The 45,748-nt window shown below is 34.5% G+C and carries 48 protein-coding genes, 1 tRNA gene, 1 rRNA gene, 1 pseudogene and 1 riboswitch; of the genes and pseudogenes, 6 read left to right on the top strand and 45 right to left on the bottom strand.

All coding sequences use genetic code 11. The features are described from left to right. Window positions 1-178: 178 nt before the first annotated feature. The 10 genes from asnS to trmL form a co-directional block, all read right to left on the bottom strand. Complete coding sequence (gene asnS / locus N7659_RS06650) at window positions 179-1,519, bottom strand: asparagine--tRNA ligase (RefSeq protein ID WP_263276381.1); 1,341 nt, start codon at window positions 1,517-1,519, stop codon at window positions 179-181. Between the two features lie 19 nt (window positions 1,520-1,538). After that, on the bottom strand, window positions 1,539-2,723 hold the full coding sequence (locus N7659_RS06655; RefSeq protein ID WP_263276382.1) for a pyridoxal phosphate-dependent aminotransferase: 1,185 nt from the start codon (window positions 2,721-2,723) through the stop codon (window positions 1,539-1,541). Between the two features lie 39 nt (window positions 2,724-2,762). After that, entirely contained in the window at window positions 2,763-5,228 is a 2,466-nt protein-coding gene (locus N7659_RS06660) for a bifunctional DnaQ family exonuclease/ATP-dependent helicase (RefSeq protein ID WP_317629569.1), read from the bottom strand. 102 nt (window positions 5,229-5,330) lie between these two features. Beyond that, window positions 5,331-6,266, bottom strand: coding sequence for a manganese-dependent inorganic pyrophosphatase (locus N7659_RS06665; protein ID WP_263276384.1), 936 nt, complete (start codon window positions 6,264-6,266; stop codon window positions 5,331-5,333). A 129-nt stretch (window positions 6,267-6,395) separates the two neighbouring features. Then, window positions 6,396-7,184, bottom strand: coding sequence for a pyruvate formate-lyase-activating protein (gene pflA / locus N7659_RS06670; RefSeq protein ID WP_199567656.1), 789 nt, complete (start codon window positions 7,182-7,184; stop codon window positions 6,396-6,398). Window positions 7,185-7,254: 70 nt separating this feature from the next. After that, the gene (locus N7659_RS06675) at window positions 7,255-8,589 is read right to left on the bottom strand and encodes a hemolysin family protein (RefSeq protein WP_263276385.1); all 1,335 of its coding nucleotides are present in this window, start codon (window positions 8,587-8,589) and stop codon (window positions 7,255-7,257) included. Between the two features lie 123 nt (window positions 8,590-8,712). Next, complete coding sequence (locus N7659_RS06680) at window positions 8,713-9,264, bottom strand: tRNA (mnm(5)s(2)U34)-methyltransferase (RefSeq protein ID WP_263276386.1); 552 nt, start codon at window positions 9,262-9,264, stop codon at window positions 8,713-8,715. A 128-nt stretch (window positions 9,265-9,392) separates the two neighbouring features. Beyond that, window positions 9,393-10,046: a phosphatase PAP2 family protein gene (locus N7659_RS06685; RefSeq protein WP_263276387.1), complete on the bottom strand. Its 654-nt coding sequence runs from the start codon at window positions 10,044-10,046 to the stop codon at window positions 9,393-9,395. Continuing rightward, complete coding sequence (locus N7659_RS06690) at window positions 10,043-10,606, bottom strand: ECF transporter S component (protein WP_263276388.1); 564 nt, start codon at window positions 10,604-10,606, stop codon at window positions 10,043-10,045. Before N7659_RS06690 ends, N7659_RS06685 begins: the two co-directional genes overlap by 4 nt. A gap of 64 nt (window positions 10,607-10,670) precedes the next feature. After that, a riboswitch (FMN riboswitch) is annotated at window positions 10,671-10,795 on the bottom strand. A 256-nt stretch (window positions 10,796-11,051) separates the two neighbouring features. Continuing rightward, a complete protein-coding gene (gene trmL / locus N7659_RS06695) occupies window positions 11,052-11,594 on the bottom strand; it encodes a tRNA (uridine(34)/cytosine(34)/5-carboxymethylaminomethyluridine(34)-2'-O)-methyltransferase TrmL (RefSeq protein ID WP_263276389.1) in 543 nt (180 codons plus the stop codon). Window positions 11,595-11,912: 318 nt separating this feature from the next. Here trmL and trkA point away from each other — a divergent pair, with 318 nt between their 5' ends. After that, window positions 11,913-13,259, top strand: a complete 1,347-nt coding sequence (gene trkA, locus N7659_RS06700) for a Trk system potassium transporter TrkA (protein ID WP_263276390.1) — start codon at window positions 11,913-11,915, stop codon at window positions 13,257-13,259. A gap of 3 nt (window positions 13,260-13,262) precedes the next feature. Continuing rightward, window positions 13,263-14,702 (top strand): TrkH family potassium uptake protein, encoded by a 1,440-nt coding sequence (locus N7659_RS06705; protein ID WP_263276391.1) that lies wholly within the window; start codon window positions 13,263-13,265, stop codon window positions 14,700-14,702. A 69-nt stretch (window positions 14,703-14,771) separates the two neighbouring features. Here the strand turns inward: N7659_RS06705 and yidD are convergent, their stop codons facing one another. From yidD to N7659_RS06770, 13 genes are all read right to left on the bottom strand, one after another. Further along, window positions 14,772-15,011: a membrane protein insertion efficiency factor YidD gene (yidD, locus tag N7659_RS06710; protein WP_263276392.1), complete on the bottom strand. Its 240-nt coding sequence runs from the start codon at window positions 15,009-15,011 to the stop codon at window positions 14,772-14,774. Next, window positions 15,008-15,733, bottom strand: coding sequence for a pseudouridine synthase (locus tag N7659_RS06715; protein WP_263276393.1), 726 nt, complete (start codon window positions 15,731-15,733; stop codon window positions 15,008-15,010). The genes yidD and N7659_RS06715 overlap by 4 nt, the downstream gene beginning before the upstream one ends. Next, window positions 15,723-16,310, bottom strand: coding sequence for an SMC-Scp complex subunit ScpB (gene scpB, locus N7659_RS06720; RefSeq protein ID WP_263276394.1), 588 nt, complete (start codon window positions 16,308-16,310; stop codon window positions 15,723-15,725). Before scpB ends, N7659_RS06715 begins: the two co-directional genes overlap by 11 nt. Then, window positions 16,307-17,014 carry a segregation/condensation protein A gene (locus N7659_RS06725; protein WP_263276395.1) on the bottom strand — a complete coding sequence of 236 codons (708 nt, stop codon included), beginning with the start codon at window positions 17,012-17,014 and terminating at the stop codon, window positions 16,307-16,309. Before N7659_RS06725 ends, scpB begins: the two co-directional genes overlap by 4 nt. Beyond that, window positions 17,014-17,754: a site-specific tyrosine recombinase XerD gene (gene xerD / locus N7659_RS06730; RefSeq protein WP_263276396.1), complete on the bottom strand. Its 741-nt coding sequence runs from the start codon at window positions 17,752-17,754 to the stop codon at window positions 17,014-17,016. Before xerD ends, N7659_RS06725 begins: the two co-directional genes overlap by 1 nt. Then, on the bottom strand, window positions 17,751-18,212 hold the full coding sequence (cbpB, locus tag N7659_RS06735; protein ID WP_263276397.1) for a cyclic-di-AMP-binding protein CbpB: 462 nt from the start codon (window positions 18,210-18,212) through the stop codon (window positions 17,751-17,753). Before cbpB ends, xerD begins: the two co-directional genes overlap by 4 nt. After that, entirely contained in the window at window positions 18,209-18,730 is a 522-nt protein-coding gene (locus N7659_RS06740) for a metallophosphoesterase (protein WP_263276398.1), read from the bottom strand. Before N7659_RS06740 ends, cbpB begins: the two co-directional genes overlap by 4 nt. After that, a complete protein-coding gene (locus tag N7659_RS06745) occupies window positions 18,712-19,692 on the bottom strand; it encodes a nucleoside-triphosphate diphosphatase (RefSeq protein ID WP_263276399.1) in 981 nt (326 codons plus the stop codon). The genes N7659_RS06740 and N7659_RS06745 overlap by 19 nt, the downstream gene beginning before the upstream one ends. Further along, window positions 19,689-20,483, bottom strand: coding sequence for a glutamate racemase (gene racE, locus N7659_RS06750; RefSeq protein ID WP_263276400.1), 795 nt, complete (start codon window positions 20,481-20,483; stop codon window positions 19,689-19,691). Before racE ends, N7659_RS06745 begins: the two co-directional genes overlap by 4 nt. 55 nt (window positions 20,484-20,538) lie before the next feature. Continuing rightward, window positions 20,539-20,784, bottom strand: coding sequence for a YneF family protein (locus N7659_RS06755; protein ID WP_199567673.1), 246 nt, complete (start codon window positions 20,782-20,784; stop codon window positions 20,539-20,541). Between the two features lie 230 nt (window positions 20,785-21,014). Then, window positions 21,015-21,701 carry a Bax inhibitor-1/YccA family protein gene (locus N7659_RS06760; RefSeq protein WP_263276401.1) on the bottom strand — a complete coding sequence of 229 codons (687 nt, stop codon included), beginning with the start codon at window positions 21,699-21,701 and terminating at the stop codon, window positions 21,015-21,017. Window positions 21,702-21,716: 15 nt separating this feature from the next. Continuing rightward, complete coding sequence (locus N7659_RS06765; protein ID WP_263276426.1) at window positions 21,717-22,190, bottom strand: HD domain-containing protein; 474 nt, start codon at window positions 22,188-22,190, stop codon at window positions 21,717-21,719. 71 nt (window positions 22,191-22,261) lie between these two features. Further along, window positions 22,262-22,999, bottom strand: a complete 738-nt coding sequence (locus tag N7659_RS06770) for a TrmH family RNA methyltransferase (protein WP_263276402.1) — start codon at window positions 22,997-22,999, stop codon at window positions 22,262-22,264. 31 nt (window positions 23,000-23,030) lie between these two features. On the opposite strand from N7659_RS06770, the gene N7659_RS06775 reads away from it, so the two are divergent. The 3 genes and pseudogenes from N7659_RS06775 to N7659_RS06785 form a co-directional block, all read left to right on the top strand. Then, window positions 23,031-23,312, top strand: coding sequence for an acylphosphatase (locus tag N7659_RS06775; protein ID WP_263276403.1), 282 nt, complete (start codon window positions 23,031-23,033; stop codon window positions 23,310-23,312). Window positions 23,313-23,401: 89 nt separating this feature from the next. Beyond that, window positions 23,402-24,337: a membrane protein insertase YidC gene (gene yidC / locus N7659_RS06780; RefSeq protein WP_263276404.1), complete on the top strand. Its 936-nt coding sequence runs from the start codon at window positions 23,402-23,404 to the stop codon at window positions 24,335-24,337. A 115-nt stretch (window positions 24,338-24,452) separates the two neighbouring features. Next, a pseudogene (locus N7659_RS06785) lies at window positions 24,453-24,698 on the top strand (transposase); the annotation flags it as partial. A gap of 59 nt (window positions 24,699-24,757) precedes the next feature. On the opposite strand, the gene greA reads toward N7659_RS06785, so the two are convergent. The 19 genes from greA to N7659_RS06880 all read right to left on the bottom strand — a co-directional run bounded on the left by greA (window position 24,758) and on the right by N7659_RS06880 (window position 43,332). Beyond that, window positions 24,758-25,243: a transcription elongation factor GreA gene (gene greA / locus N7659_RS06790; RefSeq protein WP_263276405.1), complete on the bottom strand. Its 486-nt coding sequence runs from the start codon at window positions 25,241-25,243 to the stop codon at window positions 24,758-24,760. Window positions 25,244-25,319: 76 nt separating this feature from the next. Next, window positions 25,320-26,984, bottom strand: coding sequence for an endolytic transglycosylase MltG (gene mltG / locus N7659_RS06795; RefSeq protein WP_263276406.1), 1,665 nt, complete (start codon window positions 26,982-26,984; stop codon window positions 25,320-25,322). 94 nt (window positions 26,985-27,078) lie between these two features. Then, window positions 27,079-27,573, bottom strand: a complete 495-nt coding sequence (locus N7659_RS06800; RefSeq protein ID WP_263276407.1) for a GNAT family N-acetyltransferase — start codon at window positions 27,571-27,573, stop codon at window positions 27,079-27,081. A gap of 48 nt (window positions 27,574-27,621) precedes the next feature. Beyond that, window positions 27,622-28,953, bottom strand: a complete 1,332-nt coding sequence (murC, locus tag N7659_RS06805; RefSeq protein ID WP_263276408.1) for a UDP-N-acetylmuramate--L-alanine ligase — start codon at window positions 28,951-28,953, stop codon at window positions 27,622-27,624. 10 nt (window positions 28,954-28,963) lie between these two features. Beyond that, window positions 28,964-29,557 (bottom strand): hypothetical protein, encoded by a 594-nt coding sequence (locus N7659_RS06810; RefSeq protein ID WP_263276409.1) that lies wholly within the window; start codon window positions 29,555-29,557, stop codon window positions 28,964-28,966. Window positions 29,558-29,641: 84 nt separating this feature from the next. After that, on the bottom strand, window positions 29,642-32,725 hold the full coding sequence (locus N7659_RS06815) for a DEAD/DEAH box helicase (protein WP_263276410.1): 3,084 nt from the start codon (window positions 32,723-32,725) through the stop codon (window positions 29,642-29,644). 98 nt (window positions 32,726-32,823) lie between these two features. After that, window positions 32,824-33,594, bottom strand: a complete 771-nt coding sequence (locus N7659_RS06820; protein ID WP_263276411.1) for an acetyl-CoA carboxylase carboxyl transferase subunit alpha — start codon at window positions 33,592-33,594, stop codon at window positions 32,824-32,826. Beyond that, entirely contained in the window at window positions 33,591-34,457 is an 867-nt protein-coding gene (accD, locus tag N7659_RS06825) for an acetyl-CoA carboxylase, carboxyltransferase subunit beta (RefSeq protein ID WP_263276412.1), read from the bottom strand. Before accD ends, N7659_RS06820 begins: the two co-directional genes overlap by 4 nt. An 8-nt stretch (window positions 34,458-34,465) precedes the next feature. After that, window positions 34,466-35,836 (bottom strand): acetyl-CoA carboxylase biotin carboxylase subunit, encoded by a 1,371-nt coding sequence (locus N7659_RS06830; RefSeq protein ID WP_263276413.1) that lies wholly within the window; start codon window positions 35,834-35,836, stop codon window positions 34,466-34,468. Window positions 35,837-35,866: 30 nt separating this feature from the next. Then, window positions 35,867-36,289: a 3-hydroxyacyl-ACP dehydratase FabZ gene (gene fabZ / locus N7659_RS06835; RefSeq protein ID WP_263276414.1), complete on the bottom strand. Its 423-nt coding sequence runs from the start codon at window positions 36,287-36,289 to the stop codon at window positions 35,867-35,869. Beyond that, complete coding sequence (locus N7659_RS06840; protein WP_411575302.1) at window positions 36,286-36,738, bottom strand: acetyl-CoA carboxylase biotin carboxyl carrier protein; 453 nt, start codon at window positions 36,736-36,738, stop codon at window positions 36,286-36,288. The genes fabZ and N7659_RS06840 overlap by 4 nt, the downstream gene beginning before the upstream one ends. A gap of 30 nt (window positions 36,739-36,768) precedes the next feature. After that, the gene (fabF, locus tag N7659_RS06845) at window positions 36,769-38,001 is read right to left on the bottom strand and encodes a beta-ketoacyl-ACP synthase II (protein WP_263276416.1); all 1,233 of its coding nucleotides are present in this window, start codon (window positions 37,999-38,001) and stop codon (window positions 36,769-36,771) included. A gap of 17 nt (window positions 38,002-38,018) precedes the next feature. After that, the gene (fabG, locus tag N7659_RS06850; RefSeq protein WP_263276417.1) at window positions 38,019-38,753 is read right to left on the bottom strand and encodes a 3-oxoacyl-[acyl-carrier-protein] reductase; all 735 of its coding nucleotides are present in this window, start codon (window positions 38,751-38,753) and stop codon (window positions 38,019-38,021) included. A gap of 18 nt (window positions 38,754-38,771) precedes the next feature. Then, the gene (fabD, locus tag N7659_RS06855) at window positions 38,772-39,689 is read right to left on the bottom strand and encodes an ACP S-malonyltransferase (RefSeq protein ID WP_263276418.1); all 918 of its coding nucleotides are present in this window, start codon (window positions 39,687-39,689) and stop codon (window positions 38,772-38,774) included. A gap of 1 nt (window position 39,690) precedes the next feature. Beyond that, window positions 39,691-40,662, bottom strand: coding sequence for an enoyl-[acyl-carrier-protein] reductase FabK (fabK, locus tag N7659_RS06860; RefSeq protein ID WP_263276419.1), 972 nt, complete (start codon window positions 40,660-40,662; stop codon window positions 39,691-39,693). Between the two features lie 98 nt (window positions 40,663-40,760). Next, window positions 40,761-40,985: an acyl carrier protein gene (locus tag N7659_RS06865; RefSeq protein WP_263276420.1), complete on the bottom strand. Its 225-nt coding sequence runs from the start codon at window positions 40,983-40,985 to the stop codon at window positions 40,761-40,763. Between the two features lie 65 nt (window positions 40,986-41,050). Further along, entirely contained in the window at window positions 41,051-42,025 is a 975-nt protein-coding gene (locus N7659_RS06870) for a beta-ketoacyl-ACP synthase III (protein ID WP_263276421.1), read from the bottom strand. After that, the gene (locus tag N7659_RS06875; protein ID WP_263276422.1) at window positions 42,025-42,459 is read right to left on the bottom strand and encodes a MarR family winged helix-turn-helix transcriptional regulator; all 435 of its coding nucleotides are present in this window, start codon (window positions 42,457-42,459) and stop codon (window positions 42,025-42,027) included. The genes N7659_RS06870 and N7659_RS06875 overlap by 1 nt, the downstream gene beginning before the upstream one ends. Window positions 42,460-42,540: 81 nt before the next feature. Continuing rightward, window positions 42,541-43,332, bottom strand: coding sequence for an enoyl-CoA hydratase (locus N7659_RS06880; protein WP_263276423.1), 792 nt, complete (start codon window positions 43,330-43,332; stop codon window positions 42,541-42,543). A 194-nt stretch (window positions 43,333-43,526) separates the two neighbouring features. Between N7659_RS06880 and N7659_RS06885 the strand changes: the two genes are divergently transcribed. Next, a complete protein-coding gene (locus tag N7659_RS06885) occupies window positions 43,527-44,882 on the top strand; it encodes an aspartate kinase (RefSeq protein WP_263276424.1) in 1,356 nt (451 codons plus the stop codon). Window positions 44,883-44,917: 35 nt separating this feature from the next. Here N7659_RS06885 and N7659_RS06890 read toward each other — a convergent pair whose 3' ends face one another. The 3 genes from N7659_RS06890 to rrf form a co-directional block, all read right to left on the bottom strand. Next, window positions 44,918-45,388: a sigma-70 family RNA polymerase sigma factor gene (locus N7659_RS06890; protein WP_263276425.1), complete on the bottom strand. Its 471-nt coding sequence runs from the start codon at window positions 45,386-45,388 to the stop codon at window positions 44,918-44,920. Between the two features lie 124 nt (window positions 45,389-45,512). Beyond that, a tRNA-Asn gene (locus N7659_RS06895) sits at window positions 45,513-45,586 on the bottom strand. A gap of 5 nt (window positions 45,587-45,591) precedes the next feature. Next, a 5S ribosomal RNA gene (gene rrf, locus N7659_RS06900) occupies window positions 45,592-45,707 on the bottom strand. Window positions 45,708-45,748: the final 41 nt, after the last annotated feature.

Here is a 45,748-nt window from a genome sequence, read left to right on the forward strand (position 1 = left end):
TGGGTTTAGAAACTTTAACAACTTTAAAACAAAAATTCTCATCGCTTTGAACATTAAAAGGGAGAGAATCAATGTGATTCTCTCCCGATCTTGATGAATAGTCACCCACTACAGTTGACAAAGAGCCTTTAAATTAAAAAAGCAACCCCTAAGAGTTGCTCTTTTTGCTTCTTATCTTTTATGGTTTCAAGCGGTGTAGCATACGAGGGAATGGAATGGCTTCACGGATATGTTCATTGCCTGTGACAAAGGTTACCATACGTTCTAGTCCTAAACCAAAGCCAGAATGTGGCACGCTACCGTACTTACGAAGATCTAGATACCAACCGTATTCTTCTTCTGATAAACCGAATTCAGCAATTTTAGTTTTTAAATAATCATAGTCAGTCGCACGTTCACTACCACCGATAATCTCACCGTAGCCTTCTGGTGCAATCAAGTCGGCACAAATCACCACGTCATCTCTCGTTGGGTGTGGTTTCATATAGAAGGCTTTAATCGCTTTTGGATAGTTCATGATAAAGGTTGGCACACCGTAGTAGTTTGACACAAAGGTTTCATGTGGTGAGCCAAAATCATCACCCCACTCGATTGGTTCGTAATCATTTTCGGCTGCTTTTTCTTGCAATAAAGCAATCGCATCATCATAGGTCACGCGCTTGAAAGGCTCCTTGAGGTATTTCTCTAAAAGACTTCTGTCGCGTTCTAAGACTTCAAGAGCGTAGCCTTGATTATCCAACACCGCTTTGATTAGGAACTTGATATAGGCTTCTTGAATATCAAGAGATTCTTCGTGTTGCACAAAGGCCATTTCTGGTTCAATCATCCAAAATTCTGTCAAATGACGTCGTGTTTTTGATTTCTCAGCACGGAAAGTCGGACCAAAAGTAAAGACCTTACCAAGAGCCATTGCTCCTGCTTCAGCGTAGAGTTGACCAGTTTGACTTAGAAAGGCTGGTTGGCCAAAATAATCTGTTTCAAATAGTTCTGTGGTTCCTTCAGGCGCCGAACCTGTTAAAATTGGTGAATCAATCTTGATGAAACCTTCTTTGTTAAAGAATTCATACGTCGCACGAATCAGCTCATTACGAATCAACATGATGGCATGTTGCTTACGCGATCTCAACCAAAGATGGCGATGGTCCATCAAGAAGTCTGTTCCATGTTCTTTTGGTGTGATTGGGTATTCATCACTTTCACCAACGACTTCAAGGTCAACAACATCTAGTTCATAACCAAATTTTGAACGCTCATCTTCTTTAACAATTCCTTTAACAAGGACAGATGTTTCTTGGCTCAATTTTTTAATCGTATTAAATTTTTCTAAGCCTGCTTCCTCACCAAATTTTTCAATAAAGTTTGGTTTAAAGGCAACCGCTTGGAAAAAAGCAGTCCCATCACGAAGTTGTAGAAAGGCTAATTTCCCTTTTCCTGATTTATTAGCAACCCAGGCACCGATGGTGACTTCTTGACCAACATAGTTCTTAACATCAATAATTGATACGTATTCTTTTGACATAATCTCTCTTTTCTATCTTTTAGTTATTTTTCATAAATGCTGTTAAGCGACGAACGCCTTCTTTGAGGGTTTCTAAGTCTGTGGCATAGCTTAAACGGACGTTTTCTGGCGCACCAAAGCCCTCTCCTGTTACTAGAGCAACACCCACTTCTTCTAAAATGGCCATTGTAAAGTCTGTGACATTTTGATACCCTTTCATCACCATTGCCTTAGAGACATTTGGAAACAGATAAAAAGCGCCTTGCGGTTTAACCACTTCAAAGCCAGGAACAGTCGCTAACAAGGGGTAAATGGTATTGAGACGTTCTTCAAAGGCTTGTCTCATATCTTCAATCACATCTTGAGGGCCACTAAGCGCTTCAATGGCAGCATACTGGGCAACGGTTGTCGGGTTTGAGGTTGTCTGTCCTAAAATTTTACCCATTGCAGCAATAATTTCTGGCTGACCAACCGCAAAGCCAATGCGCCAACCCGTCATCGCATACGTTTTTGAAACGCCATTGATAACAATCGTTTGTTGCTTAATCTCATCACTCAGAGTTGAGATAGGTGTGAACGTTGCGCCATTATAAACCAGTCTACCATAAATGTCATCTGCTAAGATGAGAATGTCATTGTCAACTGCCCACTGACCTATAGCTAAGAGTTCCTCTTTATCATAAATCATTCCTGTTGGATTAGAAGGTGAGTTCAATAAAAGAACTTTTGTCTTCTCAGTTTTGGCCGCTTCAAGCTCAGCTACCGTCACTTTAAAGTGATTGCTTTGTTTGGTAGGAATAATGACAGGAGAGCCTTGTGCCATCTTGACCTGATCGGCATAGCTAACCCAGTAAGGAGCTGGTATCACAACCTCGTCAAAGGGATTAAGCACTGCCATGAAAAAACTATATAGTATAAACTTGGCACCTGTCCCTACAACAATCTGATTAGTTGCAACAGAGTAGCCATAATAATGCTTCATATAATCTTGAATGGCTTCTTTTAGAGTCGGTAAACCTGAAGCTGGTGTGTAAAAACTTGCCGAACCATTTCTAATCGCTTCAATCGCTTTGTCTTGAATCGATGGAGGTGTTTTAAAATCAGGTTCTCCCAAAGTCAGATTGATAATGTCTTTGCCACTTACCTGTAAGGCTTTAGCACGGGCTCCTGCTTCTAAAGTTACACTCTCAGACATGTTTAAGACACGATCTGATAATCTTGTCATATCTCCTCCCACATTTTTTCCATTAATTAACACTACCTATTATAGCAAAAAATCAGATAGTTCTGATAGGATTTCCTCAAAATTTTCTTCCCTAACAGGAGATTGTTTGGCTAAGGCCTTGGTAATTTGTTTGCCGTAGCGTTTGGTTACCACTCTATTATCTAAAATAATAATCGCTGATTCTTGTGTTTGTCTGCGATTAGTTCGACCGATAGCTTGCTTTAATTTTAAAATAGCTACTGGCAGAGTATAATCATAAAAAGGATTTTTCTTACTGTCTCTAAGGTAGCTTGCCATCTTTTTGGTGAAAAAATCCTCAGGATTATCAAACGGTAAGCGAGTGATGACGGCTATCATTTTATCTTGTTGGGTAAAGTCAACCCCTTCCCATAAACTGCCTGTTCCTAATAATAGCTTACTTTCTGCGTTGTCAAAACGTCGTTTAACATTACTAGCTAGACCATTTTTATACTGGGTCAGATGTTTGATATGATGCTCATCCAATCGATCTGAGACTGACAACATGACTTGTTTTGACGTAAATAAAACCAGCATGGGAATATTTTTTCTAGTCAATGAAACTATTTTTTTAACCAATAAAGCCTCATAGGATGCTAGATCTGTTTTCTCATAGGGCTCTGCTTCTTTATCCAGCCAAATCTTCTGATTAAGACTGACATCAACAGGCAAATAATCAAAAGTAACCTCATCAAAACCTAGTAAATCAGCGAGATTGACTTTTTTACTAATCGACAGTGTGGCTGATATAGCATAGGTTTTCGTTTTTGGTGATAAATATTCTTGAAAACGTCTAAAGTCAGTCTGACCGCCTCTAAGATAGGTTTCACGGTACGTCTCTAGCTGCTCACTCTCTAACCAAAAAACAGTTAAAGAACCAAGCAGTAATTCTTTCAATTCATCCAGATCATTATCTGGATACTCACTGATATCTTGTTTTAGTTGTATGAGGTGTTCTTCTTCTAAAAGATTTCTTTTTTTCTTATAGAAATCCCCAACCAAATGACTTAATTCAAATTGAAGACTCTCTAGTAATCTTTGTAAAATAAGTGGAGGGTCTTGTTGCAATTTTTTGTGAATGATTTGTAAGATTTTTGTGACATTCACCTTTTTTTGTGAAGTTCTTTCTAAAGCCAAAAAGAACTTTTGCGCTTCATCAATCACAAGAATCTTGTTTTCCAAAAAGGACTTATCATGTTCTGAGCGAGCAAGCAAATAAGCATGATTAGTGATAATAATTGGTTTTTTTCGATAATTACTTTCAATCCTATGCCAAAAATCAACCTCAAAAAAGGGAGATGACGCATCAATAAAACCATCATGTTTTATTTCGTCAAAATAAGCTTCGAAACGTTGTTTTTGCTTAACTTCATCCAAATCACCTGTCTTAGTTTCAAGTAACCAGACAAGTAATTGCATTTTATAGCGGTTAATCAGACGATTATGGTCCTGTCGCTGCAAGGTTTGGTAAAAAGCATCTAGTTTAAGATAATTTTGCGGGCTTTTGATGCTTTGACAATCAATGTTAAAAGTTTCTTTAATTTGTTGAGCTTCACTAGCAACAATCTGATCTTGTAACACTTTAGTTGGCACACTGATAAGGAGTTGCTTGCCATCTAGTCTTGGTAGAAGCGACAAAAGGTAGCCGTAAGTTTTACCAATCCCTGCTTGTGCTTCAATAAAACTAGTTGTTGGCTCCTCAAATCGTTTTTCAATTAATTGCGCAAACTGTGATTGGATTGGCCGTTCTTCTAATCCCAAATAATGACAATTAGTGTCAAAATCGAGAGATAAGTGTTTTGGTTTAGCCATTGGCTGATCTTTTTTTAGGAGAATATCCGCCACTCTAATATAATCCTTATCATCATATAATGATTTTTCAGCAATGATTTCTTGAATAACCAACTGAGATTCAAACAAGAGACTGTCACCAAATGTCACTATTTTTTCAAGTGTTCGTTTAGGCAGTTGACGCATTTTATTTCTTAGTTTTAAGAATAATTCAGCGGTTGCTATGGCATCTGAAATGGCTGTATGAGCATTTGCCAAATTAAGAGACAAACTTTTAGCCAGAATCGGCAAACTATATTTTTCTAGGGTAGGGTAGAAAACTTGCGTTAATTCAACCGTATCTACACGTGGTGTCATTAGTTCATAGCCTTCAAAAAATAATTGTTCCGCTAAAAGATTAGCATCAAACTTAACATTGTGCGCCACAAAAATGCAGTCTTCCAATAACTCAAAGATTTCTTTTGCCACTTGTGAAAACTCAGGTGCCTTACTTAATCGCTCATCTGTCAAACCAGTTAAAGCTATAATATGGTCATCCAATCTTTCATGAGGATTAATATCTGTTTCATAGGTTTTAATAATGTGATCATCTTGAATGATGACTATGCCAACTTGAATAATGGAAGCTGTTGTTCCTGCTGAGGTTGCTTCCAAATCAACAATGGCATATCTTGGCTTTTTCATCTCTTCTTTCATAATATCCCTATTATATCATAGACTTAGTACTTTTCTATAGACGCTACAAAGTCTTTTCAAAATAAAAAAACTCTAACAAACGATTTTGTTAGAGTTGGTTTTTTAACGATTAAAACTTTCAGTCAATTGTGGTACCACTTGTTTTTTACGAGAAACAGCACCCTCAAGAAAGGCATGATTGTCAACCAATTTGAAGTTAAAGGCTGTCTCAATTTTGTCTCTATTATTACCAAGTGATAAAATTTCTGAATTAGAATTGATAATATCAGTAATCATCAAGACAAAGTCAGAATAACCGTTGGCAGCAATTGCTTCTTTAATGGCTGTTTCGATTTCTTGTTGACGTTCTAGGACATCAGCAATTTCTACTGTGTTGACTTGAGCGACACGGACCTTATTGCCATTAAGTTCAAACGTTTTAGCATCGATATCAATCAATTCATCAGCTGTTTTACTTGCAAGATTAGTACCAGCTTTTAGCATTTGAAGGCCATAGTCTTCTAAGTTAACTTCTGCAATCTCAGCTAGCTCTTTAGCAACACCATGATCGATTTGGTGTGTTGTTGGTGATTTTAATAGCAAGGTATCTGAAATCAAACCAGAAAGTAGCATTCCTGCAATATCTTTAGGAACAGCAATGTTATTTTCTTTAAACATACGATAGGTAATCGTACTTGCTGAACCAACTGGCTCAAGACGCATAAAGAGTGGATTAGCTGTTTCAAAATTAGCCACACGGTGGTGATCAACGACATAAACCACTTCAACATCTCGAATATCAGAGATAGATTGTTGAAATTCATTGTGGTCTGTTAACATGACTTGAGTTGAACCTGCTTCTTTAGCAGAATGAACAACTTCAAGAGGTTTAACACCAAAATAATCTAATGCAAAAGCTGTTTCTTCATTTGGTTCACCAAGAGCAACTGCCTTTGTGTCATAACCAAATGCCTCTTTCGCCAGATAAGCAAAACCATAAGCCGAACCAACGGCGTCAGTATCAGGATTTTGATGACCAAAAACTAAAATCTTAGACATGTTTTTTTACCTCTTCTAATATCTTTTTCTAAATTCACCTTATTTTATCAGAAAAATAAGGATATCGCAAAATGAGACACTCTCATTATTCAAAAACAAAAGAAGTTATTTTCAACTTCTTTTTTCTTTCTAACCATGAACACGTTTCATGTAGTCTTGATAGCTTTCTGTTTCCATCAACTCTTGTGCATTTTTAACACGGTCTTTTGTCGGTGGCTTAACACCAGCTAATGGATAAGGAATCCCTAGTTCACGCCACTTAAATTCACCCATGGTATGATAGGGAAGAATCTCAAACTTGTCAACATTTTTTAAAGTTTTTACAAATTTACCAAGTTCGATCAAATCTTCATCAATATCGGTTAGACCTGGTACCAAGACATGACGTATCCAAACGGGAATATTTTTATCAGACAAATAGCGGGCACAAGCAAGAATATTTTTATTGCTTTGGCTAGTCACAAAACGGTGAGTTTTATCATTGATTTCTTTAATATCTAGTAAGACTAAGTCTGTCACAGCAAGTAGTTTATCAAATATTTTATGGTATTCTGGTTTATCACGAAATGGAAGAGCACATGTATCTAGGGTACAATGAATACCTAATTTTTTAGCTTCTGTAAATAGTGCCGTTACAAACTCAATTTGTAGAAGGGCTTCACCACCACTAACAGTGATGCCTCCTTTTTTGCCCCAGAAACCACGGTAACGAAGGGCTTCTTGTAAGACGTCTTCCACTGTACGTTCTTTAGATTGATTAGTTTCCATCTCCCAAGTATCCGGGTTATGACAGTATTGACAGCGCATTTTACAACCCTGCATGAAAACGATAAATCGAATCCCCGGGCCATCTACAGAACCAAAACTTTCTGTTGAGTGCACCATGCCTGTTACTTTATTATAATCAATAGTTGACATGTCAAATCCCTTCTAAACTTATTTCTTTTACCATTATACCACTTTTAACCCTAAAAAGACTAGTTTTTAACTAGTCTTTTTCAGCAACGTCTGGAACTTCTGTTATCATAATTTTCAATTTCGTTACACGACCATCTCTCACCTTATCATTAACTAACACAAGATGCTTATCTTTTGAGTCAACATCAAAGAAACGTTTTTCATCAGGACTAGGAATGGTTCCAACACCTGTTAAGTAAAATCCAGCAATGGTATCAACATCATCACTTTCAAGAGTTGTATCAAAGTAGTCATTAAATTCATTAATGGTCATTGTTCCAACAACAATGTAAGTATTTTCAGCTATTTCACGAACAAATTCAGACGCCTTATCAGATTCATCATCAATTTCACCAACGATTTCTTCTAATAAATCTTCTAAAGTCACAATACCTGCCACTCCACCATACTCATCAAGCAAGATTGCCATCTGATTTTGCGTATTTCTTAGAGCACTTAATAAATCATCGACAAAAATAGTCTCTGGAACAAATAAAGGTTCCTGCAAAATACGACGAATATTAATATTTTCAAAACCTTCATTAAAACCAGCGTTCAATAATTTTTTTGTATGAATTAAACCGATAACCTTATCACGATCATCATCATAAACTGGTATTCTAGAAAATGATTCTTTTAAAATAGCTTTGATGATTTCTTGTGAGTCATCATTAATATCGACCATGAAGGCATCTGTTCTAGGTACCATCAATTCACGCGCCATCATTTCATCAAGTGAAAAAACACCTTGAAGCATCTCAATCTCATCAGCATCTAAAGTAGCTTCACTTTTCGTTAACATATATTCAATTTCATCGCGCGTCATTTGTTGGTCAGCATCATCAAAAGTCATCGGAGTGATACGACTCAATAAATTAGTGGTTGCTGATAATAACCAGACAAAAGGACTAACCACTTTTCCTAAGAAAATAATAAATGGCACTGCTGCAACAGCTAGATTTTCTTTCAAATTCATTGCAATACGCTTAGGATAAAGCTCCCCTAAAACGATAGAAATATAGGTTAGAAAAGCAAGTGAAATAATACCACCAATTGTTTCGGCAGACGGTGAATCACCAAACCAATTAGCAATTACCTTTCCTAAAGAATCCGCCAATTTAGCCCCTGATAAAAGAGTTAAGAGGGTAATACCGACTTGAATGGTCGACAGAAAATGATTAGGATTTTCTAGAACTTTCAGTAAACGCATATATTTGTGGTCGCCTTCAGCTGCTTTTTGTTCTACTCGCGAACGATTTAAAGAAACCAAAGCCATTTCACTGGCTGAGAAAAAAGCATTAAAAAGAGTCAAAACAATTAGTAATAATAACTGTAACATTATTGATTGACTGCTCGGGTCTTCCATTTTATGATATCTCCTATTTTTTAATATAGCCCATCTATTATAACATATTTCTTGAATAATGTAGTAAAATCACCTTTTTTATTATTATGAAAAGAATCATCAAATCTATTCTTCTAAAAATAGTTACGATGACATCCTTCTTTTTTCGATCATAATTAAAAAAGGAGGATGATTGACTTGATTCACTGGCTGATAACGCATAACCGTATACTGTTCTTGAGACAAGTTTTTCAAAAAATGTTCCAAAGCATCCTTCTCCAATTGCCCACCATCATGACCATAATAAACCATAATGGACACACGTCCTCCCACCTTTAGTAAATGCAATGTTTTCTTCAAGGCTAAAATGGTTGAGTCTGGTTTGGTGATGATGGTTTTATCAGCTTTTGGAAGATAGCCTAAATTAAAAATGGCTAGATTTATCTCACTAAGATAATTATCAATATTTTCATGACTATCTAAAATTAAGTGCACATTTTGGGCACCAGACGCTGTTAGCTTTTCTTTTGTCGTTTTAAGTGCTATTTCTTGAATGTCAAAGGCATAGACTTTTTTAGCATATTTTGCAAGAAATAATGTATCATAGCCATTTCCCATGGTTGCATCAAGGGCAATACTTTGATTGGTAAGAATTTCTGCTAGGAAGTCATGCGATAGTTGAATAGGACTTTTCATGTAAACCTCTTGATATTTTGTCATTAGTTATGGTCAATCAATCGTTTTGTCAATGATTGATTATCCTCATTTTAACATAAAAAAACTATTCTCTTACAAGGAAAAGAATAGAATTCTCAAATAGATACTTATTTTTGTAAGCTTTTAAAGCGCCACTTAAAGCGCCACTCATCGTAGTATGGGAAAATAAGATTTAGACAACCAAAAGCTAACAACAAGCCAGCCAGGACATCGCTTGGATAGTGAACGCCTAAGTATATTCGTGATAAAGAGATAATCACAATTAAAGCAACCAGTAATGAAAGTACCAGCTTTTTCATAAAACCAGCTGTTAGCCGTTGTTGAAAGATGATAAAAAGAGTGCCAAAAATTAAAAGAGACCCAGTCGCATGACCACTTGGAAAAGAAAAACCATGTTCAACGATTAAGTGAGGGATATCAGGACGCTCACGAACGTATAAATTTTTTAAAACAATGATTAAAATTCCTGCCAAGCTACCACTTAAAAGCATGAACAAGCCTTCTGCTTTCCATTTTTTCCAAAAATAAAAAAATAAAAATAAGACTGTTACAATAATAACTTGTGACAAAACATTACCAATAACAGTAATACGGCTTAAAATAAGAGTGACCAATTCTGGTAAGCTCCCTCTTACCGTATTTTGAATAGTCGCATCAAAGGATGCAAGAGTTTGAGGGAAAAATTTCACAAGATAACCCAACATCACAAAAAAGAGCAAGCTAAAAGAAGCTGTTAGTAGGTGTTGTTGTTTTTGTTTCATACTTTATAAGTCTCCAAAAGCGATTTCATTGATAGGTAAACGATACCAAAAGCCATAGAAAATAAAATTCCTTGAACAATATTAAACGGAATAACCATTGCTACAATATATTTGCTAATCCCAATAAATTGCCCGATATCAAAATTGGCGAAGGTAGCATACAAGGGAATGGCATAAAAAATATTTAAAATAATCATTGCAACAGTTAATAGTAGCGTTGCTAAAACACTAGAAAAAAGATAGGTTTGACGTGTTTTTTTGTGATTCCAATAAAGAGCAAAAACTAGGACAAATACACCTGTAGCAATCACATTCATGGGTAATCCAATTAAATCATTAACACCAGTATTGTTTAAGAAAAATTTTAAAGCCGTTCTTAACAATAAAATAATGTAAGCTGATTTTAAATCAAAAATGACAAGTCCAATTAAAACAGGAATAATACTAAAATCTATTTTTAAAAATTCTGCTCCTGGAATAATAGGAAAATTAAGAAGCATCAATATAAAAGAAAGAGCTCCTAAGATAGACATATAGGCCAATTGTTTTGTTTTTACCATAAAAAAATTCCTCCAATTTTTTCAAATTGAAAGAAGTCACAAAGAGTCAAGCAAGCAAAAAACCCTTCGTCTTCTTCCATCCAGACTTTACTGTCGGTTGTGGAATTTCACCACATCAGCTTTCGCTCACGGACTTCTAGTATCCTAGTTACCGCCGGTCGGGAGTTACACCCTGCCCTGAAGACATTCCTATCATACCAAAAAAGATTTTTTTTAGCAAGATGCTTGTTTAGATGACTAAAAACTTAATTCATCATAATCTTTAGATTTTTAAGAAAAAAACTTGTTAATGATAAAAACCAGATTTTTCAACCTGATTTCTTGATTATTTATTAAAATGAAGGAAAAAACTTTAATATCAGTTTTAGGATAATAAAGTTGTATTCAAAGATAGAAGATCTATCCTCTCTTTTTTATACTAACAATGCCTATCACTAACCATACATTATTTTAATTTATCTTTTTGATACTGATGACTTAATTCTAAGCCAGAAAAATGCTGTTGACGCAAGGCTTCATAAACGATTAAACAAACCGTATTAGACAAATTGAGACTTCTTACATGCTCATCATTCATCGGAATACGCAAGGCTTTTTGGGCATGACTGCGCATAAAAGATTCTGGAAGTCCCTTATCTTCTCTTCCAAAAAGAAAATAATGAGTGTCACCGTCGTCATATGACACTTCAGAATATGTTTTTTCAGCAAATTTAGTGATTAAATGAAGTTTTCCATCACATTTTGTCATAAAATCTTCTAAACTATCGTAGAAAAAAACAGTTAATTTATCCCAATAATCAAGGCCAGCGCGTTTCATTTTCTTATCGTCAATTGGAAAACCCATCGGTTGAATGATGTGAAGGGGTGCGTTAGTGGCAGCACAAGTTCTTGCAATATTTCCAGTATTAGCAGGAATTTGGGGTTCAAATAACACGATGTGATTTTTAGCTAAAATGGGTGTTTTTTTTGATTTTAAAGGTTCTATCATCGCTATCTCTCTCTTTTTAATTGATAACAAAAAAACCACGAAACCCGGAGTCTAGGCTCGGCAGATATCGTGGTTGATGGTGATTCACAAACTTAAATCACAACAGATCTGATTTAAATCAGTGAATGGTACTATTAGTATAGCATTTTAAGCGTAATTGTCAATAAGTCTAACTCAAAAAACCTTATTTAAAACGTTTTCTTTTATTTTTGTGACTAATTTCTTTCTCTTATCAAACAATTGCTTTAAATTTCTTCTAAAAAAGATGATATTTTTGTAAAAAAAAGGTATGATAGTTACTATATATTGGAGGTTATCATGAGAATAATTGTCGTTGGTGGCGGTAAAGTTGGCGCGGCACTTTGTCGTTCCCTAGTTGATGAAAACCACAACGTTATTTTAATTGAACAAAAAGAGTCCGTCTTATCCCAAGTTGTTAAACGTAATGACATTATTGGTATTATTGGAAATGGCGCTAATTTTAAAATTTTAGAGCAAGCAGATGTGGCTAATTGTGATATCTTTATATCTATTACCGATAAAGATGAAGTTAATATGATTGCTGCTAGTTTGGCTAAAAAAATGGGCGCTAAAAAAACAATTGTTAGGGTCAGAAATCCAGAATACTCAAATACTTATTTTAAGGAAAAAAATTTCTTGGGTTTCTCACTTATGGTGAATCCAGAGCTTCTTACAGCTCGCTATATAGCCAATGCGGTTGAATTTCCTAATGCACTTTCTGTGGAACATTTTGTTAGTGGCAGAATTATGCTAATGGCTTTTAAAATTAAAAACAATAGCGTTCTCTCTGACATGACATTGTCGCAATTTCGTAAGAAATTCCAAAACATTGTGATCTGTGCGATTGAGCGTGACGATGAAATTATCATTCCCGATGGTGAGGTCACTATATTAAAACAAGATAAGATATATGTCACTGGTAATCGTCAAGAGATGATTGCTTTTCACGATTTTCTCAAAAAAAGAATCGTTAAAAGCCTTATGATTATTGGTGCGGGAAAGATTGCTTATTACCTGCTCACCCTTTTAAAACAAACTAAAATTAAGATTAAATTAATTGAAATCAATCCCAAAAGAGCAGCATTATTTAGTGAAGATTTCCCAAATATTCATATTGTTGAAGGAGACGGCACCACTAAAAATCTTCTCTTAGAAGAACGTGCTGATCATTATGATGCGGTTGCAACATTAACGGGTGTTGATGAGGAAAATATTGTTGCCTCAATGTTTTTAGACTCTCTTGGTGTCCAAAAAAATATCACCAAAGTCAATCGAACAAGTCTTTTAGAAATTATAAAAGGTGAAGAATTTTCAAGTATTGTAACACCTAAAGCTATTGCCGTTGACGCTATTATGCACTTTATTCGCGGTCGTGTTAATGCACAGCACTCTAACTTAGATGCTATGCACCATGTTGCTAATGGGCGTATCGAGACCCTACAATTTGAAATTAGGGAAAATAACCGCATGGCTGGTCAAACCCTTTCTTCCATTAAATTGAAAAAGAATGTTTTGATTGCTGCTATTATCCGTCAAGGTAAAAATATTTACCCAACGGGTGAGGATATTTTCCAAGTTGGCGATAAAATTGTGGTCATCACTCTGCTTAACAATGCGAATAATATCTATGATTTGTTGAGGTAAGTCATGAATAAAAGTATGGTACGTTTTTTATTAGCAAGACTCCTTGTCATTGAAGCTGCCTTATTACTGGTTCCCTTAGGAGTTGCCTTTATCTATAAGGAATCAATGACTGTCATCTCTAGTTTTTTAATCACCATGGCACTGTTATTAATCATTGGTGGTGTGGGGTGTCTTTCTAAGCCGAAAAATTTTAGAATTTATACTAAAGAAGGGTTTCTCATTGTGGCATTATGTTGGATGCTTTGGGCCATCTTTGGAGCACTTCCTTTTGTTCTTTCTGGTCAAATCCCTAATTACATTGATGCTTTTTTTGAAACCAGTTCAGGTTTTACAACAACAGGGGCAACTGTTTTAAATGATACTGCTGTGCTATCACCTTCTCTACTATTTTGGCGAAGTTTTACCCATCTTATTGGTGGAATGGGGGTGCTGGTTTTCGCCCTTGCCATAATGGAAAATAGTAAGAATAGCCACCTAGAAGTGATGAGAGCGGAAGTTCCTGGCCCTGTTTTTGGTAAGGTTGTTTCCAAATTAAAAAACACGGCGCAAATTCTCTATATTATCTATTTGGTCATGTTTACTATTTTAACACTAGTACTATGGTGGGCTGGTCTGCCTTTATTTGATAGCATAATAACCGCCATGGGAACAGCTGGAACAGGTGGTTTTGCCGTCTATAATGATAGTATCGCCCATTATAATAGTTCTCTCATTACAAACATTGTCGCTGTTGGGATGTTACTATTTGGTATTAATTTCAATCTTTATTATTTGCTACTTATTGGCAAGTTAAAAAGTTTTTTTAAGGATGATGAATTAAAAACCTATCTCCTAATCATTGCGATTGCTGTTGGTCTTCTTTTCTTAAATGTTGGTGGTTTATATGCCTCAACACAAGAAGCCTTTGAGAGAATTTTCTTTCAAGTATCAACAACCCTAACATCAACTGGTTTTGGATTAAACGATGTCACCTTTTGGCCGTTATTTTCCCAGATTATTCTCTTACTCCTCATGTTTATCGGAGGTTCAGCAGGTTCTACTGCTGGTGGATTTAAAGTGATGCGAGTGCTTATTCTCTTAAAAATTGCATATAATCAAATGCTTTTAAATCTCTATCCTAATCGTATCGTTTCCTTACATATCAATGGTGACGTTTTGGATAAGAAAACGCAACATAGTATTTTAAGATACTTTGTTATTTACGTCATGATTTTTATCAGTCTCGTTTTTTTGATTAGTATTGATAATAATCAACTCATGATTGTTGTTAGTGCAGTTGCAAGTATCTTGAACAATATCGGGCCAATGCTTGGAACTTCTGAGAATTTCTCTATTTTTAGTCCTTTCTCAAAAATACTATTATCTTTAGCCATGATTGCTGGACGTTTAGAATTATACCCCATGTTATTACTCTTTTCATCAAAAACATGGTCAAAACAATAAAAATATCTTCCTTTTTCAGGAAGATATTTTTTATTAATTCTTATTGCTTAAGATTAAAACATAGGTTAATTATTTTTCTTTATTTCGCTTTAAGCTGAAATAATCTGGCACACTGTCTTTTCCTCCCTCAACAAAGGGATGACAACGTAAAATTCTTGCAATTCCCATCAATACACCTTTTATCCCATGTTTATCAATGGCTGTAATCATGTATTGAGAACAGGTTGGTTGATACCGACAAGAAGGTGGAAAAAGAGGTGAAATCCATTTTTGATAGCCTCTAACCAGTAAAATTAATAATTTTTTCATTTGATATGATTAATTGCAGCATTATGAAGCTGACTAATTTCCTTTTTATTTAAACGACGTGACTCTCCCGGACGAAGACCAGTTAAATCTAAGGTGCCAAAACGTGTTCTTGAGAGTTTATCTACTGGTAGTCCAACTGATTCAAACATTTTTTTAACTTGATGATGACGACCTTCATGGATGACTAATTCAACCACAGAACGATTTTTATCACGATCAACTTTGATAATGTTGTATCTGGCTGGCTTGGTTTTTTTACCATCAATCACAACCCCTCTTGTTAAAGGACGTAAATTTTCTTTGTTGGCTAATCCCTTAACGCGAGCAACATAGACTTTATCAATTTCGTTTCTAGGATGGATCATTTTATCAGTAAAATCCCCATCATTGGTTAAAATGATAAGACCTGTTGTATCCCAATCTAGACGTCCAACAGGGTAAATACGTTCTTTCACTTCTGGTAATAAATCAAGAACTGTTTTTCGTCCTTTATCATCTGAAACGCTTGAGATGACACCTCTTGGTTTATTTAAGAGATAATAGACTTTTTCTTCATTATAAATGGGACTACCATTGATTTCCACTTGGTCATGCACTTTAATCGTAGTCGCAAGATTGGTCACAACTTTACCATTGACTGTGACTTGTCCTGATGTTATCAATTCCTCTGCTTTTCGTCTACTAGCAATACCAGCATGTGCAATATATTTATTAATTCTCATTGTTATTTCCTAACTCTTCTTCTAGTGATAAAGGCTCTTTAAAAAGAGTTACTTCTTCTTCTTTCAAGTCAATGGTTGAGGCATCGGGTAATTCTGTAATGTGATTTATTCCCATGAAATCAAGGAAATAATCTGTGGTGATATAAAGATTTGGACGACCAATCACTTCTTTTTTGCCATCTTCACGGATTAAATCATAGGCTTGTAATTTAGTAATCACACTACTAGAATTAACGCCTCTGATATCATCAATTTCAATTCGAGTGATAGGTTGTTTATAGGCAATAATCGATAACACTTCAAGACTAGCCCTTGATAAGCTTTGATTGATGGGAGTTTTAGCAAATTCTCGTAGCAAGTCAGCAAAACTTTCCTTTGTCACTATTTTATAGCTATTTGAGGATTCTATCAAACATAAGCTACTATTATCATCTTCTTGATACTTTTGAGATAACTTTTCTAATTGTTGCTTTAAGGCCGAAGGCGTTATTTCTAGAAAATGTGATAATTGTCTTAAACTAAGTCCTTCTTCACCAGCAACAAATAGTAACGCTTCAATTTTAGATAAATAGGTCATGCATTTCCCCTAACTAACAAAATATCACCAAAATTTTCTTTTTGTGTGACAACAATACTTTGCACCTTAATTAATTCCAAGGTTGCTAGAAAAATCGTAATCATCTCATTAATATTATGACTTTCTTCAAACAATTCTTTTAAGGTAATCTTTTGAAAAGTTGTCATTTTCTCTTCTATAAAAATCATCATATCTTCAATACGAAAATCATCTCTTTCAATAGTCGTATGTGTATTTTTAATCTGTTTTTGCTTTTCAGCCATAATAGTGGAAAAAGCTAAATAGATATCAAGCACCGACTTATCATGATTTAAAGTCATATCTTCATAAATCAGTTCTTGCTTGGGTTTTGAAAAATACAAAGCCCTTTTTTGATGCTGTTCAGCCATTTTTTGACTAAGCTCTTTAAACTGACGATACTCCTCAATCTGTTGTAATAATAACTGTTCCGGATCTTCATCTATCGGAGTTTCTTCAACAACCTTAGGCAGTAAGCGACGACTTTTTATCACCATCAACTGACTCGCCATCACCATATAGTCACCAGCAATCTCTAATTTCATCGCCTGCAGTGTTTTGATATAGGTAAGGTATTGCTCTATAACGTCAACAATAGGAACATCATATATGTCCATCTGGTATTTTGAAACCAAATGAAGCAAGAGATCCAACGGACCCTCGAAATCTTTTAATTTTATATCCATTAGTGTTTATAATACTTTTCTAGAGTTGTTGTTGTTTTTAATCCCAACTGCTTTGCCAGCGTATAGCGATCAACATCTCTGTTTATTTCCTTTAAAATATACTGTTTTCTAAGTGTTTGCGCACTCATTGATGAACAATCAATCGAAGATAAAAAGGTAGTTAATTGATTGAATAACCACTGCCTTGAATAGGGTTTACCCTTATTATCAAAGAGATACTCATTTGAAAGCCTATCTTCTAGATAGACCATTAAATCATCTGGTAGAGCAAGTATCCTTCGATGTTGTTCTTTTTTAATAGTTATCACTTTAAAGTCAAGTGAAATATCTTCTGATTTAATCAGTAACAATTCATTTGGTAACAGTCCCAAAGAAATTATCATTAATGCTATCAATTGACCATCAAGAAACGGTGTTTCTTCATAAAAAGCAGATAAATCTTCCAAGCCTGCAACAAAAGAATCTACGCCACCAAATTGTTTCATTTTTTTTAGTTTTAAAAAGCTATCAATCTTTTCTTCTTCATACAAGAAATACAAGAACTGATTGACCACTGACTGCTTTCTTTTTTGAACAGACAAGGTTAAGGTAGATAAATAGTCTTGATATAAATGGAGTTTATCTCTTGATAGTTTCTCCTCTACAATGGTCAAAAATTGTAGCAAATCATATTGGTAGGATAATCTTGAATTCTCTGATAATTTTTTACTAGCTAAAAAATGATTAATTAGTGTTTTCATTTCTTTTTAATCTCATAAGTGGCTGTAAAATTATGTAATAAACTATTGATGGCTTTTAAAATAGATTTTCTAGTAATAATCCCCATAAAGGTTTGATCATCAGTAACAACTGGTAAGAAAGAAGAATCAACAAGCTCGTGCATAATATCTGTTAGATTGGCAGATATTGAAATCGTCTTAATCCGTTTATTAACCATGTTAGAAATATCAAGACGAGCTAACTCATCAACATCTAATTGGTGTTCTGATTGGTATTTTATAATATCAGAAACACTAATCGTACCGACATATTTTCTATCTTTGGTTATAACTGGTACACGAGAAAAACCATTACTAGCTAACACCAACATCACATGATCCGTATTATGAGTATCAATAAAGATGGCAAGATCTTTTGCAGGCGTTAGGTAGGTATCAGCATAGTGGATTAAATAATCTTCAAATTCTTTAGCAATCATCTCATAAATTCCTTTGATAATGATGGGTAAATCTCATAGTCACGCGTGAAATAATCAACTTTAATGGTTTGTTTAGTAATAGTTACCTTGGCATATAACTGCTCATTAACTTCGCCACGAGGTTGTAAGACACTCCCTGGATTAATAAATAAAATATGGTCATTTTCCCAAGCTGCAGGACGATGTAAGTGACCATACAAGCAAATATTAGCATTTGCTTCTTGAGCAAACCAGTTTAGTCTATCCAAACCAAAATTAATACCATATAAGTGACCGTGTGTTTGTGCAATAGTGATATCTGAAAGTTTGGTGATTAGATTTTCTGGATAGCCACTATCATAATCACAATTGCCTCTAACCACCTTAATACCATTCCAGACAGGGTCTGAAGAAGGTAGTTCAGAATCACCATTATGGAAAATAGCATCTACTTTTCCCAAATATTTCGTTTTAATATTTTCAATAATGTCTCTATCACCATGAGAATCACTCATAACAATTAGTGTGAGTTCTGCCATTTAGAGAAAACCTCCATTAGTTTCTTAACTGCTTGACCTCTGTGGGAAATCTTGTTTTTTTCTGTTGCAGAAAGTTCTGCTGCTGTTTTACCGGTGTCACCAACTAAAAATAAAGGATCGTAACCAAAACCATTTTCACCTTTTGGCACATGGGCAATATAGCCATCCCAATCTGCTTCTACAATTAAGGTTTCTTTATCTGGTGCTGCAACAGCAAGCGTTGTATGAAATTGTGCGGTTCTATCCTTAAGCTCAAGAACCATGGCTAATTCATGTAACAATTTAGCATTGTTACGACTATCAGTAGCATCAGCGCCTGAAAACCTCGCTGACCAAACACCAGGAAGACCACCTAAAACATCTACCTTTAATCCCGAATCATCTGCTAAGACCATTTTCCCAGTGATTTTTGAAATCGTTTCTGCTTTTAATCTAGCATTCTCTTCGAAGGTTGTCCCAGTTTCTTCTACCTCAGGTAATTCTGGATGATCATCCAAATTTTCAACCTTTAGGCCAAGCTGGCCAAAAAGTTTTTCAAATTCTTTAGTTTTCCCTTTGTTTCTAGTAGCAATTAAAATACTATCACCGAGGTTTTTAGGAGAAAAATCACCATTTCCAAAAAAGGCTTCTAGGCGCATTCCTTCTTTTGGAACATATACTGATAATAATTTATCCTTTTCCAAAAGCAAGATAGCTCCTTTGTGATTAACAACAGATAAAGCTGTGTTATAGCGATCATTCATCATTTCAGCAACAAACGTAAATAAACTAATAGGAGAAGAGAAATGAATAAGATGAAGTTGTAAACCAATCGCTTCATCCAATCGAAAAAGCTGTGTCAGCATTTGACGAATGTCACTTAAATTGTCTTTTGTCTCAAAACTAGTGATTTTGGTGTTTTCTCCCCATTGGCCAATATACCAATCATTTTGAGTTTGGTGATTATAAATTTTTTCTTTCATATTTCTACATGCTCCACACTAACTGGTAATTGTAACCATTTTTCAGCGATAGCTTTAAAACTATCTCGATTTGCCGTTGTATAAAACTGGTGATTTCTTGTTTGTTTGACTCTTTGATGATTAATATCAAAATAATTCAACAATACAGAAATATCACGAACACATTCGGCACCACTGTCAATTAATCTTACTTTTTTTCCCATCACATTTTGAATAATGGGACGAAGTAAAGGATAGTGAGTGCACCCTAAAACAAGGGTATCTACTTGTCCTACCATAGGTGAAAGGGTTTCATACACTACTTTTTTTGCTAAACTAGAGCTCATCTCATTAGCTTCAACCAAAGGGACAAAACGAGGACAAGCTAAACTATGCACATTCATTTGTGGCGCTAAATCTGTAATTTTTTCTCTATAGATATCTGATGCTATTGTCATTTCGGTACCAATAACACCAATGTTCCCTGAGGCCGTATTTTTAATAGCTGCACTAGAACCAGGTAAAATCACACCCAAAACAGGAATGTCTAACTTTGATTTCACTTCTTCCCAAGCAACTGCCGTTGCAGTATTACAGGCAAAAACAATCATTTTAACATTTTTTGTGAGTAAAAATTGAACCATTTCCCAAGTAAAGGTTCTGATTTGTTCAGCAGATCTTGGTCCATAAGGAGCTCTTTTGGAATCACCAATATAGACAACTTCTTCATGAGGGAGCTGTCTTAAAAGTTCTCTAACAACTGTTAGACCGCCAACACCAGAATCTAAAAAACCAATTGGTCTATTATCCATATCCATCTTCTTTCTAAAATAAGACTAGGCAAGCCCAGTCTTATCTAAAAGATTATTATTTCTTTTTAGCCTTTGCTTTGGCTGCTTTTTGTTGCTTATTCATTTGACGGACAACTTGTTGCACTTTTGCTTCACTTGGTTTTTGCCCCATTTGACTCATCATTGTTCGAATAAGATCCTCATTTAATGGTGGGTTCTCTTCTAAATATTTTTCCATTTGTTTACGGGCGATGAAAGTACCCCCAACAAGCCCTGCCAACAAGGCAACCATAACTATTATTATCCAAATCGTTGTAGACATATATTCTCTTTTCTCCTCATTTTTTTACCTTCTCATTATAGCAAAATAGACTAGTTTTTACAAATCTTCTTCTTGTTTGATACAATTCTTTAAAGACAAAAAATCAGTGCCGTCCAATATAATGTTAAACTTTCTTTTTGTGGATTAAAAATGAGTAAAATAAAAACACTTGATGACATAAATCAAATCATATCATCAAATGTTCGAGTAATTGCTTAAAAGTTGTTATCTTAACGTCTTCTACCAAAAATTCTTAATAAACTAATAAATAAATTGATAAAATCAAGGTAAAGACTTAGAGCAAGTGACACTGCCCAGCCGTCTAAAACTTGTCCATTACTTTCTTCATAGACACGTTTAATACGTTGATTGTCATAAGCGATAAGACCAGAAAAGATAACAACAGATACCATACTAATCATTAAGCTAAGCGGACCACTTTGTAGAAAGAAATTAACGATACTTACAATAATCAAACCTATCAAGGCTGCAATTAAAGCTTTACCCATACCAGATAAATCTTTTTTAGTCACGCGACCAATAATAGCCATGACAAAGAACAAAATGGATGATGAAACAAAGGCAGCTACAACGGCTTTTGGGTCATATTGGGCAACAATAAAGCTTAATGTGAAGCCATTTAAAGCTGAGTAAATTAAAAATAATGGTAGTGCTAATGGGCTATTTTGACGTGCGACACTAGCTGCCCAAAAGACTAATCCAAGCTCAACAGCCATGGCACCAAAATAAATCATTGGCTGATTAATCAAAATATCGACAAAAGTATCAGTAAATATATATAGCATTCCAGCAGATACAATGGCAGAAAGTAAAATACCCATACCAACCAAGCCATAAACTCTAGCAAAAAAACGATTTAATCCTGTCTGTGTTTCTGTATAAATGTTGTTATTCATAATAATCTCCTTTTTTTAGTTGTGATGACTACCTAGTGTTTTGCGTTTAAAGAATGGTCGTCTTTTTAATAATTGTCTTACTGGTGTCAAAGCTTCTTTAACAGCCCAATATTTATCAACCATGGTCACTATATAGCCTTCTTTATATCTAGGCGGTGCAATCGTAGCCCCCCACATGTGTTTTAAGATAATATCTTCTTCTTTTTTATTTAGTGTTGTGATTTTCCGAGCATTTCTAACAGCTATCCTGGGATGAATCCAGGCATGGCTTTTATTAAATTTTGTCACGCGCCAATCATAATAAAAAAAGTCATGAAGTAAGGCACCTCTAGCAGTACTCTTAGCATCCCATCCCATTTTCTTAGCAATTTGATAACTAGTATAGCTAACATTTATCGAATGTTCAAATCGTGTCGAAAAGTGATGCTGGGTAATACTTTCCAATTTTTTAAATCTCGGGTGTGCAATCAAATGACCGATATGGGTCATAAATTCATTATCTTTTTGATAGTCTTTATTATTCAATTTCTCACCTCTTTCAAGTATTATAACATAATCTTTTAAATGAGTTGAAAAATAATGATTCCGGCAGCAACTGAAACATTTAAACTCTCTGCTTGACCAGGCATTGTGATATGAACCACAAAATCTGCTTCTTTAGCAACCAAATCTGAAATTCCTTGTCCTTCATTACCCATAACTAAAGCAAAAGCATCGTATTTAGCTAAATTCTTGTAATTGATAGACTCTTTTCTTAGTGAAGTGGCAATAAGAGGAATCATTTGTTCTTTTAATTGTTTGATAATCTCAGTCATCTCTAACCGATAAATAGGCAAATGAAAATGGCTACCTTGCATTGAACGTAAGGTTTTATCGTTATAGATATCAGCTGTTTTTAGCGAAACAAAGACACCATCAAAATTAGCTGCATCTGCTGTTCTAATCATTGTGCCAACATTTCCAGGGTCTTGAACATCCTCTAAAATAAGATAGCGACCTTGTTTTTTTAATGGAGGATTAACAGACATTTTTATTTCCGCAATGACCCCTTGAGGCGCTTTTGACAACGTTAATTCTTTTAAAACAGCTTCAGAAACAACTATAATTGGTGCAACTTGTGGAACTCTTTCTTTTTGTGAGTCAATCACAAAAATATTTAAAATAGTAGCCTTATATTTGATGGCTTCTTCTAACAAATGCCAACCTTCTATCAGATAGCTATTTTGTCGGTGCTTTTTTTGTAATAATTTCTTTGTTTTTTTAATGAGATTATTTGTTTTTGAGGTTATAATAGTCATATAGCTATTATACCAAAAAGGAGGGATTTTGATGAAAAAAGTACGTCTATTAGTTTCAGGAAGAGTTCAAGGTGTTGGCTTTCGTTATTCCATAGCTCGCCTAGCTTCACAAATAGGAGACATTAATGGTAGGGTTTGGAATAATAAGGATGGTACGGTTGAAATACTAGCCCAATCAACTAATCACAGAAAACTAGATGACTTTATTATCGCTGTTAGAAAAACACCTTTTCGATTTGCAAAAGTCACTTATGTAGATGTCACCTCAGACAATTCTGAGGAATTTCAAGATTTTCAAATCCTTAGATCATAATAATTTCAAAATCATCCCTAAGAACTATTGAATAATTCTTAAAAAAACAGTAAAATGGGAAGGTATAACTAAATTAAAGGACAATAACCGTGAACAAAAATATTAAACGTTTCTTATTCTCAGGATTGGCATTATCAATCCTTCTCTTTCTATCTGGCTGTGTGCAACAAAAAAATGGCGTGCCTACTGGTGAAGGATGGGTATATCGCTTTCTCGTTGAACCGATGGGTGAAGTCATCAAGTATTTTGCCAACGATATGGGCTTAGGTTTTGGTTTAGCAATTATTATTGCAACCATTATCGTTCGACTAGTCATTATCCTACCTTTGGGACTTTATCAAAGTTGGAATGCTACTTATCAATCTGAGAAACGTGCCTACATTCAACCTATTTTAGGTCCAATCCAAGAGCGCATGCAAAATGCTACTAGCCAAGAAGAAAAAATGGCTGCGCAAGCTGAATTTATGGCTGCCCAAAAAGAAAATGGTGTAAGTATGCTTGGAGGCATTGGGTGTCTACCTATCATTATCCAAATGCCATTCTTCTCTGCTCTCTTTTATGCAGCAAGATTTACTGAGGGTGTTTCAGAATCTCATTTCCTCTGGTTTAAATTATCAGAATCAAATATGATTCTAACTGCTATCATCGCTGGTCTTTATTTCTTCCAATCTTGGTTGTCAATGCGTGCAGTACCTGAAGAACAACAAAAACAAATGAAAACAATGATGTACTCAACACCTATCATGATGATTTTCTTCACCATCTCTCAACCATCAGGTGTTGCTCTTTATTGGCTTGTTGGAGGAATCTTTAGTATTATTCAACAGTTGATTGTAATGACTGTTTTAAAACCTAAATTACGTGAAAAAGTTGCAGAAGAGTTTAGAAATAACCCTCCTAAAGCACCAAAGACAACTCTTCAAACACGTAAAGATATCACTCCTAAAAAAGAAGAAGCTATCACTTCTCCAATTTCAAAACCTAAAAAAACAAATCGAAATCTAGGAAAACAAAAACGTCAATAACTAAAAACTCTTAACTGCGTCATGAACTGCACCCCAAAAGTTAGACAAAAAATCTAACGAATGGGGTGTTTTTCTTATGAAATTAAGTGATGGCAATAAACTAGAAATCTATACACTAAGAAAGAAAGGCATGAGAGTTTCTATGTCACGCAAAGGGAATAGTCCAGATAATGGGATGATGGAATCTTTCTTTGGAATTCTTAAGTCAGAGATGTTTTATGGTTATGAGAAAGAGTTTCACTCACTGGAAGAGTTATCAGAAGCTATTTCAAACTATATTGACTATTACAATCACAAACGAATCAAAACAAAATTAAAAGGACTGAGTCCTGTACAATACAAAAACGCAATCCTTTATTAAAATATAATCTCCAACTTTTGGGGGTCAATACATCAGCAGTTAAGAGTTTTTTTATTTTGTTATTCTTTTGATTTTTCAACACTAATAATTTCAACATTATATTTCCCAGCAGGTGAAACGATAGTTGCAATGTCACCAACTTTTTTCCCAATTAGGGCTTGGGCAATGGGACTTTCATTTGAAATTTTACCTGCAAACAAATCGGCACCAGCAGAACCTACAATGACATATTTATCTTCTTCATTAGTCCCAACTTCTCTAATGACAACAGTTCTTCCGATGGCTACTTCATTTTTTGCTATAGCATCACTATCAATAATTTCTGAAAAGCGTAATTTTGTTTCAAGTGTTGAGATTTGACCTTCAACAAAAGCCTGTTCATCTTTTGCTGCATCATATTCACTATTTTCTGAAAGATCACCATAAGATCTTGCAATTTTAATACGTTCAACAATTTCTGGACGACGGACTAATTTTAACTCTTCTAATTCTTTTTCAAGCTGAGCTTTTTCCGTCAGTGTCATTGGGTAAGTTTTTTCTGTCATATTTTTCCTTTTTTCATTTCATATTTTTTATTTTTAAAGATAAACATGATGTGAATTCACACCATGCTTTTATATTCTATTGTAATTGACTATTAACATATTTTTCAACATTAGCAGAATGTTCTTCAAATGTTGTTGCATAATAAACTTGACCAGTCGTTACATCTGCAACAAAATATAAATAATCAGTTTGAGCTGGCATTATTGTTGCCTTAATAGCAGATAAACTTGGACTATCAACTGGTCCAGGTGTTAAACCTGTTTCCCGGTAAATATTATAAGGTGAGTCAATCTCTGTATTGATATTGGCATCTTCAGAAAGAGTGGTTTTTTCTCCTAATTTATCCATTGCATAAAGAATAGCAATATTACTTTGAAGTGGCATGCCAATATTCCAACGATTATAGAAGACACCTGCAATATTCTTACGGTCATCATCCGTTGAACCTTCTTTTTCAACAAGAGATGCTAAACTTAATAATTGATTCACAGTTAAGCCTTGTGCAGCAATAGTATCATAATAAGGACTTAAATTACTATCCATTGTTGCAATCATCTCTTCAACAACGTTTTCTACAGTCGTATCTTCACTATAATTGTAAGTTGCAGGGAAAAGATAACCTTCTAAACGATACTTGACAGCATTAGCTTCTGGTAAACTATCTAGTAATCTAGGATATTTTTCTTTCATTCTAGCGATGAAAGCTTCATCTGTAACAACTTTTATAAAATCATCAGAACTAAATGGTGATTTTTGTTTTTTATTTTCAGAGTCTGAATTAACTGTAATAGCTTCAGAAATCTGCTTAATAGTGTAACCTTCAAGCACTAAAATTCTGCCTAAAACAGGATTAACAGGCTCAGCTGTCCCTCCAACTTGTAGGGCTTTAGCAATATCATCTAAAGACATGTTTTTTTGGAGATTATAGTAGCCACTTTGGAAATTTCCATAATTTCGGAATTTCGTATAGTAATTGAAAATCGTACCGTTTTTAATAACCCCAGATTGCTCTAAGATTTGTCCAATCAATTTATTCCCAGAACCTTCAGGAATTTCTACTTGAATAAATTCTGTAGAATTTCGATCTAATGGTTCAATAGCACTCGTTACATAGCGATAACCAAAAAAAGCGGTTGCTAACAATAAAACCAAAATCAAGGTTCCTAACATCAAGGAAATGCGATTGGCAATTTTATTTGTTTTTTTCCTATTTCTTCGACTCAATGCTTCATCCTCTTTTGTAGTTTGATCACTGATTGATAAGTTCTGAGAATCAAAGTCTTTAGAAGTTTCAGCTTCCAAAGAAGCTGTTTTGTCATCTAGTAATTGATTTTTTATATCCTCAGTAGACAAAACGATAGTATCTGAATAATCTTTGTCATCCAGCACAACCGTTTCATCACTCAAATCAGTTAGATTATCAGATGTATCACTTTCAGAAGTTGTCTGTTTACTACGTTCTAGAACAACTCTAGCCATATCAGGTTGATTATCAATCCGACTAGTATCATCATGACTTTCATCATCTTGCTCTATTTTGTAGTCTTGAGATTGAGATGAGTTAAAATCCTGCTTCAAAGAGAAATTGTCAACGTCTAAGTTATCCGATGCACTTTGAAAATCTAGTCCATCATTGGCTTGTTTTTCTTTAGCTTCTTCTAACTCTCTTAATATTTTCTCTTTAAAAGTTTCAGGATTTGGCATCTTTTGGCTCTCATCATCATTATAGATATCTGTCAAAGTAAAGCCTCCTCACATTTATCAAACGCCATTATAACTTAAAAAGCAAAGAAAAGCAATCATCTTATGAAAATGTTATAAATTCTTAATAAAATTAAGTTTTTTGAGGGTTCTTCCAAAACATTTTATACCATTTTTCGCCACCTAATTGTGATTGCGAGAGACCTTCAATGTTAAAATCATTCATTTCGTAGTAAGAAATCAATTCTTCCTTACAAGTGAGTAAAATACCATCTCGCTGATGTTTAACTACTATTTCTTTAAATGAAGCTAATAGTAGGGTTCCGATTCCTTGTTTTTGATAGTTCTTTGCAATAGAAAGGCTAGTGATGGCTTGAATACCTCCTGTTGATGGATTAGAAGCAACACTTTTAAATAAATCATCTGACAAATCCATCTTATCAATCACTGGACCTTCGATATAACCAGCAAAATTTCCATCTATTTCAGCGATTAAAAAACTATCTGCTATTAATTGAATTCTCTCTCTTATGGCTTCTTTAGAAGTGGCAATGGCTTCACCAAAATTATCAACTTCAATTTGAAAAATAGCATCTAAGTCTGCTATTTCAACTTTTCTAATAATCATTTTAAATCCTTTCAAAAAAGTTTTTACTTTCGTAAAAACTTCGCTTTGTTACTGATTTGTATGAGTTAAAGAAGATAATAACTGTTCAAATGAATATTCATACAGTTGAATATCACCTGCTCCCATGAACACAAAAACAGCATTGTCATGGTCTAAGAGTGGTGAAACATTTTCTACTGTAATCACTTTTGCACCTTTTTCAATTTTATCAGCTAAATCTTCAACTTTCACTTTACCATTATCAGTTTCTCTTGCTGAACCATATATTTGAGCTAGATAAACACTATCTGCTTCATTTAGTGACTCAGCAAACTCATCTAATAAGGCAATGGTTCTTGTAAAAGTATGCGGTTGAAAAATAGCTACAATCTCTTTAGTAGGGTATTTTTGTCTAGCAGCATCAATTGTGGCACGAATTTCCGTTGGATGATGGGCGAAATCATCAATAACCACAACTTGGTTAATAATTTTTTCTGTAAATCGTCTTTTAACACCTGTAAAGGTTTGAAGGTGTTGATTGACTTGATCTATCTCAAATCCAGCAATATATAAATTTGCAATGACTGCTGTAGCATTTAAAATATTGTGTAAGCCAAATGCTGGCAGATAAAAACGTCCTAATTCTTTTTCGTGATATCGCACTTTAAAATGAGAACCATTTGTTTCACGTGTTAAATCATAGGCGATAAAATCATCATTTTCTTCAAATCCATAATAGTAAATGGGAGCATTTGATGTGATTTTCCTAAGGTATTTATCTTCACCATAAAGAAAGAGTCCTTTTTTGATTTGCTTAGCATAATCATTAAATGCATTAAAGACATCATCAATACTCGTAAAATAATCTGGATGATCAAAATCAATATTGGTGACAATAGAATACTCAGGATGATAAGGCATGAAGTGACGTTCATATTCATCAGACTCAAATACAAAATACTGACTGTCTTGTATCCCTCTACCAGTGCCATCACCAATTAAATAACTGGTGTCGGTAATATTTTTAAGCACATGAGATAACAATCCTGTTGTTGACGTTTTTCCATGTGCTCCTGCCACACCTAAACTGGTGAACTGACTCATAAATTCTCCAAGAAATTCATGATAGCGTTTAAAAGAATAGCCTTCTTTAATAGCTTTTGCTATTTCAACATTATTGTGTTCATGAAACGCATTGCCGGCAATAATATCGACATCACCTGTAATATTTTTTTCATCAAAAGGGAAGATTTTAATCTCTGCTTGTTCCAAATCGCGTTGGGTAAAATAATATTTTTCAACATCACTTCCTTGAACTTTTTTCCCCATTTGGTGAAGCATTAGCGCTAATGCACTCATCCCTGATCCTTTAATACCAATAAAATGATATGTCTTAGACATGTTCTCTCCTCTAGTTAATATCTTCAAATCGCGTCAGATTAAGCTCCTGAGCAATTTTCTTTTCTTTGTGTTGTGTCATTTCTTTTTTATTATAAATTTGACTTTTCTTTAAAAAATCATAGCTGTTTTTTTGCTTTTTATTAACAGTCATCTCTTTAGGCTCAGAATGACTTGTAGCTATATCAGCTAGTATATAATCTTCTTGTTGCAATTTTGTTGCAATTCTATGAAGATCACTGGTATGTTTTGGGAAAGAAGGTAACACTTTTTTTGGAAAAATTGATCGTGTTGAATGACTCAATTCTTTAGATAGATAAGCTTGACGTTTCTTTTTAATATCTTGTCTTGCTTCTTCTCTTGCGATGGCAGCATAAGATTTTCCTGCATTATGAACCTCTACACGTTCCGGTGCAGTTTTATCAATATCAGGAATTTCAGAAACAAAGCGATAATCACTTGTCATATCATCAAAATTTTTATCGACATAATGACCATTGATATTTGTAATTAAATCTTCATTATCATATAGCTTCATTAGTTTTGGTGCTTCTATAATCGCTTCGTTATCTGCAACCAAAGGGAAAACTCTATTCTTCTTATCCATATGCACAATCCTTTCCGTAACATTCCCATTATAAACTAAAATGGTTCTTTTTTCAAAACTTAATCGTCTCTCTTAGCATTTGTTTTAATCGACAACGCCTAATATTTCTTTAATATCTTCAATGCTCATACTAGAACGTGTTTCATTGCCATCCAACACTGTAGTCACCAAATGTTTTTTACTATCTTGTAATTCTAAAATTTTCTCTTCTATCGTTCCTTTAGTAATAAGACGATAAACATCTACCTTTTCTTTTTGACCAATCCTATGAGCACGGCTAATGGCTTGCATTTCTACAGCGGGATTCCACCATAAATCAATCAAAATAACTGTATCAGCACCTGTTAAGTTCAAACCAACGCCTCCTGCTTTCAAGGAAATCAGAAAACTATCTTTACTTCCTTTATTAAAAGCCCTTGTCATCTCTTGCCTTTCAAAGGCTGGTGTTGAGCCAGTTATTTTATAACTAGTCAAGCCAAGATCCACCAGTTCTTTTTCAACAATATCAAGCATTCCTCTAAATTGAGAAAAAATTAGGGTTCTATGGCCATTTTCTTTAATTTGAAGTAGTAATTCTCGAAGACTATCAATCTTTCCACTAGCACCATTATAATCCATAAATAGCTGAGGTGTATCACATATTTGACGTAATCTAGTAATCCCAGATAGAATTTCAATTTTTCGACGATTGATGTCTTGATCATTTGCACCTTTTAGATGATTTTGCATGCTTTCTAACTGAGCTAGATAAATCGTTTTTTGACTATCAGCCAATTCATTTGAGTAAGTCATCTCAATTAAATCAGGCAACTCTGGTAAAACATCTTCCTTTTTACGACGCATGATAAATGGCTTAATATACCTTGAAACCTCATCAGGTGTTAGTTTTAAAAATTGTTTTTTATTTGGTAATAATCCGGGAAGGACAATCTGGAAAATCGACCAAATTTCTAATAGTTTATTCTCAATTGGTGTACCAGATAAAGCGAAACAATTATTAACATTAAAATGTCTTAATTTTTGAGCAATTTTAGTCTGCGTATTTTTAATCATTTGTGCCTCATCTAAAATAAGATAGTCATAATGATTTTTTTGATATTCTTCAAAATCCTGTCTAAAAGAGTGGTAGCTAGTGATTAAAATTTGGTGATTTTCTTGAATGATTTGATTTCTATATTGTTTCAATCCATAGGCAACACCAACATCCATTTCTGGAGTAAATTTTTCAAACTCATCCTTCCAATTATATATTAAACCTGAAGGCGACAATATCAGAACTTTTGAATGATTTTTGAGTCTATTTTTTAAGAAAGCAATTGTTTGAATTGTTTTTCCAAGTCCCATATCATCAGCTAATATACCACCAAATCCATAAGAATCTAACATACTCATCCATTTGATACCTGTTTCTTGATAAGAGCGTAGACTGGCTTTAATCTCTGGCATTGTCATTTCAAATTGCTCAGGAAATCTCAGATGCCTAGTGAGAGCCTCAAATTCCTTAGAAAAATTAACTCTCTGGTTATTTTCAAAGAGATCAGATAGATGAAAAGCTGCCATTTTACTTAACTGAAAATGTCCGTTAACACTTTCTTTTGCACGTAATTGTTTTAAAACTTGACTAACTTTTTGTGTTTCTTCATCAAATAAAATCAGTTTCCCAGATTGACTAATAATGTAATCATCTTTGTTTATCAAAGCCTCTAAAGCTTGCTTAATATCTCTTTTGGAAATTGTTGAAAAATCAAAAGCAATATCTAGTAAGTTTCCTGCTGTATTAATCGTTAAAACTGGATTTTCAACTTGCTTCAATTGTGATAAATTTTCTGACAAATGAACTGTTCCAATTTCTTTGAAATGCTTTAAAGTCTCTTCAAAAAAGTGATAGAGTTCATTTTTTGCCAAAGGAGGTCTTTTAGAAGAAAAACCAACTGAAAAATTTTCTGATCTTAATAATTTAATCACTTTTTCTTCCTTTTTAAAGTGACTTGTAAAAGGAAGGTTGTTTAACTCTTCTTGACTACTGATTTTAAGATGACCATAATCAAAAGTCATGCCTAACAAAATCTCTTCTTGTGCAGAAAGATCAAAATAAAAATCAATCTTAAAATCTTTAATAGCAAAACTTTTTGGCGCATCTACCAATCCTATTTCTTGAAAGTCTAGAAGGCTAGCCGCTAATTTTGCCTGTTCAGAAATGTCAAAGTGAACATGTTTACTTAAATCATTTTCGATTGGCAAATTCTTTATGGCTAAAAAAAGTTTTCTTTGTTTCATATCAAGATGATAAAAAACACCTTGGTAAAAAATATAGTGATTATCAAAAAATGCCTGGCTATTTTTTTCGGTAATCATTAATTCGATGGATTGACGATGAACAATCACTTTAAATTGAAATAATTGGTCTTGTGAAGATAAGTCTCTAAAAACAAGGGTCTGATATTTTTGGTGTCCCATCTCAAAAATAAACGAATCTAGCTCAGTCAATAAAGATACGCCTTCTTCAAAAAAACCACTAGGGAAATTCAAATGTCTCCCTTGATTGGGTAAAAGATAAGATAAGTCTATCCGATCTTTATATGGGATAAGACGCCATAAAAAACGGATTAACTCTTGACTTTTGTCATCAAACTGGGATAAAGATAAAGGTTCATAATAGTTTTTGCCAATTTGAAAAAAACTTTCTTTTCTAATTGTTGTTAGAAAGGCTTTAATGTCTCGGATAACGTAACTTTTCTCACCAGGAAGACGATTAATTTTGAGTGTCCACCAAAAATCTGATGAATACGGGCTCTTCATCCCTTCTGCAAAAAGACGATATTTCAACTCATTATCTTCGTCAAGTGTTAAATTATCTAAAAATAAGCTACCAAATGAAGTCGAAATCTGTTGTTTTGGTTCTTCTATATAAATGAGTTCTGATAGAGCTTTCCCTTTTGGATCAGTTTTCAAAAAATACTCAATAGCAGCAAGATGCTGACAATAGTTTTTTTGAGCAAACAATTGACAAGAACAATGTATCATGGTTTCTTCATAAGAAAAAACAATAGTAGCCTCAGCTATCTTTGCGGTTATTGTTTTTTCTGTGCTTTCTAAAATAGTAATGGCATCTTTTTCATATAATGAAACACCTTCACTTCTTATCCGACTTGGTATCAATCGTCCCATAATTACCCACCTTTTTAACCTTATCCCTTTATTTTACCATATCTCTATCTTTTTTTCGCCAATAAAAAGAAAAATAAAAATCCCACTGGAATGGGATTTTAGTATTTTCTAAAACGTTGATAACGGTTTTCGATGAGTTCTAGACTATCTTTTTGACGTAAATCATCTAGACTTTCTGACAAAGCTTTCTTAATCATGGCAATAATTTCGCTTGAAAAATAACCATGTTCAGGAATAATTTTATCAATAACACTCATTTTTAATAGCTCTCCTGCACTGATTTTCATCAATTCAGCAGCTTCAATCGAGCGTGTGCCATCCTTCCAAAGAATAGAGGCAAAACCTTCTGGACTAAGAACTGCGTAGAAAGTATTTTCTAGCATCCAAACTTGGTCAGCTACTGCAAGAGCAAGTGCCCCTCCTGAACCACCTTCACCAATGATAATAGCAATGATAGGAACTTTTAAATCACTCATTTCATAAAGATTGCGAGCAATTGCCTCTCCTTGTCCTCGTTCTTCAGCACCAACACCCGGATAAGCACCAGCAGTATTAATAAAGGTGATGATCGGTCGTTTAAATTTTTCAGCTTGTTTCATCAATCTTAAAGCCTTACGATAGCCTTCTGGATGAGGCTGACCAAAATTACGATTTAAATTATCTTGTAGATTTTTTCCTTTTTGGATACCGATTACAGTAACAGGAGAATCATTTAATCTTGCAATACCACCGATAATGGATTTGTCATCAGCGAAATGACGATCCCCGTGTAACTCAATAAAATCTTCAAAAATGACATTGATATAATCTAGAGTTGTCATCCTTGCTTGATCTCTTGCTTCTTTTAAAATTCTTTTAATATCGCTCATGCTATTCCTCCATGAAACATGATCAATTTTGCAATCACCTCACGAAGTTCTGTCCGTTTAACAATAGAGTCAATAAAACCATGTTCTAATAAAAATTCAGCTTTTTGAAAATCATCTGGAAGAGTTTCTCTTACCGTTGACTCAATCACTCGTCTACCTGCAAATCCAACTAAGGCTTGGGGTTCAGCAATGATAATATCTCCTTGCATGGCAAAACTAGCTGTTACACCACCGGTTGTCGGGTCAGTTAAAACAGTGAGATAAAATAAACCAGCATTTGAGTGACGTTTTACCGCTCCAGAAACCTTGGCCATTTGCATAAGACTCATGATACCTTCTTGCATTCTTGCACCGCCTGAGGCTGTAAAAACAACCACTGGTAGCTTTTCTTTTGTAGCGTATTCAAAAAGTCTTGTGATTTTTTCTCCTACAATTGTTCCCATGCTAGCCATAATAAAATGTGAGTCCATGATAGCAAGAGCCACCTTTTGTGATTTGATCCTTGCTGTACCTGTTAAAACAGCTTCATCTAAACCAGTCGCAGTTCTTACTTGATCTAATTTTTCTTTATAGCGTGGAAACTTAAGTGGGTCCTTGGTTTCAAGGCCCGTAAACATCTCCTCAAAACTAGCCTCATCAGTCATTAAATGAAGACGTTCTTTAGCAGAAATACGAAAATTATAAGAACAGCGAGGACAAATCTTTGCAAGCCCTAAATCCTTTTGATAAATCATATGTTTACAGGAAGGACATTTGGCAAAAAGATCGTCTGGTACTTCTGGCATCTCACGTTTACTTGTTTTTCTTGATGAACGATTAGGATTTATTCTAATATATTTATCTTTTCTCTCAAATAATGCCACAAAAATTTCTATTCCTTATCTTTTTTATAGTTTGGTAAAAATGTCTCCATCAAAAATGAGGTGTCATAATCACCAGCAATCACATTGGGGTCAGAAATTAAATCAAATTGAAAATCACTATTGGTTTTAATACCGTCAATTTCAAATTCATATAAGGCTCTTTGCATTTTCATAAGAGCATCAAAGCGATTTTCACCATGCACAATAATTTTAGCAATCATGCTATCGTAATAGGGTGGAATAGTATAACCACTATAAACAGCACTATCAACACGAAGACCAACACCACCAGATGGTAAATGAATATCATTTATCTTTCCTGGACTTGGTGCAAAATTAAATTCCGGATTTTCTGCATTGATACGACATTCAATCGCATGACCTTTAATCACAATATCTTCTTGTTGGTGAGATAAAGCTTGTCCTGCTGCTACTTTTATTTGTTCTTTCACAATATCAACACCTGTCACAAATTCTGTCACAGGATGTTCCACCTGGATTCTTGTATTCATTTCCATGAAATAAAAGTTTCCTGATTGCGAATCTAGTAAAAATTCAATCGTTCCAGCGCCCTCATAACCAACAGATTTAGCAGCTCGAACAGCTGCATCCCCCATTTTTTGTCTAAGAGCTTCTCCGATAGCAATAGAAGGACTTTCTTCTAAAACTTTCTGATTATGACGTTGTAAAGAACATTCTCTTTCACCTAAGTGAATCGTATTACCAAAACGATCTGCTAAAATTTGCACTTCAATATGATGAGCAGGATAAACAACTTTTTCCATGTACATGGCACCATTACCAAAAGCAGCTATGGCTTCTTGGGAAGCAGATTCAAAAGCAGGTACTAACTCTTCTTTTGTACTTACTTTCCGAATCCCTTTGCCGCCACCACCAGCTGATGCTTTTAACATGACTGGATAACCAATACGATCTGCTTCTTTTAAAGCATCCTCTGCTGAAATAATTTCACCCTTAGAACCTGGAATGACAGGAACGCCTGCTTTTATCATTTCTTTTCTAGCATTGATTTTATCACCCATTTTATTCATGACTAAAGCAGAAGGACCAATAAATTTAATATTCATCTCTTCACACATGGTGACAAATTTAGGATTTTCACTTAAAAAACCAAAGCCAGGATGAATAGCTTGTGCACCAGTAACAATTGCTGCAGATAAAACTGAATTCATATTCAGATAAGATTCGGTAGACTTTGCAGGCCCTATACAAATAGATTCATCTGCTAGTAGGGTATGGAGTGCTGTTTTATCAGCTTCTGAATAGACTGCAACAGTAGTTATGCCAAGCTCTCTAGCGGCACGAATAATCCGTACAGCAATCTCACCTCTATTAGCAATTAATATTTTATGAAACATCTCGTTGCCTTCTCCTACATCTTTTATTATCTATTTTCCCATTGCAAACGTTAAAATACCACTTGCTGCCAATTGACCATCAACTTCTGCTTTGGCTTCAACAACAGCAATTGACCCTCTTCTTTTGACAAAATTAACAGTCATAACAAGTTGATCACCTGGAACAACTTGTTTCTTAAATTTTACCTTATCCATACCAGCATAAAAGACTAACTTGCCTTTGTTTTCTTCTTTTGATAATTCCAAAACACCTGCCGTTTGAGCAAGAGCTTCCATAATTAAAACACCTGGCATCACTGGATAGTCAGGGAAGTGACCATTGAAAAAAGGCTCGTTAATCGTCACATTTTTTATTGCGACAATGCTATCTTTTGAATGAGAAATCACACGATCAACAAGAAGCATTGGATAACGGTGAGGTAGCGCTTCTTTTATTTTTAAAATATCAATCATTTGATGCTCACCAGTCCTTTACCAAATTCTACAACTTCTTCATTTGATACTAAAATATCAGTAATAATACCATCTCTAGGTGCTAAAATTTCATTCATCACTTTCATTGCTTCAATAATAAGAAGAGTTTGTCCTTTTTTGACAGAATCACCAATTGCAACAAATGGCTCCTGCGTAGGACTTGGAGAAAGGTAGGCTACACCAACCAAAGGGCTTTCAATGACATCTCCCATATCCTTTAGTTCTACTTCTTTTTCTTGTTTGATTTCTTCAACTTTAGAAAGTTCTGAAGTGACATCTCCATGATCAACAACAGGTGTTGTTACCATATTTTCTGATTCATGAGACGGTTTTTCTTCCACTTTTCTGTCATTTTTACTAAAAACCAATTCTTTGTCATTAGTTTTATAAGAAAATTCTCGTAAACTGGATTGATCAAATTGAGTCATTAACTCTTTGATTTCTGAAATGTTCACTGTTTAATCCTCCCAACGTTTAAAAGCAAGAACAGCATTATGTCCACCAAACCCAAAGGTGTTTGATAAAGCATAATGAACATCAGCATCCTTTCCTTCTCCGTAAATAACATTTGCTTCAATATCTTCTGATAATTCTTTTGTGCCAGCTGTTTTATGGATAAAGCCATGACGAATGGTTTGAATAGTAGCAATCGCTTCAACACCACCCGCAGCTCCTAAGAGATGACCTGTAAATGATTTTGTACTTGATACAGGCACATCTTTTCCAAGAACAGAAACAATCGCTTGGCTTTCACCTTTTTCATTTGCTGGTGTTGATGTTCCATGCGCATTAACATAACCAACCTGTTCAGGTGTGATTCCTGCTTCTTTGATGGCAAGAGTCATTGCCTTAGCTGCACCAGAACCGTCTGGTGTTGGACTCGTCATATGGTAAGCATCACAAGTATTACCATAACCAACCATTTCGGCTAAAATAGTTGCTCCTCTTTTTTGAGCATGTTCGAGACTTTCTAAAATCAAGATCCCAGAACCCTCACCCATGACAAAACCATTTCTGTCTTTATCAAACGGAATACTAGAACGGGTTGGATCTTCTGTCGTTGAAAGTGCTGTTAAACTTGCAAATCCTGCAATACCAATTTTAGTGATTGAGCACTCAGAACCGCCTGCAACAACAATATCTTGATGTCCATATTTAATTTCTCTAAAGGCTTCACCAATAGCATCATTAGCAGACGCACATGCCGTTGTAATGGATTTACAAACTCCTCTTGCACCGATTCTCAAAGCGATATTTCCTGCACCCATATTAGAGAGTGTTTTTGGAATAAACATCGGTTGAACACGTTTTGGACCACGTTCGTGGAGTCTAATAATCTGATCTTCCATCTCTTGAAGACCACCAATACCACTTGACACAATGACACCTAATCTATCTTTGTCAACATCATCTAAAGAAAGATTAGCATTATTAATAGCCTCTAAAGTCGCATAAATAGCATACATGGAATACATATCCATACGGTTTTTATCTTTTTTTACAAAGTATTTATCAAATGGAAAGTTTTTGATTTCACCTGCATTATAAACTGTAAAATCTTGTGTGTCAAATCTTGTAATTGGACCAATTCCAATTTTTCCTTCAACCAAGCTATCCCAAAATTCTTCTGGCGTATTACCAATTGGAGATGTCACTCCCATACCTGTGATTACAACGCGATTTTCTTTCATTTTAAAGCCCCTATCTTTTAATACATGGTCATTCCGCCATCAATAGCAATGACTTGTCCGGTTAAATAATCTTGTTGCGCTAAAAAGCTAACAACTTCAGCAACTTCTTTTGTTTTACCAATTCTCTTCATTGGAATTTGGGTGAGAATTGTCTCTTTCATTTTTTCAGGAATAGCATCTGTCATATCTGATTCAATAAAGCCAGGGGCTACCGCATTAACTGTTATACCACGAGTAGCTACTTCACGGGCTACTGATTTCGTTAAACCAATCACACCTGCTTTTGAAGCAGCATAATTGGCTTGTCCAATATTTCCAGTCAAGCCAACAACACTAGATATGTTGATGATAGCACCTTCTCTTAATTTTGTCATCGGTTTTAAGACTGATTGTGTCATGTTGAAACTACCTGTTAGATTAATAGAAAGGACTTTCTCAAAATCATCCTGAGTCATTTTTAGCATGAGCTTATCATTAGTAATACCAGCATTGTTAACCAAGACATTAACCGGTCCTAATTGTTCAGTCGCTTCAGCTACCATACGTTGACAGTCTTCATATCTTGACACATCTCCTGAGATGGCAATAGCTTTTCCTGGGTATTTTTCAAATTGTTGTAAAATTTCTTGAGAGATTTCTTTACGACCATTTAAAATGACATTAGCACCTAGACTAGCAAATTGATGAGCTATCGCCAATCCTATACCTCTACTTGAACCTGTAATAAAAATTGTTTTATTTGTTAATTCCATCGTTTATCCTTTCTTATTTTAATTAATAAGTGTTTCTAAACCAGTTAAATCATCAACAGTGTAGATATTAGCTGTTTTATCAATTTTCTTAACAAACCCACTCAAAACTTTTCCTGGACCAATTTCAACAAACTCTGTGACACCTAATGACTTCAGCGTATCAATAGATTCATAAAATCTAACAGGCTCTTTGACTTGACGAGCTAATAAAGATTTAATCTCTTCTTGAGGCATCACTTTTGCCGTTGTGTTACTAATCAAAGGCATTTTAAACTCAGAAAATGAAATATTTTCTAAGGTCTCAGCTAACTGTTGACTAGCTTTTTCCAATAAGGACGTGTGAAATGGACCTGAAACATTTAGTGGAATAAGACGTTTTGTCCCTGCTTCTTTTAAAAGCTCTACTGCTTCATTAACGGCGTCAACTTCGCCACCTATAACAATCTGATTAGGAGTATTATAATTAGCAGGAGTAACAATACCTTTTTTGCTGGCTTTTTGACAAATGGCTTCAATCACTGCGGGATCTGTATTCATAACAGCAACCATTTTCCCTGTTCCTTTAGGCGCTGCATTTGCCATAAAATCACCTCTTTTAGCAACCAACTGAACAGCATCTTCAAAAGACAAACTCCCGCTTGCCACCAAAGCAGAATATTCTCCAAGAGATAGACCAAGAACAATGTCTGGCAGTATATTTCTTTCTTGTAATACCCTATAAATAGCAAGAGAAGTGACTAAAATAGCTGGCTGAGTGTATTGCGTTTGGTTTAGCTTGTCATTGTCTTCATCAATTAGCTCTCTAAGATCATAACCTAATACCCTACTAGCTGTTTCAAAAGTATCACGAACAATTGAAAAATGATCGTAAAAATCTCTTCCCATTCCTAGTTTTTGAGCACCCTGTCCTGCGAATAAAAATGCGGTTTTTCCCATATTATTCCTCTACTAAATTTTCAATACGCTTTGCTTCTCTTTTAATGGTTTTTAAAGCACCAAAATATATATCTTCCAAGATTTCCTGACACGTTTCTTCTTTACGAATTAAGCCTGAAATTTGACCAGCCATAACAGAACCATTGTCAACATCACCATCGATCACAGCAAATTTTAAAGCGCCAGCTCCCATTTTGTCAAAAATAGTTAAATCTGGATTTTCTTCTTTAAAGGCATCTTTTTCAGCCTGTTCAAATTTTCTGGTTAACTTATTTTTAATCCCACGAACGGCATGCCCAAAATGTTGAGCTGAAATAACAGTATCAATATCTCTCGCTTTCAAGATTTTATCTTTGTAATTTTGATGAGCATTAGATTCTTTTGCTACCACAAAACGTGTCCCTACTTGAACAGCTTCTGCACCAAGCATAAAGGCTGCAGCCATACCGCGACCATCAGCAATCCCACCTGCTGCAATAACTGGAATATCAACAGCATCTGTCACTTGTCTCACTAAACTCATTGTGGTTAGTTTACCAATGTGACCACCAGATTCCATACCCTCAGTGATAATAGCATCAACACCTAATTTTTCCATACGTTTAGCAAGAGCCACACTAGGAACAACAGGAATAACAACAATTCCCGCCTTATGAAGACGTTCCATATATTTTCCAGGGTTTCCTGCCCCTGTAGTAACCACTTTAACGCCCTCTTCAATGACAAGATCAACAATATCATCGACAAAAGGTGAAAGAAGCATGATATTAACACCAAAAGGATTAGTCGTCATTGATTTAATTTTGTCAATGTTTGCTTTAACAACTTCTTTAGGAGCATTTCCTCCACCAATGATACCTAGACCACCAGCTTTAGAAACTGCTCCAGCCAAATCACCATCTGCAACCCAAGCCATTCCACCTTGGAAAATAGGATATTTTATACCTAATAATTCTGTAATTCTCGTTTTCATCAATTTTAACTTTCTATTCTTAATAATATAATAGTTTGATTATCAAAATATTATTATAAGAAGAAAGAATATTCTTGTTAGAATATTCTCAAATAAACTTATTTTGTTTTTTCTTCAACATAAGCCACTAAATCACCAACAGTATTTAGTCCTTCTTCAGTTTCAATTTGAATATCAAAGGCATCTTCAATTTCTGAGATAACTTGGAAAATATCCAATGAATCTGCATCAAGCTCATCAAAAGTAGTTTCTAATTTTACTTCTTCAGCTTCTTTCCCAAGTTCCTCAACGATAATTTCTTGTATTTTTTCAAACACTGCCATTTTATTTCTCCTTTTATTTTTAAAAATTTTTATTAATCACATGTCATAACATATAATTTAACTAATTAGATTTTAACAATAAGACTTCCCCATGTCAAACCTCCACCAAAACCTGCTAATAAAATCGTTTTGGTACCATCTAGTGAAATGAGGCCCTTATCAACTGTTTCTGATAGTAAAATGGGAATACTAGCAGCACTAGTGTTACCATATTCCATCATGTTTTCAAGAAATTTCTCTCTTGTAATCCCAATTTTTTTCGCCATCTTATCTAAAATACGACGATTAGCTTGATGAAATAAGAGATAATCTATGTCATCAATAGCAATTGGTGCCTTCTCAATTAATTGAACCACATCTTTTGAAACATCTTTAACTGCAAAATCAAAAATCATTCGACCCTCCATTTTAAGGTAACTTTGATTTTCAGTTGACACTGAAAACGGCGAATTTAAGCCAACATTACCAGAAGTAAGTGAATGGCTTCTATTGCCATCAGAATGGAGTGATTCTACAAGGAAATGTTCCTGATTAGTTTGTTCAATCAAAACACCGCCTGCCCCATCCCCAAATAAAACAGCTGTTGTTCTATCTGACCAATCAAGGATTTTAGAGATGGTTTCTGCACCAATAACAATGCCTTTTTTGTAAACACCCGATTTTATCAATTTGTCTGCAGTTGCTATGCCAAAGACGAAACCACTACATGCAGCAGTTAAATCAAAAACAAAAGCATTTTTAGCACCAATATGTGCTTGAACCTTTGCAGCTGTTGATGGCATGGTACTATCTGGTGTGATAGTTGCAACAACAATAAAATCAATTTCTAAAGGGTCTAATTGTGATTTTTCAATTAATTGTTCAGCCACACGATTGGCTAAATCACTCGTCAATTCATCTTGACTAATATGACGATTTTTGATGCCAGTTCTTGATGAAATCCATTCATCACTAGTGTCTAGGATAAGAGACAAATCATCATTTGAAATGGTTTGTTTGGGAACATAATGAGCGACTTGACTAATCTTTGAATAAAACATTAAATCAACTCCTCAAGAAATTTGTGTAAACTTCCTAAGCCTCTAGTCAAAACGTCAACATCTTGTGCATCCATACCAGCAACAATATGAGTCACCATTGACTTATGAAACTTCTGATGAAGTCTATCTAAAAGCCTTCCTTTTTTAGTTAAAGTCAAATAAACAACTCTTCTATCTAACTGTGATCGTGTCCTTTCAATATAGCCTTTAGCTTCCAATTTGTTAAGACTTGTCGTAACTGTTCCCAGAGTTAACAACAATTCTCTAGCAATATCACTAGGCGTCACACGATTGCTTTTTCCTATAATTTCAATAGTGTGCATTTCTTTTAAGGACACATCACTAAACTGACTAGACTTTAAACTAGTCTCTTCAATAATCAACACCTTATTGAAAATATCAACAAGATACTTATTGATTTTATGATAATCCAATCGACACCTCCTACAAATAAACTTTGATAATCGAATTATATCAGATATCAAACTAACTTGCAAGATAAATTATTAAGCACTCTATTCACCTGTAAATTTTGGTCTTCTTCTTTCACCATATGCTCGAACACCTTCTTTAAAATCTTCTCTAAATGCAAGAGATTTTTGAAGAGATAATTCTAAATCTGCATAGGAGTCCCAATCTGAAAAGTAGCTTTCCCAAAGTAAAGACTTCATTGCACCATAAGAGTTAAATGAGCCACGTTTTAATCGTTTCAGTAATTGATTCAATACCTTATCCAACTCTTCTTCTGTACACATTTTGTAAACAAAGCCATAATTTTCAGCTTTTTCAGCAGATACAGCTTCACCCGTCATAACAAGATGAGTCGCACGATTAAGCCCAAGAGATCTCACCAACAAATAAAGACCACCAGCATCCGGAGCTAAACCTACATTAACAAATGCTTGAATAAACTTTGTTTTAGTCGTTGCAATGCAAAAATCAACGGCTAAAGCAATATTAAAAGCAGCTCCAGCAACAGGGCCATTAGCACATAAAATAACAGGCTTTGGTAATTTTTTGATAGCAAATGAAATATCCTGCACTAATTCAGCAATTCTAACCAGAGAACTAATATCATCTTCTGAAACAGCGCGTTGCATTTCATCAAGATCACCACCAACAGAAAATACTTTACCATTTCCTTTTATAATCAAAATTTTAAGTGACTTATCTTGTTTCACTGTCTCAATAGCATCTAATATTTCTTCACACATTAAAACATTAAAACCATTGGAAACTTCTGGCCTATTGAATGTTAATTGAGCAATATCATCCTTTCTTTCAAAAATGATTGTTTGATAGGACATAAAACAACCTCTACTTTCATAATGGTTTGACCATTAAAATATTTTATTATCAAATGATTTGACAATAAAATAATAATACCACAAATTCTCGATAAAAATCAAGGAATTTTATTAAAAAAGATAATAAAGAGACCAATGACATTTTAGCTCAATTCTGTTATAATTTAGTATAAACTTAAAGGAATGGTTACTAAATGAAAGTTGTAAAATTTGGAGGTAGCTCACTATCTGATGCTTCTCAACTAAAAAAAGTATTAGATATTGTTAAATCCGATCTCAAAAGACAGATTGTTATTGTTTCTGCTCCCGGAAAAAGAGATAAAAACGATACAAAAGTCACTGATGCCTTAATTAAATATTTTAAAAATTATGTTAATCATAAAGACATCACAGAAAATCAAAAATGGATTATAAAGCGCTACAAGGATATTATTGATGAGTTAAATTTGCCAATAACACTTCTTGAAGACATTAAACAATCTATTAAAAAATTGGCAACACTACCAATTGAGCATAATGATTATCTCTATGACAGTTTTCTATCAGAAGGAGAAAACTCTAATGCCAAAATTATCGCTGAATTTTTTAAACAAAGTGGTCTAGATGCAAGCTACGTCCATCCTAAAGAAGCTGGTTTAATTGTTTCAAGTGAGCCTAGTAATGCAAGAATTTTACCCTCAAGTTATGACAAAATTGAGAATTTAGCATCAAGAGATGATATCTTAGTTATCCCAGGATTTTTTGGAGTGACAAAAGACAATCAGATATGTACCTTCTCAAGAGGTGGCTCTGATATTACAGGTGCTATTATTGCTGCTGGTATTAAAGCTGAAAGCTATGAAAATTTCACAGATGTTGATGGTATTTTTGCAGCTCATCCCGGAATTATAAAAAATCCTGAGCCAATATTAGAGTTGACTTACCGTGAAATGCGAGAGTTAGCCTATGCAGGTTTTAGTGTCTTACACGATGAAGCTCTAATTCCAGCATACAGAGGTAAGATACCGCTTGTCATCAAAAATACGAATAATCCTAGTCACCCTGGAACAAGAATTGTTTTAGAAAGACAACACAATCAAAATACTGTTGTCGGTATTTCAGGAGATAAAGGTTTTGTAAGTATCAACATTTCCAAATATTTGATGAATAGAGAAGTTGGTTTTGGTAAAAAATTATTACAAATTTTAGAAGATTTAAATATTTCTTGGGAACACATGCCAACTGGAATTGATGACCTCTCCATCGTTTTAAGAGAAAGAGAATTAACACCCATCAAGGAACAAGAAATTGTCACAAGACTAACTAGGGAATTAGAAGTTGATACTGTGACAGTTGAACACCATCTTTCTATTATTATGATTGTTGGAGAAAATATGAAAAATCATATTGGTGTCACTGCAAAAGCAACACAAGCACTATCTAATCACAACATCAACTTATCAATGATTTCTCAAGGTTCCAGTGAGGTATCAGTTTTATTTGTCATCAAAACACAACAAGAAAAAGAAGCTATAAAAGCTCTTTATCAAACTTTCTTCACACAACAATAAAAAACCGTATAAAATCATATACGGTTTTTTTGTAATCAGAAAAAATCTTTTCCAATTTTCTTTAATTTTCTGATAAAAGCAGCTCTTCCTTTAAATCTCTCACCAACCAATAAAGAATCAAACATAATCAACTCTTCTCTACTTAATAATTGAGATAATTGTGATACAGAATCCTTAAAGACAATAAAATCATCTACCAATGCTTCAGATGATGATAAAGAATGCTCTATATCACCAATTTCTTCATAATTAGGCTTATTAAATTGCCTCTTTTGACTTTCCTGTCGTCGGATTTCATCATTGATGTAATTAGAAAATTTAGTTTTAAAAAAACGAAATAATTTTAATTTATCTAATGAAAGTTCAGGGTGTTTTTTTAATAATTCGTAAAGACTAATCATACCTTCTTGTTCCCAATCATCATTGTCCCAAATATGTAAATGATACTTTCTTCGTAATTTCAAAACAATAGGACGAACTAGCTTATATACCTCTTCAAATCTCATAACATAACCCCATTTCTTTATTGTTATCTCATTATAACTAGAAATAAAAGAAAAGAACATGACATATATGTCATGTAAAAAATTTAAAGAGCAATAAAAAAACTAGCCTACGCTAGTTGAGATACTCCGGCAGTAGGACTCGAACCTACGACATCATGATTAACAGTCATGCGCTACTACCAACTGAGCTATGCCGGATACTAGCTAAGCAACTACCCTATCTCACAGGGGGAAACCCCCAACTACTTCAGGCGTTCTAGGACTTAACTGCTGTGTTCGGCATGGGTACAGGTGTCTCTCCTAGGCTATCGTCACTTAACTATGAATGATCAATCATTCAAAATTGAATATCTATCGCAA

The sequence above is a fragment of the Streptococcus sp. CSL10205-OR2 genome, assembly GCF_025660655.1.
Taxonomy (GTDB): Bacteria; Bacillota; Bacilli; order Lactobacillales; family Streptococcaceae; genus Streptococcus.

Bases quoted from the DNA above. Each gene is read 5' to 3' on its own strand.
- N7659_RS06725 (WP_263276395.1), bottom strand. From the start codon at position 17,014: ATGGATATAAAATTAAAAGATTTCGAGGGTCCGTTGGATCTCTTGCTT.
- N7659_RS06680 (WP_263276386.1), bottom strand. From the start codon at position 9,264: ATGAAAAGTCCTATTCAACTATCGCATGACTTCCTAGCAGAAATTCTT.
- greA (WP_263276405.1), bottom strand. From the start codon at position 25,243: ATGACAGAAAAAACTTACCCAATGACACTGACGGAAAAAGCTCAGCTT.
- N7659_RS06675 (WP_263276385.1), bottom strand. From the start codon at position 8,589: ATGGAAGACCCGAGCAGTCAATCAATAATGTTACAGTTATTATTACTA.
- scpB (WP_263276394.1), bottom strand. From the start codon at position 16,310: ATGACCTATTTATCTAAAATTGAAGCGTTACTATTTGTTGCTGGTGAA.
- N7659_RS06865 (WP_263276420.1), bottom strand. From the start codon at position 40,985: ATGGCAGTGTTTGAAAAAATACAAGAAATTATCGTTGAGGAACTTGGG.
- N7659_RS06840 (WP_411575302.1), bottom strand. From the start codon at position 36,738: ATGACTCAATTTGATCAATCCAGTTTACGAGAATTTTCTTATAAAACT.
- N7659_RS06740 (WP_263276398.1), bottom strand. From the start codon at position 18,730: ATGGCAGAACTCACACTAATTGTTATGAGTGATTCTCATGGTGATAGA.
- yidD (WP_263276392.1), bottom strand. From the start codon at position 15,011: ATGAAAAAATTATTAATTTTACTGGTTAGAGGCTATCAAAAATGGATT.
- fabD (WP_263276418.1), bottom strand. From the start codon at position 39,689: ATGGGAAAAACCGCATTTTTATTCGCAGGACAGGGTGCTCAAAAACTA.
- N7659_RS06830 (WP_263276413.1), bottom strand. From the start codon at position 35,836: ATGTTTCATAAAATATTAATTGCTAATAGAGGTGAGATTGCTGTACGG.
- N7659_RS06765 (WP_263276426.1), bottom strand. From the start codon at position 22,190: ATGACCCATATCGGTCATTTGATTGCACACCCGAGATTTAAAAAATTG.
- trkA (WP_263276390.1), top strand. From the start codon at position 11,913: ATGAGAATAATTGTCGTTGGTGGCGGTAAAGTTGGCGCGGCACTTTGT.
- N7659_RS06800 (WP_263276407.1), bottom strand. From the start codon at position 27,573: ATGATTATTAGAAAAGTTGAAATAGCAGACTTAGATGCTATTTTTCAA.
- N7659_RS06690 (WP_263276388.1), bottom strand. From the start codon at position 10,606: ATGGTAAAAACAAAACAATTGGCCTATATGTCTATCTTAGGAGCTCTT.
- N7659_RS06665 (WP_263276384.1), bottom strand. From the start codon at position 6,266: ATGTCTAAGATTTTAGTTTTTGGTCATCAAAATCCTGATACTGACGCC.
- N7659_RS06705 (WP_263276391.1), top strand. From the start codon at position 13,263: ATGAATAAAAGTATGGTACGTTTTTTATTAGCAAGACTCCTTGTCATT.
- N7659_RS06660 (WP_317629569.1), bottom strand. From the start codon at position 5,228: ATGAAAGAAGAGATGAAAAAGCCAAGATATGCCATTGTTGATTTGGAA.
- N7659_RS06745 (WP_263276399.1), bottom strand. From the start codon at position 19,692: ATGAAAGAAAAAATTTATAATCACCAAACTCAAAATGATTGGTATATT.
- N7659_RS06890 (WP_263276425.1), bottom strand. From the start codon at position 45,388: ATGAGATTTGAAGAGGTATATAAGCTAGTTCGTCCTATTGTTTTGAAA.
- N7659_RS06815 (WP_263276410.1), bottom strand. From the start codon at position 32,725: ATGGGACGATTGATACCAAGTCGGATAAGAAGTGAAGGTGTTTCATTA.
- N7659_RS06760 (WP_263276401.1), bottom strand. From the start codon at position 21,701: ATGAATAACAACATTTATACAGAAACACAGACAGGATTAAATCGTTTT.
- N7659_RS06880 (WP_263276423.1), bottom strand. From the start codon at position 43,332: ATGTCCTATCAAACAATCATTTTTGAAAGAAAGGATGATATTGCTCAA.
- fabF (WP_263276416.1), bottom strand. From the start codon at position 38,001: ATGAAAGAAAATCGCGTTGTAATCACAGGTATGGGAGTGACATCTCCA.
- cbpB (WP_263276397.1), bottom strand. From the start codon at position 18,212: ATGATTGCTAAAGAATTTGAAGATTATTTAATCCACTATGCTGATACC.
- N7659_RS06775 (WP_263276403.1), top strand. From the start codon at position 23,031: ATGAAAAAAGTACGTCTATTAGTTTCAGGAAGAGTTCAAGGTGTTGGC.
- fabG (WP_263276417.1), bottom strand. From the start codon at position 38,753: ATGGAATTAACAAATAAAACAATTTTTATTACAGGTTCAAGTAGAGGT.
- N7659_RS06820 (WP_263276411.1), bottom strand. From the start codon at position 33,594: ATGAGCGATATTAAAAGAATTTTAAAAGAAGCAAGAGATCAAGCAAGG.
- N7659_RS06885 (WP_263276424.1), top strand. From the start codon at position 43,527: ATGAAAGTTGTAAAATTTGGAGGTAGCTCACTATCTGATGCTTCTCAA.
- N7659_RS06755 (WP_199567673.1), bottom strand. From the start codon at position 20,784: ATGTCTACAACGATTTGGATAATAATAGTTATGGTTGCCTTGTTGGCA.
- pflA (WP_199567656.1), bottom strand. From the start codon at position 7,184: ATGTCAACTATTGATTATAATAAAGTAACAGGCATGGTGCACTCAACA.
- fabK (WP_263276419.1), bottom strand. From the start codon at position 40,662: ATGAAAACGAGAATTACAGAATTATTAGGTATAAAATATCCTATTTTC.
- N7659_RS06810 (WP_263276409.1), bottom strand. From the start codon at position 29,557: ATGGATAAGAAGAATAGAGTTTTCCCTTTGGTTGCAGATAACGAAGCG.
- racE (WP_263276400.1), bottom strand. From the start codon at position 20,483: ATGGATAATAGACCAATTGGTTTTTTAGATTCTGGTGTTGGCGGTCTA.
- trmL (WP_263276389.1), bottom strand. From the start codon at position 11,594: ATGATAGAACCTTTAAAATCAAAAAAAACACCCATTTTAGCTAAAAAT.
- fabZ (WP_263276414.1), bottom strand. From the start codon at position 36,289: ATGATTGATATTTTAAAAATAAAAGAAGCGCTACCTCACCGTTATCCA.
- N7659_RS06870 (WP_263276421.1), bottom strand. From the start codon at position 42,025: ATGTTTTATTCAAAGATTAGTCAAGTCGCTCATTATGTTCCCAAACAA.
- N7659_RS06685 (WP_263276387.1), bottom strand. From the start codon at position 10,046: ATGAAACAAAAACAACAACACCTACTAACAGCTTCTTTTAGCTTGCTC.
- xerD (WP_263276396.1), bottom strand. From the start codon at position 17,754: ATGAAAACACTAATTAATCATTTTTTAGCTAGTAAAAAATTATCAGAG.
- murC (WP_263276408.1), bottom strand. From the start codon at position 28,953: ATGTCTAAGACATATCATTTTATTGGTATTAAAGGATCAGGGATGAGT.
- N7659_RS06770 (WP_263276402.1), bottom strand. From the start codon at position 22,999: ATGACTATTATAACCTCAAAAACAAATAATCTCATTAAAAAAACAAAG.
- N7659_RS06655 (WP_263276382.1), bottom strand. From the start codon at position 2,723: ATGACAAGATTATCAGATCGTGTCTTAAACATGTCTGAGAGTGTAACT.
- asnS (WP_263276381.1), bottom strand. From the start codon at position 1,519: ATGTCAAAAGAATACGTATCAATTATTGATGTTAAGAACTATGTTGGT.
- N7659_RS06715 (WP_263276393.1), bottom strand. From the start codon at position 15,733: ATGAGAATTAATAAATATATTGCACATGCTGGTATTGCTAGTAGACGA.